Annotated in this window: 42 protein-coding genes and 1 riboswitch (1 of these 43 running past the window's edge); of the genes, 21 read left to right on the top strand and 21 right to left on the bottom strand. The window is 50.0% G+C overall.

Annotated features, from left to right (window positions below; all coding sequences use genetic code 11):
• Positions 1-181 (top strand): hypothetical protein (locus RSC70_RS13790; RefSeq protein ID WP_332542776.1); only part of this gene is annotated, 181 nt, incomplete at its 5' end.
• Here RSC70_RS13790 and actP read toward each other — a convergent pair.
• From actP to acs, 3 genes are all read right to left on the bottom strand, one after another.
• Complete coding sequence (gene actP, locus RSC70_RS13795) at positions 178-1,836, bottom strand: cation/acetate symporter ActP (RefSeq protein ID WP_332542777.1); 1,659 nt, start codon at positions 1,834-1,836, stop codon at positions 178-180. The two genes, RSC70_RS13790 and actP, sit on opposite strands and share 4 nt — an antisense overlap.
• A complete protein-coding gene (locus RSC70_RS13800) occupies positions 1,833-2,144 on the bottom strand; it encodes a DUF485 domain-containing protein (RefSeq protein ID WP_040044737.1) in 312 nt (103 codons plus the stop codon). The genes actP and RSC70_RS13800 overlap by 4 nt, the downstream gene beginning before the upstream one ends.
• A 124-nt stretch (positions 2,145-2,268) precedes the next feature.
• Entirely contained in the window at positions 2,269-4,227 is a 1,959-nt protein-coding gene (gene acs, locus RSC70_RS13805; protein WP_332542778.1) for an acetate--CoA ligase, read from the bottom strand.
• Positions 4,228-4,965: 738 nt separating this feature from the next.
• On the opposite strand from acs, the gene gltP reads away from it, so the two are divergent.
• Positions 4,966-6,270, top strand: coding sequence for a glutamate/aspartate:proton symporter GltP (gene gltP / locus RSC70_RS13810; protein WP_040044739.1), 1,305 nt, complete (start codon positions 4,966-4,968; stop codon positions 6,268-6,270).
• Between the two features lie 128 nt (positions 6,271-6,398).
• Here gltP and dhaR read toward each other — a convergent pair whose 3' ends face one another.
• Both dhaR and tolC read right to left on the bottom strand, forming a co-directional pair.
• Positions 6,399-8,288, bottom strand: coding sequence for a dihydroxyacetone kinase operon transcriptional regulator DhaR (dhaR, locus tag RSC70_RS13815; RefSeq protein ID WP_332542810.1), 1,890 nt, complete (start codon positions 8,286-8,288; stop codon positions 6,399-6,401).
• 215 nt (positions 8,289-8,503) lie between these two features.
• Complete coding sequence (gene tolC / locus RSC70_RS13820) at positions 8,504-9,997, bottom strand: outer membrane channel protein TolC (RefSeq protein ID WP_040044740.1); 1,494 nt, start codon at positions 9,995-9,997, stop codon at positions 8,504-8,506.
• 218 nt (positions 9,998-10,215) lie between these two features.
• Between tolC and nudF the strand changes: the two genes are divergently transcribed.
• The 9 genes from nudF to ynfE all read left to right on the top strand — a co-directional run bounded on the left by nudF (position 10,216) and on the right by ynfE (position 22,483).
• Positions 10,216-10,848 carry an ADP-ribose diphosphatase gene (nudF, locus tag RSC70_RS13825; protein ID WP_040044741.1) on the top strand — a complete coding sequence of 211 codons (633 nt, stop codon included), beginning with the start codon at positions 10,216-10,218 and terminating at the stop codon, positions 10,846-10,848.
• 2 nt (positions 10,849-10,850) lie between these two features.
• A complete protein-coding gene (locus RSC70_RS13830) occupies positions 10,851-11,276 on the top strand; it encodes a DUF1249 family protein (RefSeq protein WP_040044742.1) in 426 nt (141 codons plus the stop codon).
• A gap of 88 nt (positions 11,277-11,364) precedes the next feature.
• Positions 11,365-12,192, top strand: a complete 828-nt coding sequence (gene cpdA, locus RSC70_RS13835; RefSeq protein ID WP_130997718.1) for a 3',5'-cyclic-AMP phosphodiesterase — start codon at positions 11,365-11,367, stop codon at positions 12,190-12,192.
• A 2-nt stretch (positions 12,193-12,194) separates the two neighbouring features.
• The gene (gene yqiA, locus RSC70_RS13840; protein WP_040044744.1) at positions 12,195-12,776 is read left to right on the top strand and encodes an esterase YqiA; all 582 of its coding nucleotides are present in this window, start codon (positions 12,195-12,197) and stop codon (positions 12,774-12,776) included.
• Between the two features lie 88 nt (positions 12,777-12,864).
• Positions 12,865-14,760 carry a DNA topoisomerase IV subunit B gene (gene parE / locus RSC70_RS13845; RefSeq protein ID WP_040044745.1) on the top strand — a complete coding sequence of 632 codons (1,896 nt, stop codon included), beginning with the start codon at positions 12,865-12,867 and terminating at the stop codon, positions 14,758-14,760.
• Between the two features lie 324 nt (positions 14,761-15,084).
• The gene (gene parC, locus RSC70_RS13850; RefSeq protein WP_040044746.1) at positions 15,085-17,364 is read left to right on the top strand and encodes a DNA topoisomerase IV subunit A; all 2,280 of its coding nucleotides are present in this window, start codon (positions 15,085-15,087) and stop codon (positions 17,362-17,364) included.
• Positions 17,365-17,573: 209 nt separating this feature from the next.
• Positions 17,574-18,320 carry a 1-acylglycerol-3-phosphate O-acyltransferase gene (locus RSC70_RS13855; RefSeq protein ID WP_332542782.1) on the top strand — a complete coding sequence of 249 codons (747 nt, stop codon included), beginning with the start codon at positions 17,574-17,576 and terminating at the stop codon, positions 18,318-18,320.
• A 128-nt stretch (positions 18,321-18,448) separates the two neighbouring features.
• A complete protein-coding gene (gene ftsP, locus RSC70_RS13860; protein WP_282807366.1) occupies positions 18,449-19,867 on the top strand; it encodes a cell division protein FtsP in 1,419 nt (472 codons plus the stop codon).
• Positions 19,868-20,041: 174 nt separating this feature from the next.
• The gene (gene ynfE, locus RSC70_RS13865; protein ID WP_130997724.1) at positions 20,042-22,483 is read left to right on the top strand and encodes a selenate/tellurate reductase subunit YnfE; all 2,442 of its coding nucleotides are present in this window, start codon (positions 20,042-20,044) and stop codon (positions 22,481-22,483) included.
• Positions 22,484-22,520: 37 nt separating this feature from the next.
• On the opposite strand, the gene iclR is transcribed toward ynfE, so the two are convergent.
• Positions 22,521-23,360, bottom strand: coding sequence for a glyoxylate bypass operon transcriptional repressor IclR (gene iclR / locus RSC70_RS13870; RefSeq protein WP_040044749.1), 840 nt, complete (start codon positions 23,358-23,360; stop codon positions 22,521-22,523).
• Positions 23,361-23,663: 303 nt separating this feature from the next.
• On the opposite strand from iclR, the gene metH reads away from it, so the two are divergent.
• A complete protein-coding gene (gene metH, locus RSC70_RS13875; RefSeq protein WP_332542785.1) occupies positions 23,664-27,347 on the top strand; it encodes a methionine synthase in 3,684 nt (1,227 codons plus the stop codon).
• A 514-nt stretch (positions 27,348-27,861) separates the two neighbouring features.
• On the opposite strand, the gene lysC is transcribed toward metH, so the two are convergent.
• Together lysC and RSC70_RS13885 are read right to left on the bottom strand one after the other, a co-directional pair.
• Positions 27,862-29,211, bottom strand: a complete 1,350-nt coding sequence (lysC, locus tag RSC70_RS13880; RefSeq protein WP_040044752.1) for a lysine-sensitive aspartokinase 3 — start codon at positions 29,209-29,211, stop codon at positions 27,862-27,864.
• Positions 29,212-29,328: 117 nt separating this feature from the next.
• Positions 29,329-29,527, bottom strand: a riboswitch (Lysine riboswitch).
• Positions 29,528-29,742: 215 nt separating this feature from the next.
• Positions 29,743-31,545: a cation:proton antiporter gene (locus RSC70_RS13885; RefSeq protein WP_282814353.1), complete on the bottom strand. Its 1,803-nt coding sequence runs from the start codon at positions 31,543-31,545 to the stop codon at positions 29,743-29,745.
• Positions 31,546-31,878: 333 nt separating this feature from the next.
• Between RSC70_RS13885 and pgi the strand changes: the two genes are divergently transcribed.
• Entirely contained in the window at positions 31,879-33,528 is a 1,650-nt protein-coding gene (gene pgi, locus RSC70_RS13890; RefSeq protein WP_103008876.1) for a glucose-6-phosphate isomerase, read from the top strand.
• Between the two features lie 102 nt (positions 33,529-33,630).
• On the opposite strand, the gene dinD is transcribed toward pgi, so the two are convergent.
• Positions 33,631-34,491 (bottom strand): DNA damage-inducible protein D, encoded by an 861-nt coding sequence (dinD, locus tag RSC70_RS13895; protein WP_052439879.1) that lies wholly within the window; start codon positions 34,489-34,491, stop codon positions 33,631-33,633.
• 106 nt (positions 34,492-34,597) lie between these two features.
• Positions 34,598-35,845 (bottom strand): dicarboxylate/amino acid:cation symporter, encoded by a 1,248-nt coding sequence (locus tag RSC70_RS13900; RefSeq protein WP_332542786.1) that lies wholly within the window; start codon positions 35,843-35,845, stop codon positions 34,598-34,600.
• Between the two features lie 240 nt (positions 35,846-36,085).
• Here RSC70_RS13900 and psiE point away from each other — a divergent pair, with 240 nt between their 5' ends.
• A complete protein-coding gene (psiE, locus tag RSC70_RS13905) occupies positions 36,086-36,493 on the top strand; it encodes a phosphate-starvation-inducible protein PsiE (protein WP_025802457.1) in 408 nt (135 codons plus the stop codon).
• Between the two features lie 105 nt (positions 36,494-36,598).
• Here the strand turns inward: psiE and malG are convergent, their stop codons facing one another.
• The 3 genes from malG to malE form a co-directional block, all read right to left on the bottom strand.
• On the bottom strand, positions 36,599-37,489 hold the full coding sequence (gene malG, locus RSC70_RS13910) for a maltose ABC transporter permease MalG (protein ID WP_025802454.1): 891 nt from the start codon (positions 37,487-37,489) through the stop codon (positions 36,599-36,601).
• 16 nt (positions 37,490-37,505) lie between these two features.
• Entirely contained in the window at positions 37,506-39,077 is a 1,572-nt protein-coding gene (gene malF / locus RSC70_RS13915; RefSeq protein WP_332542787.1) for a maltose ABC transporter permease MalF, read from the bottom strand.
• A 148-nt stretch (positions 39,078-39,225) separates the two neighbouring features.
• Positions 39,226-40,416 (bottom strand): maltose/maltodextrin ABC transporter substrate-binding protein MalE, encoded by a 1,191-nt coding sequence (malE, locus tag RSC70_RS13920; RefSeq protein WP_025802450.1) that lies wholly within the window; start codon positions 40,414-40,416, stop codon positions 39,226-39,228.
• 505 nt (positions 40,417-40,921) lie between these two features.
• On the opposite strand from malE, the gene malK reads away from it, so the two are divergent.
• The 5 genes from malK to ubiA all read left to right on the top strand — a co-directional run bounded on the left by malK (position 40,922) and on the right by ubiA (position 46,073).
• The gene (gene malK / locus RSC70_RS13925; protein ID WP_040044759.1) at positions 40,922-42,031 is read left to right on the top strand and encodes a maltose/maltodextrin ABC transporter ATP-binding protein MalK; all 1,110 of its coding nucleotides are present in this window, start codon (positions 40,922-40,924) and stop codon (positions 42,029-42,031) included.
• 97 nt (positions 42,032-42,128) lie between these two features.
• Positions 42,129-43,427: a maltoporin gene (locus RSC70_RS13930; protein WP_130933416.1), complete on the top strand. Its 1,299-nt coding sequence runs from the start codon at positions 42,129-42,131 to the stop codon at positions 43,425-43,427.
• Between the two features lie 132 nt (positions 43,428-43,559).
• Entirely contained in the window at positions 43,560-44,465 is a 906-nt protein-coding gene (gene malM / locus RSC70_RS13935) for a maltose operon protein MalM (protein WP_332542811.1), read from the top strand.
• Between the two features lie 198 nt (positions 44,466-44,663).
• Complete coding sequence (ubiC, locus tag RSC70_RS13940; RefSeq protein ID WP_332542789.1) at positions 44,664-45,179, top strand: chorismate lyase; 516 nt, start codon at positions 44,664-44,666, stop codon at positions 45,177-45,179.
• A gap of 24 nt (positions 45,180-45,203) precedes the next feature.
• Positions 45,204-46,073 carry a 4-hydroxybenzoate octaprenyltransferase gene (gene ubiA, locus RSC70_RS13945; protein ID WP_332542813.1) on the top strand — a complete coding sequence of 290 codons (870 nt, stop codon included), beginning with the start codon at positions 45,204-45,206 and terminating at the stop codon, positions 46,071-46,073.
• Positions 46,074-46,163: 90 nt separating this feature from the next.
• Here the strand turns inward: ubiA and plsB are convergent, their stop codons facing one another.
• Positions 46,164-48,641 carry a glycerol-3-phosphate 1-O-acyltransferase PlsB gene (gene plsB, locus RSC70_RS13950; RefSeq protein WP_130997732.1) on the bottom strand — a complete coding sequence of 826 codons (2,478 nt, stop codon included), beginning with the start codon at positions 48,639-48,641 and terminating at the stop codon, positions 46,164-46,166.
• 127 nt (positions 48,642-48,768) lie between these two features.
• Here plsB and RSC70_RS13955 point away from each other — a divergent pair, with 127 nt between their 5' ends.
• Positions 48,769-49,134, top strand: coding sequence for a diacylglycerol kinase (locus RSC70_RS13955; protein ID WP_025802436.1), 366 nt, complete (start codon positions 48,769-48,771; stop codon positions 49,132-49,134).
• Positions 49,135-49,217: 83 nt separating this feature from the next.
• On the opposite strand, the gene RSC70_RS13960 is transcribed toward RSC70_RS13955, so the two are convergent.
• The 7 genes from RSC70_RS13960 to citC are packed head-to-tail and all read right to left on the bottom strand — an operon-like array spanning position 49,218 to position 55,969.
• Entirely contained in the window at positions 49,218-50,681 is a 1,464-nt protein-coding gene (locus tag RSC70_RS13960; protein WP_040044763.1) for an anion permease, read from the bottom strand.
• Positions 50,682-50,712: 31 nt separating this feature from the next.
• A complete protein-coding gene (gene citG / locus RSC70_RS13965) occupies positions 50,713-51,621 on the bottom strand; it encodes a triphosphoribosyl-dephospho-CoA synthase CitG (protein WP_332542790.1) in 909 nt (302 codons plus the stop codon).
• Positions 51,593-52,147: a citrate lyase holo-[acyl-carrier protein] synthase gene (citX, locus tag RSC70_RS13970; protein ID WP_130933412.1), complete on the bottom strand. Its 555-nt coding sequence runs from the start codon at positions 52,145-52,147 to the stop codon at positions 51,593-51,595. Before citX ends, citG begins: the two co-directional genes overlap by 29 nt.
• Positions 52,148-52,150: 3 nt before the next feature.
• A complete protein-coding gene (citF, locus tag RSC70_RS13975; RefSeq protein ID WP_040044766.1) occupies positions 52,151-53,683 on the bottom strand; it encodes a citrate lyase subunit alpha in 1,533 nt (510 codons plus the stop codon).
• An 11-nt stretch (positions 53,684-53,694) separates the two neighbouring features.
• Entirely contained in the window at positions 53,695-54,603 is a 909-nt protein-coding gene (gene citE / locus RSC70_RS13980) for a citrate (pro-3S)-lyase subunit beta (protein WP_025802426.1), read from the bottom strand.
• On the bottom strand, positions 54,600-54,896 hold the full coding sequence (citD, locus tag RSC70_RS13985; protein WP_040044767.1) for a citrate lyase acyl carrier protein: 297 nt from the start codon (positions 54,894-54,896) through the stop codon (positions 54,600-54,602). The genes citE and citD overlap by 4 nt, the downstream gene beginning before the upstream one ends.
• Positions 54,893-55,969: a [citrate (pro-3S)-lyase] ligase gene (gene citC / locus RSC70_RS13990; RefSeq protein WP_332542792.1), complete on the bottom strand. Its 1,077-nt coding sequence runs from the start codon at positions 55,967-55,969 to the stop codon at positions 54,893-54,895. Before citC ends, citD begins: the two co-directional genes overlap by 4 nt.
• 391 nt (positions 55,970-56,360) lie before the next feature.
• Between citC and dpiB the strand changes: the two genes are divergently transcribed.
• On the top strand, positions 56,361-57,671 hold the 5' portion of the coding sequence (gene dpiB / locus RSC70_RS13995) for a sensor histidine kinase DpiB (RefSeq protein WP_130970393.1). 351 nt of this gene lie beyond the right edge of the window; only the first 1,311 of its 1,662 coding nucleotides appear in the window; its start codon is at positions 56,361-56,363; the stop codon falls past the right edge of the window.

Raw genomic sequence — 57,671 nt, forward strand, 5'->3', positions numbered from 1 at the left:
TGGTAGTGTGGGGTCTCCCCATGCGAGAGTAGGGAACTGCCAGACTTTAAATAAAGTAAAGAACCTCAGCCGAAAGGCTGGGGTTTTTTGCTATGGGGAATTTGCTATTCAAAGTTTGCATGAAGACATTAAAAAGCCATCCAAAAGGATGGCTTTTTGTGCTTCTGTGCTTAGAAACTAGTGTGAAGTTCCCTGTGAGATCCCAACTCCCGTTTGCGAACGCACAAACTGTGAGTAGAAACGTCCGCGTTCTTGCACTGCGGCTTCTGAATTATCCGTGATAGAAAATAGCCATGTGCCAATGAAAGCGGCGGCCATTGAGAATAACGCCGGATATTCATATGGATAAATTGGCGCAGCATGGCCGAGGACTTTGACCCAAATTGTTGGCCCCAAAATCATCAGTATCACTGCGGTCAACAGACCTAACCAACCACCGACCATCGCCCCTCTTGTTGTTAACTTCGACCAATACATAGAGAGAACAAGTATTGGGAAGTTACAGCTGGCGGCAATAGAGAATGCTAAGCCGACCATGAAGGCGATGTTTTGTTTTTCAAACAGAATGCCTAAGCCAATAGCCACAAGCCCAAGAACCAGTACGGTAATCTTCGAGACCTTCAGCTCGTCACGTTCTGTTGCTTTACCTTGCTTAAATACGTTGGCATACAGGTCGTGGGATACCGCTGATGCTCCTGCGAGCGTCAGTCCTGCAACCACTGCCAGAATAGTGGCGAAGGCAACCGCAGAGATGAAACCAAGGAAGAAGCTTCCTCCTACCGCATCGGCTAAGTGAACGGCTGCCATGTTAGTACCGCCGATCAGTGCGCCCGCAGCATCTTTAAAGGTAGGGTTTGAGCCAACGAGTACGATAGCGCCAAAACCGATGATGAAGGTTAGGAAATAGAAGTACCCCATAAAGCCGGTGGCATAGAACACGCTCTTACGTGCTTCTTTTGCATCGCTAACGGTAAAGAAGCGCATCAGAATATGAGGCAAACCTGCGGTACCAAACATCAAAGCTAAGCCGAGAGATAATGCGCTGATGGGGTCTGAAACCAACCCGCCAGGGCGCATAATCGCAGGGCCTTTTGGATTAACTTCCATCGCTTGATTGAACAGCGTGTTGAAGCTGAAGCCGACAGATTTCATCACCATGATAGCCATGAACGATGCGCCAGCCAGCAGCAGTACGGCCTTAATGATCTGTACCCATGTGGTCGCCAACATGCCGCCAAAGAGCACATACATCACCATAAGTACACCGACTAAAACGACGGCAACATGGTAGTTCAGGCCAAATAGCAGCTCGATAAGCTTTCCTGCGCCCACCATCTGCGCAATCAAATACAAGGCAACGACCACTAGTGATCCGCAGGCTGAGAGCGTTCGAATCGGTTTTTGTTTAAGACGATAAGAAGCTACATCTGCAAAGGTATAACGGCCTAAATTACGCAGGCGCTCTGCAACCAGAAACAGCATGATTGGCCAGCCAACCAAAAAGCCCAAAGAGTAAATCAGTCCGTCATAGCCAGAGGTATAAACCAGCGCGGAAATACCTAAGAACGATGCGGCTGACATGAAGTCACCCGCCATGGCGAGACCATTTTGCAGACCGGTAATATTGCCACCCGCGGTGTAATAATCCTTACGCGAACGAGTGCGTTTGGAGGCCCAATAGGTGATGTAAAGCGTCGCGCCAACGAATATGACAAACATGACGATGGCTTGAATGTTGAGCGGCTGTCTTTCAACTGCGCCTGTAATGGCATCGGCGGCATGGCTTGAAAAAGGCAGTATCGCCAGGGATAACAGGGTTAAAAGACGAGATTTCATTGTTCAACCTCCTGTAATAATTGATGGTTGAGACGATCAAACTCGCCGTTTGCCCGAATAACATAGATACCGGTTAACAGGAAAGAAACCACAATCAAGCCTATGCCAATGGGGATCCCGCGCGTTACGCTAGAACCTTCGGATATCGGTGTCCCTAGCCAGCCGGGCGCAAAAGCGATGAGGAGAATAAAGCCGAAATACAGGATCATCATTATCCATGAAAGCGTCCAAGCGAATCTTTCACGTTTTTGCACCAGTTCCTTGAAGCGCGGGTTATTTTCAATCCTTTGATAAATGGCATCATTCATCAGAGCGACTCCTAGTAAGGCATTGATTGAATAAAAGCTGCCCCGTGGGCATAGCCTTTTGAGGGGATATGCCCATGAAGTCAACTCATTGCCGCGCTCAGGCGGCGACAGGTCATACGACTAATTAAGATGAAACTTCCATTGATTGTTTTTCTTCTAACAACTTCTCGACAACGCCCGGATCTGCCAGCGTTGAGGTATCCCCCAAGTTGCTGGTATCACCGGCTGCAATCTTGCGCAGAATACGGCGCATAATTTTCCCAGAACGGGTTTTAGGTAGTGCATCAGTCCAGTGCAAAATATCCGGTGTGGCTATCGGGCCAATCTCTTTACGCACCCAGTTGCGTACTTCGGTATAAAGCTCAGGCGTTGGCTCTTCTCCGTGATTAAGCGTGATATAAGCGTAGATCGCCTGCCCTTTAATGTTATGCGGAACGCCGACCACTGCGGCCTCGGCAATCTTTGGATGAGAGACAAGCGCAGACTCAATTTCAGCGGTTCCCAAACGGTGTCCTGAAACGTTAAGCACGTCATCGACGCGTCCGGTGATCCAGTAGTACCCGTCTTCATCGCGGCGTGCGCCGTCACCGCTGAAATACATGCCCTTAAAGGTAGAGAAGTAGGTTTGCTCATAGCGGTCGTGATCGCCGAATAATGTACGAGCCTGACCCGGCCATGAATCAACCATCACCAGATTGCCTTCGCAGGCACCTTCCTGTGGTACGCCGCTGTTATCCACCAACGCGGGTTGTACACCAAAGAAAGGCAGCGTTGCGGAACCTGCTTTAAGCTCGGTGGCTCCCGGCAACGGTGTGATCATGAAGCCACCGGTTTCGGTCTGCCACCAAGTGTCCATAATTGGGCACTTACCATTACCGATTTTGTTGAAATACCATTCCCACGCTTCTGGGTTGATAGGCTCACCCACCGAACCCATAATGCGTAAAGAAGTGCGCTGTGTACCTTCGGTCGCTTTGTCCCCTTCGGCCATCAATGCACGAATGGCCGTCGGTGCGGTGTATAGAATGTTTACCTGATGCTTATCCACGACCTGTGACAACCGGTTCACGCCAGGGTAGTTAGGCACGCCTTCAAACATCAGCGTAATCGCCCCGTTCGCCAGCGGACCGTAGAGCAGATAACTATGTCCTGTAACCCAGCCCACGTCGGCGGTGCACCAATAAATATCACCAGGATGATAGTCAAAGACATATTTGAACGTGGTTGCGGCATAAACCAAATAGCCACCGGTGGTATGCAGCACGCCCTTAGGCTTACCGGTTGAACCTGAAGTATATAAAATGAATAGCGGATCTTCAGCATTCATTTCTTCGGCTGGACAGTTAGCATCGACCTGCTCAATCAGGTCATGCCACCAGAGATCGCGCCCTGCATTCCATTCGCCCTGTTTGCCCGTACGTTTGAAGACCACCACGTGCTCAACGCTTTTAACATTTGGGTTTCTCAGTGCATCATCAACGTTTTTCTTCAGCGGAATAGGGCGCCCAGCACGTAGTCCTTCATCAGCGGTAATCACCACTTTTGAATTGGAGTCGATAATGCGTCCCGCAACGGCTTCGGGAGAGAAACCACCAAAAATGACGGAATGAATGGCGCCGATACGTGCGCAGGCCAGCATCGCCACCGCCGCTTCAACTACCATCGGCATATAGATAGCGACTACATCGCCTTTTTTCACGCCGAGCTTTTTAAGCACGTTGCCGAAACGACAAACATCGTGATGTAGTTCGCGATAGGTAACGGTTTTGCTTTCCTGGGGATTATCACCTTCCCAGATGATCGCCGTTTGGTTTCCACGCTCTTCTAAGTGACGGTCAAGGCAGTTAGCTGCCAAGTTCAAGGTACCGTCTTCAAACCAGCGAATGCTGACATGACCAGGATCGAATGAAGTATTTTTTACTTTGCTATAGGGCTTCATCCAATCAACAATTTTTCCGTACTCGGCCCAAAAACCATCGGGGTCGCTAACCGAGCGTTGATAGAGTTCACGGTACATCTGTGGGTTAATCAGGGTATGTTCTGCAATGTTTGCAGGAATCGAATGCTTATGGATCTGGCTCATCGTTATCCTCCTTGCGGATGTTAATATTATGTCAATATAAGGTTAAATCTGTTTTGCGCGCTCTATTTGTGTCTTTTTTGCGCGATTGATCACGCAATAAAAATATTGATATCTAGCAAGGCGATAACGAGAGGAGTGGGCTTAGTATTTGCTCATCCAAGATGGATAAATTGAGTAGAGTTAAATTATAAGAAAATGAATGAAATTACGTGGAGTAACAATATATCTGCTAATAATCGGCTCATAAGAAAATAAAGAGAAAAACCTATTATTAGAACAATCAGAGAATAGAAAATAGAACGCAACGAGATTATTTTTTCACCATCATAAAGATAATGAAGTAGGAATATATCTAAGCATGCACCATGATGGTGCATAATATCTCACTATCTATCGACTAATTATTCGTTTCAGCTCAAAATTATACCAAAACACATGCATAATTAATCGCACGGATATGCACGCGTGTTTTGTGTTTTATTAAGTAAATATTTTCTTTTATAACAAATGGTTATTTGTAATTCTATTTTCGCGTGGGCCTCTCTCAGCGCGGTTTCAGCGTACATTCCGATCTAATATTGGCTTGCGGAAAGCCCGTGCAAAATGGTACAGAATATAGGTCACGGTTGGACAGGTCGTGATAGGAATGAGGTAAATCCTTTAGACTATAAAACTACATCTGCAGATAAATATAAGAAGCTGAGTAGGCTCTATTATAATTGAGGAACATTTTCGGGAATGAAAAAATTTAAGTTTACGCTCGCTTGGCAAATCGTCGCTGCATTAATTTTGGGTATTATTGTTGGCGCTGTTTTGCACAATCAGGAAGAATCTCGCGTTTGGCTGGTGAATAATATTCTGAGCCCTGCTGGTGATATCTTTATTCGTTTGATCAAGATGATTGTTATCCCGATAGTGATTTCAACACTTATCGTGGGTATCGCCGGTGTTGGTGACGCCAAAAAGCTAGGCCGTATCGGTCTTAAAACCATTATTTACTTTGAAGTAATCACCACAGTGGCGATTATCGTGGGGATTACGCTGGCAAACGTCTTCCAACCGGGGCATGGCATTGATATGTCGACGCTAGCCACCGTCGACATTTCGCAATACGAAAAGACCACTGAACAGGTGCAAAGCGGTTCACACAGTTTGGTTTCGACCATTCTAGCGCTGATCCCTTCTAACCTGTTTGCATCGATGGCCAAAGGCGATATTTTGCCTATCATCTTCTTTTCAGTGTTGTTTGGTCTGGGCTTATCTTCGTTGCCAAAAGAGACCAAAGAGCCACTGCTGAAGGTGTTTAAAGCCGTTTCGGAAAGCATGTTTAAAGTGACCCATATGATTATGCGCTACGCGCCTATCGGGGTATTTGGCCTGATTTCCGTGACCGTAGCCAACTTTGGTTTTGCGTCTTTAGTACCGCTCGCCAAGCTGGTTGTGCTGGTTTACTTTGCGATTATCTTCTTTGCATTAGTCGTTTTAGGATCGGTCGCCAAACTTTGTAAGCTCAGCATCTGGACGTTAATTAAGATCCTTAAAGATGAGCTAATTTTGGCTTACTCCACAGCCAGTTCTGAAACGGTATTGCCGCGAATTATTGAGAAGATGGAAGCCTACGGCGCACCAAAATCTATCACTAGTTTTGTGGTACCAACCGGTTATTCGTTTAATCTGGATGGCTCTACGCTTTATCAAAGTATTGCGGCTATTTTCATCGCTCAGCTGTATGGCATTGATTTGTCTATCGGCCAAGAGATCGTGTTAGTCCTGACGCTGATGGTAACCTCTAAAGGTATTGCTGGTGTGCCTGGCGTTTCATTTGTGGTGCTATTGGCGACTCTCGGCAGCGTGGGTATCCCGCTAGAAGGCTTGGCGTTCATTGCCGGCGTTGACCGTATTTTAGATATGGCACGTACGGCGTTAAACGTGGTGGGTAATGCCTTAGCGGTTCTAGTCATTGCTAAATGGGAACACCAGTTCGATCGTAAGAAAGCTAAAGCTTATGAAGCGAATATGCTGGTGAAAGCTGAGCAAGCCTAAACGTCACACTCGATCTGCTTCTCTCCTTACTGAGAGCAGAGCAAATAGCTCACAGGTTTAAGAATAAGCTCGATCTGCTCCTCCCCCTGCAAAGGGGGAGGCTGGGTGGGGGTCTTAACCTGACCACATCACTCATTCTTAAACTGTTCCATCTCCAACTGATATTGTTTCAGCTTGCGCCATAACGTAGTGCGCCCAATCCCCAGCATTCTCGCCATATCATGTGGCTTACCCTGTGCAGCATGCGCTGCTCGGATAATTGCCTGACGCTCGGCGTCTTGCAATGACATCACCGGCATGAGTAATTGGCTTTCTGGCTCAACCGCCAACTTTTCCGTCATCAAATGCTCAGGTAAATCGGCCATGCGGATGTGGTTATGCTGGCAAATCATCGCGGCGCGCTCAACGACCCCCTTTAATTCCTGATCGTTACCCGGCCAAGGGTAATCACGCAGCTGTAATAGCACGGCTTCATCGACGTGATAACGACAATGAAAGTGCTGACCTAGCGTATTCAAATGGTGAGTAACCAGCAGAGGAATATCGGATTGTCGCTGGCGAAGCGGTGGGATCTGAAGTTCGAAAGATTGCAGCGTGTAAAACAGCTGGCGACGAAAACGTCCCTGTTTCACCAGCAGCGGTAAATTAGCGCCGGTTGCCGCAATGATCCGAACGTCGACTGGAATAACGCGGCTGGAGTTCTGTCGCATAAGCACGCCGGTTTTGATGATTTGTAACAGCGCTGACTGCATTTCAGGTGGCAAATATTCAATTTGCTCCAGATAGAGAGTACCGCCGTTTGCCAGCTCAAATTTGCTGGGTAAACCCGAATCGGTTTCGGTTGCATCGCTGCCGAGCAGCTCTTTGGCAAACTGGCCTTCAACCAACGTTTGGCAATTTATGGCGATGTATGAGCCGTTTGCCCGCTCGCTGGCATTATGGATTGCCTGTGCTAACAGCTCTTTGCCGACGCCTTCTTCACCCTGTAGCAAAATAGGGTGCTGGCCTCGTGCGGCCTGACGGCCATATCGCAGTAACCGCCGCATATCTAACGATGCCGCAGGCATTTGATCAAAGGTTTGGCTGACTTTGCCGAGCTGATGATTCACCAAGCGTCGTAGCTGGTCTAGCGGATGCAGCAGCGCGATGAATCCACAGTGCTCGCCATCTGGCACGGGCTTCAAGGTTATCAGCGTTGCGATGAACTGCTTACGGCTTTCAAACGTCATCTCGACATGGTTGAGCGGCAGGCGTTGCTCAATGGCGTGTTGCAGCAGAGAAGGCAGCGTGATCAATGAAGGAAGTGGGCGGCCAAGGCTGTTTTGCTCATCTAAGAGTAAGATGCCAGCGGCACGATGGTTAAGATATTGCAGGCAGCCGTTGTGATCCCACGCTAAAACGCCGTCTTCCACGCCGTCTAACAAAGCATACAGTTCGTTAAGGTGGCGATTGGTTTCTGAGAGCAGCGCATCGGTGTGCAGTGAGTTGCCGATCTCGCGCGCAATCGCCAGTGTTAAGGGCAAATCGCTGGCGGCATAATCATGATTCAGGCATGCAATGACAATCACCGCTCTTTGCCGCCCGCTGTTGTCGTAGACCGGCGTTGCGCAGCAGTGCCACGCACGTAAGGCTTGCTTAAAATGTTCGTCACCGTGAACCTGCACTGGGTTTCCGTCACGCATTGCTAAGGCGGGTGCATTGGTGCCGATGTGCCCCTCAGCCCAATAGCTGCCGATATCAAATCCAAGCTCAGCGAGAGCCGTGCGTGTTTTTATATGTCCACATTGCCAAAGCAAACAGCCGCTTTCGTCTAGGATCTGCAAAACACAGGGACGAGACTCCATATATTCGTAGGCATCTTCCAATGCGGCTTGCCCAAGAACCAGCAGGTCGTTTTTACGCTGGTAGATCGAGCGTAACGTAGCGCCTGCGGCGCGATGTGGCATTTTCCACGGCATCGGCTGCATTAGTTTTTGGCAGCGGATCCACGATTGATAAATGGGCTGTGCAGGGCGCATTGTCTCTGGCAGATTGCCGTGAGAGAAGAAATAGATCCAACGGTCAAGAGAAGTATCTGGCTGCACTAATAAAATCCATCAGTTAAAGATATGCAGCTATTAAAGCGAGAAAGGGGAATAAATTCCGTGAGCTAGATGCTCGCAGGGGCTTATGGTACAAAAAAACAAAAGGGCGGATATCCGCCCTTCTGATTAACAACATCAAACGTCTAACATTAGTGGCGGAAAGGGTTCTTACCTTTGCTGCTGCTAGATGTTGTGGTTGATGCTGAAGCCGGTTGAGCCACTGGGGCTGAAGCGGTTGTGTTGTAATCGCTGTTAACCTGCTCTGCTTGAGTTTTACCCTGCGGAGCAATGATGTCCGGCGTGGTAGAAACAGGCTTGGTCAGACCGCCGTTTAAGGCCATCAGATCGTTCTGGTTCAGCGTACCCAATGCATATTTAATATTGAGCTGGCTGATCAGATAATCATAACGTGCGTTAGACAGGCTTTCTTTGGCGCTGTACAGCGTAGTGGTCGCGTTCAGCACGTCAACGATGGTACGAGTCCCCACCTGATAACCTGCTTCGGTTGCTTCCAAAGAGCTTTGCGCAGAAATTACAGCCTGACGATAAGCTTCAACGCCGCTGATAGACGCGGAGATGTTGTTAAAGGAAGATCGAACGTTTTGTACTACGCTACGGTGTGCGCTTTCAAGAGATTCACTGGCGCCAACAAAGTTGTATTGCGCTTGTTGAACCTGAGAGTTAGTCGCTCCGCCAGAGTACAACGGCAGATTAAACTGCAAACCAATGGTGTTCTGGCCCTGATAGCTGCTTCCGCCACCGCTTTGTTGCTTCTGCGCATTGGTCATACTGTTATAGTCAGTATTGCTAACGCCAGAAGATGCGGTCAGATCCAGTGTTGGCATATAACCTGTCTGTGCGTATTTAATCTGTTCACGCGCCAAGTCTTGGCTCAAACGAGCACTCAATAATGACAGGTTACGTTTTTCAGCTTCTTGCAGCAGGCTGTTGACGTTATCTGGCTTGGTGGTGGTGAAGCGATCAACGTTCAGAGAATCCAGTTGGCCGTAGTACTGACCAGTAATCTGACGCAGTGCTTCCAGAGAGTTATCCAGATCGTTGCGCGCGGTGACTTCATTAGCTAAAACGAGATCGTATTGAGCGCGGGCGTTCTGCACGTCGGTGATAGCAACCAGACCTACGTTAAAACGCTGGGTGGTTTGGTCTAACTGACGATAAATCGCTTCTTTGTTTGCTTCAATGTAAGACAACGCGTCGATCGCGCGCAGTACGTTGAAGTAAGCAGTCGCAGAGTTCAGCATCAAAGTCTGTTCTGAAGACTGATAAGAGACGTCTTGAATACCCGCCTGTTTTTCAGTCAAAGACAGCTGACGCCATTTAGACATATCAAAAATGGTTTGGGTCAGCTGTAGCGACGCGCCGTAATTATTGGAGTTCAAGCCGTCGTTATCACGCATCCCATTGGTATAGGTGTAATCTGCGCCCAAGCCGAGCTGAGGTAACAGCGGGCTGCGGGATTCATTAATCTTCTCAAAAGCCACATCACGATCTGCCGCAGCTTTACGCAGATCTGGGTTGCTTTCCTTGGCTTGCTGATATACCTGCAGCAGGTTTTCTGCATGGCTTAACGTGGTAAAGCCACCAAGGCTCAGGCCAATAAGAAGGGGGAGCAGTTTCTTCATTTGCATTCCTTGTTGTGCAGCAAAGTTGCTATTGTAACGCTGACTAAAGTCATATAGCCGCCGATTCTAACAGAGACCGTATCTTAAGGAGCGTGGCTTTACGTGCCATCCCCCTTAATTTACCTAAATAAAAGGTAAAGTGATTGAGTATTTTCAGTTTGACCTTAAATCAATAATATCCATGCTAATAATCACACTACATTTAGGAATTTAGCCGTATGAGCGAAAATAAATCATCACCCGTCACATTTGGTCAAAATGATGTTGAAATTATTGCACGGGAATCACTCTACCGCGGCTTTTTTTCGCTAGAACGCTATCGTTTTCGGCATCGTCTATTTGATGGCAGCATGAGCGGTGAGGTTGTGCGTGAAGTTTTTGAACGCGGCCATGCGGCGGTGCTGCTTCCTTATGATCCAAAACGCGATGAAGTGGTGCTGGTGGAGCAAATTCGGATTCCGGCATATGACTCCAGCGAAACGCCGTGGCTGCTTGAAATGGTGGCGGGAATGATTGAACCTGGTGAGTCGGTTGAAGATGTTGCGCGCCGTGAAGCACAGGAAGAAGCGGGGCTCCACGTCCAACGCTGTAAGCCTGTGCTGAGCTATTTAGCGAGCCCCGGCGGCACCAGCGAGCGCTTGTCAATTATGGTTGGTGAGATTGACGCAGCAAAAGCATCGGGTATTCACGGTCTTCCTGAAGAGCATGAGGATATTCGCGTGCATGTGGTCAGCCGTGAGCAAGCGTATCGCTGGGTCGAGGAAGGTGTGATCGACAATGCTGCATCGGTTATTGCATTACAGTGGCTGGCGTTGCACCATGAGTCGCTTCGCCGCGAGTGGAATTCTTAAATATGATGAAGCGTTATTCCCCAGACTTTCCTCTAATGATGAGACTGTGCGAGACTAATTATGCGCAATTGCGCCGTTTACTGCCGCGCAAGGATGAAGTGGGTGAATCGCAGGGATATCAGGTCAACGGCGCGTGTTATCAGATAAAAATTATCGAATCGACGCGCTATACATCGATGGCTGAAATTACCCAGACGGAGCCAGCACCGGGTCCTTGGGGCTTACCTTCGATGAGCGTGCGTCTGTATCATGACGCCATGGTTGCGGAAGTGTGTGCAAGCCAGCAGATCTCTCGGTTCAAAGCACGTTATGATTATCCGAATAAAAAGTTGCATCAGCGCGACGAAAAGCATCAAATTAACCAGTTTCTTGCAGATTGGTTGCACCATTGCCTGACGCACGGTGTTATGGCAATTCCCGTATATTAGAGCCTGTTTTACTGCACTGAGCCCTAACAACCAGCGCAATGATTATTTTTACAGATTCTTGGCAGACTAAAGTCACAAAGGACACCATTTGGAAAGCCTGTTTCAACTAACCGTAGCACGTGGGGCTCCGGTTAGGATTTTACAAATCACAGACACGCATTTGTTTGCGGGTGAGCATGAGACGTTATTGGGCGTCAATACTTACCGCAGCTACCACGCAGTGCTAGAGGCGATCCATGCCCAGTCCCGCCCGTATGACATCGTTGTCGCAACGGGAGATTTGGCGCAGGATCACTCTGTGGCGGCATACCAGCATTTTGCAAAAGGTATCGCTACGCTGAAGAAAACCTGTCTGTGGCTGCCGGGCAATCATGATTTCCAACCCGCGATGGTCGATACGTTAGCGGATGCGGGCGTGAATCCAGCCAAGCATATGCTGTTGGGCGATCACTGGCAGATTATCCTGCTTGATAGCCAAGTTTTTGGTGTTCCCCACGGTGAGCTTAGCGAGTATCAACTTGAATGGTTAGATCGCACTCTGTCGCTGTATCCAGCGCGTCATTCGTTGATTTTACTCCACCACCATCCGCTGCCTTCAGGCTGTACATGGCTCGATCAGCACAGTTTGCGTAATGCGCATATGCTGGGGGAGATTCTGCAACATTACCCTCTGGCGAAAACGTTGCTGTGCGGACATATTCATCAGGATTTGGATCTAGAGTGGCAGGGGCGTCGTTTGTTAGCTACGCCGTCGACCTGTATTCAGTTCAAACCTTTATGCACCAACTTCACGATTGATACTCTCTCGCCCGGCTGGCGTTATCTGGATTTGCATCCAGATGGGACGCTCACGACTGAACTGCACCGCTTAGAAGGTACAGAATTCAGACCGGATCTCGACTCTGACGGCTATTAATGATGCCCACGCTTTTATATCTCCACGGTTTTAACAGTTCACCTCGCTCCGCCAAGGCCACCGCATTTAAGCAGTGGCTTGCCGTGCACCACCCTGAAATCACCATGCTAATCCCCCAACTTCCTCCTTATCCTTCCGATGCGGCTGAAATGTTAGAGGAAATTGTGATGTCGCGTGCGGGGCGTCCGTTGGGCGTGGTGGGCTCTTCTTTAGGGGGCTACTATGCAACGTGGCTTTCACAATGCTTTACCTTGCCGGCGGTCGTTGTGAACCCTGCGGTGAAGCCGTATGAACTGCTCATCGACTTTTTAGGGCAAAACGAGAATCCCTACACCGGCCAACAATATGTGTTAGAGTCTCGCCACGTTTACGATCTGAAAGTCATGCAGGTTGACCCATTGGAATCGCCTGATCTCCTCTGGTTATTACAGCAAACCGGTGACGAAGTTCTGGACTATCGACAAGCTGTGGCTTACTACGCGTTATGCCGTCAGACCATTGAGCCTGAAGGTTCACACAGCTTCGTTGGTTTCGAACGATTCTTCCCGCAGATCGTCGATTTTTTAGGGCTTACCACCGAGTAACTCTGCGTGGTACGTCTATCACCACTGAACGACACACCAGCGTGTGCCGTTTGGTCGACGCTAACTAACGACTTATACGATTCATACCATGACTCAATCCAGCTATAACGCTGACTCTATTGAAGTTCTCAGCGGCCTAGAACCCGTGCGCCGTCGTCCGGGTATGTACACCGATACCACGCGTCCTAACCATTTGGGTCAGGAAGTCATAGATAACAGTGTCGATGAGGCGCTGGCTGGCCACGCATCTCGCGTTGAGGTCATTTTATATCCCGATCAATCTCTTGAAGTGATTGACGACGGGCGCGGTATGCCGGTGGATATTCACCCAGAAGAGGGTGTTCCCGCCATTGAACTGATCCTGTGTCGTTTGCATGCAGGCGGTAAATTCTCGAATAAAAACTACCAATTCTCCGGCGGCCTGCACGGCGTAGGTATCTCGGTAGTTAACGCCCTCTCTAAGCGCGTTGAGGTCACCGTTCGTCGCGACGGACAGGTGTACCAAATGGCGTTCGAGAACGGCGACAAAGTCGAAGACCTGCACGTTACCGGCACCTGCGGTAAACGTAATACCGGCACCAGTGTGCATTTCTGGCCTGATGAAAAGTTCTTCGACAGCCCAAGATTCTCTGTTTCTCGCCTTAACCATCTGCTGAAAGCGAAAGCGGTATTGTGCCCAGGCGTAGAAATTGTCTTTAAAGACAAACTGAATAACACCGAACAGCGTTGGTGCTATCAGGACGGTCTGACTGACTACCTGATGGAAGCCGTTAACGGTTTGATTACGCTGCCAGAACAGGCGTTCACCGGTTCTTTCTCGGGTGATACTGAAGCCGTTGACTGGGCGCTGTTATGGTTGCCGGAAGGCGGCGAGCTGTTAACCGAAAGCTACGTTAACCTGATACCAACCATGCAAGGCGGTACGCATGTGAACGGGCTGCGTCAGGGGTTGCTGGACGCGATGCGTGAATTCTGCGAATTCCGCAATCTGTTGCCGCGCGGCGTGAAGCTATCAGCCGATGACATCTGGGAGCGCTGTGCTTATGTGCTTTCGGTGAAAATGCAGGATCCGCAGTTTGCAGGACAAACCAAAGAACGCCTGTCTTCGCGTCAATGTGCGGCTTTTGTTTCTGCCATTGTTAAGGATGCTTTCAGCGTTTGGCTTAACCAAAACGTACAGGTGGCGGAACAGCTGGCTGAGCTGGCAATTTCTAGCGCTCAGCGTCGTATGCGCGCAGCGAAGAAGGTTGTGCGTAAAAAGCTGACCAGCGGACCTGCGCTGCCGGGTAAATTAGCCGACTGTACCGCACAGGATCTTTCCCGTACCGAGCTTTTCTTGGTGGAAGGGGATTCCGCAGGCGGCTCTGCCAAGCAGGCGCGTGACCGTGAATATCAGGCCATCATGCCGCTGAAAGGTAAGATCCTGAATACGTGGGAAGTCTCTTCTGACGAAGTGCTGGCCTCTCAGGAAGTGCATGATATTTCTGTTGCCATTGGCATCGATCCCGACAGTGAAGACCTCAGCCAACTACGCTACGGTAAAGTCTGTATCTTAGCGGATGCTGACTCCGACGGCTTACATATCGCTACGCTGCTGTGTGCGCTGTTTGTACGCCACTTCCAAGCCTTGGTGCGCGGCGGGCATGTGTATGTTGCGATGCCACCGTTGTTCCGTATCGACCTGGGTAAAGAAGTTTACTACGCGCTGGACGAAGAAGAGAAAGCGGGCGTACTGGAACAGCTTAAGCGTAAGAAAGGGAAGCCGAACGTACAGCGATTCAAAGGGCTGGGTGAAATGAACCCGCTCCAACTGCGTGAAACTACGCTGGATCCGAATACGCGCCGTTTGGTGCAGCTCACCATCGATGACACTGACATCGCGCAGACTATGGCGGTGATGGATATGTTGCTGGCGAAAAAACGTTCCGAAGATCGCCGTAACTGGTTGCAGGAAAAAGGTGATATGGCCGATCTGGACGTTTAGTCCGTACGCCTATCATCCTGATAACGGGTCGCCTTGGCGGCCCGTTTTTTTATGCTTTGCGACACTTTAAAACGCTGCTATCTGTGATGAAGATCGGTTTTGTGAGGCATCGCATTGCATGATGGATAGAGGGCGATCCTATATCCCTGTGACAGTCCTATAAAAGATGAGTTACTATCGCGGGCAATTATGCCCGTCATACTTCAAGTTGCATGTGCGTTGGCTACGTGAATTATTTAGAGTATGTACAGACCAAGACAGTCGTGAAGTCCCGCTGCGGACTGTTTTATATATTCAGTTAGGGCGGCGGCCAGAGGATTATTAATGAGCGATCTGATCCATGACGGCAGCGAGCGCCAAGCGCTGCACACATTTACAGAGAACGCCTATCTCAACTACTCCATGTACGTCATCATGGACAGGGCGTTACCTTTTATCGGTGATGGATTAAAACCGGTACAGCGTCGTATCGTGTATGCGATGTCAGAGCTGGGCTTAAGCAACAGCGCCAAATTTAAAAAATCAGCACGTACCGTCGGCGACGTGCTGGGTAAATACCATCCGCACGGCGATAGCGCCTGTTATGAAGCCATGGTTTTGATGGCTCAGCCGTTCTCCTATCGTTATCCGCTGGTTGACGGTCAGGGAAACTGGGGGGCACCGGACGATCCGAAGTCGTTTGCCGCCATGCGTTATACCGAATCTCGCCTGTCTAAATATGCCGAAGTGCTGCTGGGTGAGCTGGGTCAGGGAACGGTTGATTACACGCCGAACTTTGATGGCACGCTACAGGAACCTAAAACGCTGCCTGCGCGTTTGCCAAACATTTTGCTGAATGGCACCACGGGTATTGCCGTGGGTATGGCAACGGATATTCCTCCGCACAACGTGCGTGAGCTGGCCGCTGCGCTGGTTGATTTGATCGAAAAACCAAATCTGACGTTGGACGATATCCTTGAACATGTTCAAGGACCTGACTATCCAACGGAAGCTGAAATCATCACGCCGCGCGAGGAGATCCGCAAGATCTATCGCACCGGACGTGGTTCAGTACGTATGCGTGCGATCTGGAAAAAAGAAGACGGTGAAGTGGTGATCAGTGCGCTGCCGCACCAGACTTCAGGCGCTAAGGTGTTGGAGCAAATCGCCAGCCAAATGCGAGCGAAGAAATTGCCGATGGTTGAGGACTTACGTGACGAATCCGATCACGAAAACCCAACTCGCTTGGTGATTGTGCCGCGTTCCAACCGTGTGGATATGGATCAGGTGATGACACATCTGTTTGCCACCACCGATCTGGAAAAAAGCTACCGTATTAACATGAACATGATCGGTTTGGACAATCGTCCAGCGGTCAAAAACCTGCTTGAAATTCTGACCGAATGGTTAGCGTATCGCCGTGATACCGTGCGCCGTCGCTTAAACTACCGTTTGGAAAAAGTACTGAAACGCCTGCACATTCTGGAAGGTTTGCTGGTGGCGTTCCTCAATATCGATGAAGTGATCCACATCATTCGTACTGAGGATGAGCCGAAGCCAAAGCTGATTGAACGCTTCGCGATTTCAGAAACGCAGGCCGAAGCGATTCTGGAATTAAAACTGCGTCACCTTGCCAAATTGGAAGAGGTGAAAATTCGCGGTGAGCAGGACGAATTAGCCAAAGAGCGCGATCATCTGCAGGCATTGCTGGCTTCTGAACGTAAGCTGAATACGCTGATTAAGAAAGAAATTCAGGCTGATGCACAGGCGTATGGCGACGATCGTCGTTCTCCGCTGCAAGAGCGTGAAGAAGCGAAAGCCATGAGCGAGCACGACTTTATTCCATCAGAGCCGGTGACAATTGTTCTGTCGGAAGGCGGTTGGGTGCGTAGTGCGAAAGGCCATGATATCGATCCTACTGGATTAAGTTACAAAGCGGGTGATAGCTTCCGCGCCGCTGCACGCGGGAAGAGCAATCAGCCGGTGGTGTTTATCGATTCCACGGGGCGCAGCTATGCGCTTGATCCAACCACGTTGCCATCTGCACGCGGACAGGGCGAACCGTTAACCGGTAAATTAACGCCGCCGCCGGGCGCCACCATTGAGCAAGTGCTGATGGCTGCTGATGATCAAAAACTGTTGATGGCGTCGGATGCCGGTTACGGCTTCGTATGTACCTTCAATGATTTGGTTGCGCGTAATCGTGCAGGTAAGGCTATGATTACGTTGCCTGAAAATGCTAAGGCGCTGCCACCGTTGGAAATTAACGGGCCAGATGACATGCTGCTGGCGATCACTCAGGCCGGTCGTATGTTGATGTTCCCAGTCAACGATCTGCCGCAGCTATCGAAAGGTAAGGGCAACAAGATTGTGTCCATTCCTTCCGCGCAGGCCGCATCGGGTGAGGATAAACTGGCGTGGCTGTTTGTATTGCCACCACAAACGTCAATCACGGTGCATGTTGGCAAGCGTAAACTGGTGATGAAACCACAAGAATTGCAGAAATTCCGCGCTGAACGTGGACGTAAAGGCACGCTGTTACCGCGTGGCCTGCAACGGATCGAACGCGTGGATGTGGAAATGCCAGAGCAGCTCAAAGTGGGACCAGGCGATAGCGAAGAGTAAAGGGTTGTAAGACCCCCTCCCAGCCTCCCCCTTCGCAGGGGGAGGAGAACACGGGCGCACAATGTTTGATTTACTCTTTAACAAGAGGGCGCTGATGGGGGAAAATTATCATTGAAAATAATGGTTTTGACGCTGCCGCCTTGGAATCTCCGGTGTGTTTTGCAGCTAAGTCGGTATACTAACTCCGGCTAAATGTTTACGAGGTTGTTATGTTATCCATCATTCGCATTGTGCTGGTCACGCTGTACTGTATTTTGGCCTGCATCTTTGGTTGTATTTATTGCTTATTTAGCCCACGCAATCCACGCCACGTGGCGACGTTTGGCCACATGTTTGGCCGTTTGTCACCGTTGTTTGGTTTGAAAGTGGAAACGCGTATTCCTGCAGAAGCAAAGAACTACGGCAACTCCATTTATATTGCTAACCATCAAAACAACTACGATATGGTCACCATATCGAATGCCGTGCAGACCAATACGGTTACCGTTGGCAAGAAAAGCCTGATTTGGGTTCCGTTCTTTGGACTACTCTATTGGTTGACGGGCAACCTGCTGATTGACCGTGCGAACCGCACCAAAGCACATAATACGATTGCACAGGTGGTGAATCAGTTCCGTACTAAAACCATCTCTTTCTGGATGTTCCCAGAAGGTACTCGTAGCCGTGGTCGTGGTTTGATGCCGTTCAAAACCGGTGCTTTCCATGCCGCTATTGCTGCTGGAGTGCCTATTATTCCGGTCTGCGCGTCGAATACTCACGATAAAGTAAAACTAAACCGTTGGAATAACGGTTTGGTGGTTGTTGAAATGCTGCCGCCAATTGATGTGACTCAGTACGGCAAAGATCAGGTGCGTGAACTTTCGGCTCACTGCCATGCATTGATGGAAGCTAAAATCAATGAGCTAAACGCAGAAGTGGCTGCGCGTGAAGCTCAAATGCGTGAAGCGAAGTCCTGATCCTAAAATACGATAAATTAGGCCTGCCAGCGTTTGGCAGGTTTCTTATTTGAACGGTTGAATTCAATCGTTGATGCTGAATTCCCCCTTTGGAATTTCAGTTTGCATAGCAAATTCATGGAGAAGTTATGTCACTCAGTCGACGTCGGTTTATTCAGACTTCGGGTCTGGCACTGTGTGCAGGTGCATTGCCTCTGAGGGCGCATGCGAGTGGATCGCAAGTTTCGCTGCCCATTCCTCCTCTACTGGAATCCAAACGCGGTCAGCCGCTCTTCCTGACGCTACAGCGCTCACATTGGGCTTTTATGAGCGGTCGTAAGGCTAGCGCATGGGGTATTAATGGACTCTATCTTGGTCCAACGGTGCGTGTTTATAGCGGTGATGACGTTAAGCTGATCTACAGCAACCGCCTACCCGACCCTGTTTCGATGGAAATCAGCGGATTACAGGTTCCTGGTGCGTTAAGCGGTGGTGCGGCGCGTTTAATGTCGTCTAATGTCGATTGGTCGCCGGTGCTGCCTATTCGCCAGTCTGCCGCCACGCTGTGGTATCACGCCAATACACCAGAGCACATGGCTGAGCATGTTTATAACGGCTTAGCTGGGATGTGGCTGGTTGAAGATGAAAACAGTAAAAATCTTCCGTTGCCGAATCATTATGGCGTCGATGATTTCCCCGTCATTATCCAAGACAAACGCTTAGATAATTTTGGCACGCCAGAGTATGAAGCGCCTTCATCGGGTGGTTTCTATGGCGACACGCTGCTAGTTAACGGTGTGCAAGAGCCGTTTGTTGAAGTTTCTCGTGGTTGGGTACGTTTGCGCTTGTTGAACGCGTCTAATGCTCGTCGTTATACGTTAACGATGAGTGATAACCGTCCGTTCAGCGTGATTGCCAGCGATCAGGGCTATATGCCTGCTCCGGTTGTTGCCAGCAGCCTAACTCTTGCTCCGGGTGAACGCCGAGAAGTGCTGGTGGACATGTCGAAAGGCGAGGAAGTTTCCATCACCGCAGGCGTTGCCGCAGGGATTATGGATCGTCTGCGCGGCCTGTTCGAACCTTCGTCTATCTTAGTGTCGACGACGGTACTGACGCTGCGCCCTACAGGGCTGTTGCCGTTGGTTACTGACAATTTACCAACGCGCTTGTTGGCTGATGACATGATGGAAGGCAGCGTCGTTAATACACGCAGCATTAGCTTAGGCAGCGCCTCGCAGCCTGGCATCAACGGTGCAACGTGGGATCTGCATCGCACTGATATTCAGGCGCAGCAGGGAACGTGGGAACGCTGGACGGTTCGCGCCGATACGCCACAGGCCTTCTATATCCAAGGTGCCAAATTCTTGGTGAAAAGCGTCAATAATGCACCGCCGATGGTAGAAGATCGCGGCTGGAAAGACACCGTATGGGTTGATGGTGAAGTCTCTCTGATGGTCTATTTCCCTCAGGCTTCATCGGAGCATTTCCCGTTCATCTACTACAGCCAAACGCTAGAGCTTGCGACCCGCGGCAGCGTTGGGCAATTGGTGGTTAACGCCGCTCAGTAATGCAATGCCTCTCTCTTGCGAGGGAGGGGCAAATTTCTGCAAATCAATCTCGCCTCACACTTCTGCTTTTCTCGCTGCAAAAAACATCCACTCTTTGATAAATCCCAAGCTGCCCGTGCATTTTATTTGATAGCTATAACCGGTTGAGCAATCGAACGGACAAGGATTATCAAAATGAATAATAAAGAAAAAACGTATCACGAAGGGATATCAATTACGCGCCGAGCCTTGGTTAAAGGGAGTGCCTTGGGCGGGTTTGCACTGGCAACGGGGGCATTAAACCTTCCCTTTAGCCGAACGGTTTATGCCGAAGAAATGCAGAACACTGCCGCTGATAAAGTGACGTGGGGAATGTGCTCGGTAAACTGTGGTAGCCGCTGCGCGCTTCGCTTACATACGCGTGACGATGAAGTCTATTGGGTTGAAACAGATAATACCGGCTTAGATAAATATGGCGATCATCAGGTTCGTGCCTGTCTGCGCGGGCGTTCTATCCGCCGCCGTATGAACCATCCTGAGCGTTTGAAATACCCGATGAAACGCGTTGGTAAACGTGGGGAAGGGAAATTCAAGCGTATCACTTGGGATGAGGCCTATGATGAAATCGCTCAAAGCTTGAAATACACCGTTGAAAAATATGGTAATGAAGCGGTTTATCAGAACTATGCCACCGGCGTAATCGGCGGTAACGTGACGCGTTCGTCGCCCTATGCCTCGATTATCGGGCGTTTGATGAACTGTTATGGCGGGTATCTCAGCCACTATGGCAGCTACAGCACCGCGCAAATTTCAGCCGCAATGCCATACACCTACGGCAGCAACGACGGCAACAGCACCTCGGATATCGTTAATTCCAAGCTGGTGGTGATGTTTGGCAATAATCCGGCAGAGACGCGAATGAGCGGAGGTGGGATCACCTATCATCTCGAACAGGCGCGAGAAATATCCAATGCCAAAATGATCGTCATCGATCCGCGCTATACCGATACTGCCGCGGGTCGTGAAGATCAGTGGGTTCCGATCCGTCCGGGCACTGACGCCGCATTGGTGGGTGGCATTGCGCATGTCTTGATCAACGAAAACTTGGTCGATCAGCCCTTTTTAGATCGCTACTGCGTCGGCTATGACGAGAATACTTTGCCTGCGAGCGCTCCGAGAAACGGACACTACAAAGCCTATATTCTTGGCCAAGGGCCTGATGGTGTAGAGAAAACGCCTGAATGGGCATCACGCATTACCGGAATTCCAGCCGAGCGCATCATCAAGCTGGCGCGGGAGATTGGTACTGCTAAGCCTGCTTATATCTGTCAGGGGTGGGGACCTCAGCGTCAGGCCAACGGAGAAGAAACCGCGCGTGCCATTGCGATGCTGCCGATCTTAACCGGTAACGTGGGAATTAACGGCGGTAACAGCGGAGCGCGTGAATCGACCTATCTCATCACTATTGAGCTGATGCCGGTGCTAACAAATCCGGTAAAAACCTCGATTTCTGTATTTACGTGGACTGATGCTATTCGCCGTGGGCCTGAGATGACGGCGCTGCGTGACGGCGTGCGGGGCAAAGATAAGCTGGATGTTCCGATCAAGTTCATCTGGAACTATGCCGGTAATACGCTAGTTAATCAGCATTCTGACATCAACCAAACCCATGAGATTTTGCAGGATGATTCGCTGTGCGAAAAGATTGTGGTGATTGAAAACTTCATGACCTCGTCGGCTAAGTATGCCGATATTTTATTGCCTGATCTTATGACCACCGAGCAAGAAGATATTGTGCCAAACGATTATGCGGGGAACATGGGCTATCTGATTTTCAGCCAGCCAGCAACCCGCGCTAAATTCGAGCGCAGAGGCATTTATGAAATGATGTCTGAGATTGCCAAACGGCTTGGGCCAGACGTTGAGCAGGCGTTTACCGAAGGGCGCACGCAGTCTGATTGGTTGCACTATCTGTATGCCAAAATGCAGGCACGAGATCCGCTATTACCTGATTATGAAACGCTGCGCCAGCAGGGGATCTATAAACGAAAAGATCCAAATGGCCACTTCGTGGCGTATAAAAAATTCCGTGAAGATCCCGATGCCAACCCGCTAAAAACGCCGTCGGGAAAAATTGAAATCTATTCTGAACGACTGGCTGAGATTGCCGCCACGTGGCATTTGGATAAAGACGAAACCATCAGCGCCTTACCCGTTTATGCCTCAACCTTTGAAGGCTGGGACGATGCTTTGCGGCAAACCTATCCACTGCAAATGTTTGGTTTCCATTACAAGGCACGTACTCACTCAACGTATGGCAACATTGATGTGCTGCAGGCTGCATGTAGACAAGAAGTGTGGATTAACCCGATTGATGCCCAGAAACGAGGTATTCAAAATGGCGATAAGGTTCGTGTGTTCAACAAGCGTGGCACGGTGGTGATTAACGCGAAAGTGACGCCGCGAATTATGCCAGGCGTTAGCGCCATGGGGCAGGGGGCTTGGCATCAGGCGGATATGGTGGGGGATAAAGTCGATCACGGTGGCTGTATCAACACCCTCACCACAATGCGCCCTTCGCCGTTGGCGAAAGGCAATCCTCAGCACACCAATTTAGTGGAAATTGAAAAGATATAATCTGTTAATTGGGCTCCCAAAAGGGAGCCCACGGACATTACGAATGTCTGCCGCCATAAGCCAGCGTGACTTCTTTTGCTGCTTTAATCACTAAGGCACCAATTTCGATCACGCGATCGTCGGTGATACGAGAAACGGGGCCGGAAATAGAAATAGCGGCAAAGGCTTCCTGATGTTCATCATAGATGCAGGCAGCAATACAGCGCAGGCCAAGAGCATGTTCTTCATCGTCAAAAGAAAATCCCTGCTTACGAATATGCGCCAGCTCTTCTTTCAAACTATTGGGGTTACTGCGGGTGTGCGGCGTGTAGCTGTGCAAACCCTTTTTATGTAGCAACTCAACCAGATGGGCATCACTGACCGTCGATAAAAACGCTTTCCCTGCGCCAGAAGCATGCATCGGCAATTTGCCGCCAATCGGCGCAGACATGCGCATCAGCTGCGTACACTGTACCTGATCGATAATCACCGCCTGAAAATCGCTCACGTCGAGCACGGCCAGATTCACGGTTTCACCAGAGTCTTCCATCAAGCGGCGCAGAATCGGATGGACAATGGCCAGCAGATTGCGGCTCTGCAAAAAACTACTTCCCACGAAGAAAGCGTGTGAGGCAATGGTCCACAGGCCAAGATCGCCGACTTGCTGGACGAATCCTTGTTGCTGCATGGTGCTCAAAAGGCGGTGAGTCGTTGAGTTGGGCAAACCCGCCTGTTGGGCTAAATCGGTGAGCGCCACGCTGCCGTGTGCTTCGGCAATTAATTCCAACAATCTCAATCCTCGCTGTAAGGATTGAACCTGTCCGGTGGCTGCGGGAGTGGTGGCTGGCGTTGCGGTACGTGGTTTCTTACCACGTTTTACGGGCACGGTAGTCGCCATTTTAGTGCTCTCCTGAGACAGTCATAAATAATTATTTTTATTGAACAAATTCGTATTAAAAAAATGTTATAAAAATGGAATCTATTTTCGTTTTCGACATTATGGATGCGATCGTGGTTTTTAACTGCTCCGACGTGTTCAAAGTCAGAGGCCGCACGCAAAAGTCACCTGAAAAAGTCTCAAGATCGCCTCCGCCAACAGAACTGAAACCTATGTTAGGATGAGGAAACGTCACTTTTTTGAATAAAAAACCTGCACGAAAAGACGGGTGATATCAGGGTAAATGAAAGACTAGGAGCAACAGTGAGCACAATCGTTGAAAGATTACGCCATCAGCTTTCCCAAAGGATTTTGGTGCTGGATGGCGGTATGGGAACCATGATTCAGGGCTATCGGTTAACCGAAGAGGATTTCCGAGGCGAACGCTTTGCCGATTGGCAAAGTGACCTAAAAGGCAATAACGACCTATTGGTTCTTACCCAGCCGGACATTATCAGCGCGATACACTATGAGTATCTCGAAGCTGGCGCTGATATTTTGGAAACCAACACTTTCAACTCCACGCGCATTGCGATGGCGGATTACCACATGGAATCCCTGTCGGCTGAAATAAACTATGAAGCTGCGCGTCTGGCACGGGCATGTGCCGATGAATGGACCGCGCGCACGCCAGACAAGCCGCGCTATGTTGCTGGGGTGCTTGGCCCGACCAACCGCACCGCCTCCATTTCTCCTGATGTTAACGATCCCGCATTCCGTAATATTTCGTTTGATCAGTTAGTTGAAGCCTATCGTGAGTCAACACATGCGTTGGTTGAAGGCGGTGTCGATCTGATTATGATCGAAACCATCTTTGATACGTTGAATGCTAAAGCCGCGATCTATGCGGTGGAAACTGAGTTTGAAGCCATGGGGATCGAGCTGCCGGTGATGATTTCCGGCACTATTACCGATGCTTCAGGACGTACTCTGTCAGGTCAAACCACCGAAGCGTTTTACAACTCGTTGCGTCACGTTAAGCCGCTGACTTTCGGCCTCAACTGCGCCTTGGGTCCAGATGAGCTTCGCCAATATGTGGCCGAGCTTTCGCGTATCGCAGAATGCTATGTCACCGCGCATCCAAATGCGGGTTTGCCTAACGCCTTTGGTGAATACGATCTGGGCCCGCAAGAGATGGCTGAGCACATTTCAGAGTGGGCTCAGGCCGGATTCCTAAATATCGTAGGTGGCTGCTGCGGCACCACACCGGCGCACATTGCGGCGATCAGTCAGGCCGTTGAAGGCGTGAAACCACGCGTGTTGCCCGATATTCCCGTTGCCTGTCGTCTAGCTGGGTTAGAACCGCTGACCATTGATGCCAATACGCTGTTTGTTAACGTGGGTGAGCGTACTAACGTTACGGGATCGGCAAAATTTAAGAGACTGATTAAAGAAGATAAATACGCTGAGGCGCTGGAAGTTGCGCTACAGCAGGTTGAAAGCGGCGCGCAGATCATCGACATCAATATGGATGAAGGGATGCTCGATGCTGAAGCGGCGATGGTGCGTTTCCTTAGCCTGATCGCCGGTGAGCCGGATATTGCTCGTGTGCCGATTATGATCGATTCCTCTAAGTGGGAGGTGATCGAGAAAGGACTTAAATGTATTCAGGGCAAAGGCATTGTTAACTCGATCTCAATGAAAGAGGGCGAGGAAAAATTCATCGAACATGCACGCAAAGTTCGCCGCTACGGTGCGGCGATGGTGGTGATGGCGTTTGATGAAGTTGGGCAGGCGGATACGCGCGAGCGTAAGATCGAAATTTGCCGTCGTGCTTATAAGTTACTGACTGAAACCGTCGGTTTTCCGCCAGAAGATATCATTTTTGACCCTAATATTTTCGCGGTCGCAACGGGGATTGAAGAGCACAACAACTATGCCGTGGACTTTATTGAAGCCTGTGCAGATATCAAAGCTGAGCTACCGCACGCGCTGATTTCTGGCGGTGTCTCTAACGTTTCATTCTCTTTCCGCGGTAACGATCCGGTTCGTGAAGCTATTCACGCCGTGTTCTTGTATTACGCGATCCGCAACGGCATGGACATGGGGATCGTGAATGCTGGGCAGTTGGCGATCTACGACGATCTTCCGGCGGATCTACGCGATGCGGTGGAAGATGTGATCCTGAATCGTCGTGAAGATGGCACCGAGCGTTTGCTGGATCTGGCTGAAAAATATCGGGGTAGTAAAAGCGACGACGATAGCACCAAACCGCAGGCCGAATGGCGTGGTTGGCCGGTGAAAAAACGTTTGGAATATTCGCTGGTTAAAGGCATTACCGAATTTATTGAATCAGATACCGAAGAAGCTCGTCTTGAAGCCGATCGCCCCATTGAGGTGATCGAAGGTCCGTTGATGGACGGGATGAACGTGGTCGGCGATCTGTTTGGTGACGGCAAAATGTTCTTGCCGCAGGTGGTTAAATCCGCTCGCGTCATGAAGCAGGCCGTGGCCTACCTTGAACCGTTCATTGAGGCGAGCAAAGAGAAAGGCACATCGGCCGGAAAAGTGCTGTTGGCGACCGTCAAAGGCGACGTGCATGATATTGGTAAGAATATCGTTGGCGTCGTTTTGCAGTGTAACAACTACGAGATCATCGATCTTGGCGTGATGGTGCCTTGCGATAAAATTCTAAAAACGGCCCGTGAGCAAAACGTTGATATTATCGGACTGTCGGGCCTTATCACCCCTTCACTGGATGAAATGGTGTACGTGGCCAAAGAGATGGAGCGCCAAGGTTTCGATCTGCCGCTGCTGATTGGCGGTGCAACCACATCGAAGGCGCATACGGCGGTCAAAATAGAGCAGAACTATAGCGGTCCAACGACCTATGTTTCGAACGCGTCACGGACTGTTGGCGTGGTTGCGGCGCTGCTGTCGCCAACGCAAAAGTCTGATTTTATTGCTCGTACCCGTAAAGAGTATGAAACCGTGCGTATTCAGCATGCACGCAAGAAACCACGTACGCCTCCGGTGACGCTGGAAGCCGCGCGCGAGAACGCGATGTCACTGGACTGGACGGATTATACGCCGCCTGTTCCGCATCGCTTGGGTGTACATCAGGTAACGGCCAGCATTGATGTGCTGCGCAATTATATTGATTGGACGCCGTTCTTTATGACGTGGTCGCTGGCAGGAAAATACCCGCGCATCTTGGTAGATGAGGTGGTGGGTGAAGAAGCCAAGCGTGTATTTGCCGATGCTAATGCCATGCTGGATGATTTGGCTCGCGGCGGTAAGCTGAATCCGCGTGGGGTTTATGGCCTATTCCCGGCTAATCGCGTGGGTGATGACGTTGAAATTTATAGCAATGAGTTCCGCGACGAGCTGTTGGTTACGGGACACCATCTGCGTCAGCAAACGGAAAAAACGGATTTTGCCAACTACTGTTTGGCTGATTTCGTGGCGCCTAAATCCAGCGGAAAAGCGGATTACATCGGCGCTTTCGCGGTAACCGGTGGGCTCGAAGAAGATACGCTAGCCGATATGTATGAAGCGCAGCACGATGATTACAACAAAATCATGGTAAAAGCGCTTTCGGATCGTTTGGCTGAGGCCTTTGCCGAATATCTGCATGAAAAAGTGCGTAAGGTGCATTGGGGCTATGCGGCCAATGAAAATCTTAGTAACGAAGAGCTGATCCGTGAAAATTACCAAGGTATCCGCCCTGCGCCGGGCTATCCTGCCTGCCCTGAACATACTGAAAAAGCAGCAATTTGGACGCTACTCGACGCAGAAAATAGCGTTGGTATGAAGCTCACGGAATCCTATGCGATGTGGCCGGGCGCGTCGGTATCAGGCTGGTATTTCAGCCATCCTGAGAGCAAATATTTTGCTGTTGCGCAGATCCAACGCGATCAGGTTGAAGACTATGCTCAGCGTAAGGGAATGCCGGTTAGCGAGGTTGAGCGCTGGTTGGCGCCTAATCTTGGGTATGATGCGGATTAATGGCGGAGTGTCTTCGCTTATGTAGGGTAGGGAGTGTGGTTTCGGGAGCCGATATACCCCGAGTTTGCATGTGACTTTTGCCTAAGGCTCCCGACGAAAGGTTGCTAGCGTGCAACCTCTCGACTCTCGCGCTTTTGTCCAAGATGCCATCTCCGCTCCGGTTTGGTATCGGCCATCCATGGCCGCCCCAAACTCCACGCCAACATCGTGTTGGCGTGGCTCTTCCTGCCAAAACTTGACCTCAAAAAAATAGCTAAGGCTCTGGCCTTAGATTTTGTGTGAATGAAATTCATTATAGAACCGCCATCAGGGATGATGGCGGTAGGTTGAGGGCACACAGGGATGTGTGCTCCGAGACCGGTCGGCCAAGCGACTCAGTAAAAAGAGCGCGGGTTAAGGGTATGCGCTCAGGCATACCCTTATCGGACGCCTACGCGATCAGTTTCATGTGAAACCGTTACTGACAGGCGGTCGAAACCTTACACCGTTTCCACATAAACACAGCTTTCAGCCTCTACTCGAAGAGATTGCTATGGAGTGCGCGCACGACATTCTCGGCATTTTCACCGGGAACGAGGAAGCAAAGGTTATGGCTGCTGGCACCGTAGCAAATCATGCGAATATTGAACGGTTCCATGACGCCAAACACCTCTTTACCAACCCCACAGGCTGAGGAGAGTTTGTTACCAATCAATGCTACCAGCGCCAGATTCTCTTCCACTTCTACGCGGCATAGAGAAGACAGTTCGGTTAATAGCGATGTGGTTAATAAGCTTGCTCCGCTGGTGCAAGAACCGGTGGTATCCAGTGTTAGCGCAATGCTGACTTCAGATGTAGTGATTAAATCCACGGAAATATTGTGGCGCGCCAGAATGCCGAATACTTCAGCCAAGAAACCTCGGGCGTGAAGCATGTTCAGGCTGTGCAGCGTCATCAAGGTTTGCTTGCGGCGCAGTGCAAGAGCGCGAAACAGCGGCGGTTGTTCTGTTTTGTTGCACACTAAAGTTCCGCCAGCAGATGGATCTTTGCTGGAGCCGACAAATACTGGGATATCGCTACGCACCGCGGGCAATAAGGTTGCCGGATGTAAAACTTTAGCGCCGAAAGTCGCCATCTCCGCAGCTTCAGAAAAACCGATTTCACTGATGCGGCGAGCGGCGGGCACGATGCGTGGGTCGGTGGTGTAGATGCCAGGAACATCCGTCCAGATATCCACGCGTGCGGCATTCAGCGCTTCACCAAGCAGTGCTGCGGTATAGTCACTGCCACCGCGGCCAAGGGTGGTTGTACGGCCTTTGGCTTCACTACCGATGAAACCTTGGGTAATGACGATGGCTTCCCGTGTCCGTGGCACCAACTGCTGTTGTGCTAATTCGTACAGTGCGTGGGTGTCTGGTTCTGCGCGGCCAAAGCGATCGTTAGTACGCATGATTTTACGCACGTCGAACCATTCGGCGTTCACATCACGCTGGCGAAGCAGCTCGACGAACAACAGGGTAGACATGAGTTCACCATGGCTAACTAATTCGTCGGTCAAGGCTGGCGAGGTAGCCAGCGCAGCGGCTTCTGACAGCATGGTGATATTCTCTAGCATGCGGTCAATCTCATCGCGCAGCACGTTTGGCTGATGCAACGTATCGAGTATGTTGTACTGAATGCGGCGAATTTCGTCGATGACGTAATGACGCTTCTCCTGATCGCAGCCGTCAGCCAGTTCTACCAGTAAATTGGTGACGCCCGCAGAGGCAGACAACACCACCACGCGCACGTTCGGATTGGAAAGAACAATATTGGCACTGTTTTGCATCGCGTCAGCGTTAGCCACGCTGGTGCCGCCAAATTTTGCGACGATGGTATTTTTCATGTAAGCCTCGTGTCAGGGAAGCCCGCGTTAATTCACTTAATCGGGCTAGAAATTCCATTACCTTGGCACAAGGAGAGAGCGGTATACGGGAGCAGACGTAGGGATTAAAGCTACGATACACCCAGAAGCGCCCCACCTTGCCGATCCCCCGGAATACAGAGAATCGAGGTGACAGCCCAAGGGATTCAGCCCTTGTAGCCGACGTAGCAGTTTCTCCGGTGGGCTGCTGCGCCTCGGCGTCACACCCCCTCGCGTATCGTCAATGGAAACCGGCTCCTCTGATACGCTACCTGAGCAACGCGCCTCTTCTGGCTTGTACACGTGATGTACAAGTAGGTTTTTAGAAATAGCGACTTATTGAAGTTATGTCAATGTCATTAACATGAGCGATTTTCAATTTGAACGGGAATAAGTTACAACGGCGAAAGTTAAGTTATATCTTCTTGAATAATATAATTTAATAGCGAATGACTCTGTTATTAGCCGTGCGCATGGCCTACCGGTAAGCTGATAAGCCATGCTAATAAAATGTTAGTTTAGCGTGGTGACCGAATCGCCCTGAACCAAGGCAACCAGCGTACATGGCATCGCTGGAACGCTATTTTCATTCACCGGTTGTAAAGAGCCATCTTCTTTTTGAGCGAACAGAGGGATCACTCCCTGATGTTTTTCCAAATATTCGACCCAGCCAAAGTTTTCATTAAGTTTGGTCGCCTTAATCACGGCACCTTTGCCTAGTAGCGTGCTTAGGCGTGAATAGGTCGCTTCACGATTAAACAAAATCTCATGACGACGAAAACGGCTGCTTTCGCCGTTGCTGCGACCTTTGAGTTGTGCGCTGGAACGAATGGAGAACACTTTGCGTTCGCCAAAAATATGCCCGAAGTGATAAACCGCAAGCGCGTTTTGATGCCGGTTTGGCGATAGGGCAAGCACCTGAGCCGTATCGCTGAGATCGAGGTAGTTTTCTGCGTGTTCAGAGTAAGCGTGACCGTAATAGGCGGGAATGCCGTCCATACGTGCCTGACGATAGTACTCCCAGCTGCTGTCTGTCACCATCACCGGAATTTTCAGCTTAATCAGCGCCTGTGCGACCGCACGCGCAACGCTGTTGGCTCCGATAATCAGTACGCCTCGCGGTTTTTGTTGTTGAACACCTAACCAACGCGCCAGACGTGAGCTGGTGAGACTTTGCAGCACCACGGTGCCAATAATGACCGCAAAAACAACCGTGACGAGTTTATCTGCTTCAGGGTAATTCATTCGTTGTAGCGTAAGCGCGAATAAAGAGCTCACGGCGGCGGCGACAATTCCGCGCGGGGCAATCCAAGACAACAGCGCTTTTTCCCGCCACTTCAACGATGAACCTACGGTTGAAACGGCGATACACAGCGGGCGGGCAATAAACTGCACAATCAGCAACACGATGATCAGCGGCCATCCCATATTCCAAAGCGCATCGACATCAAGACGCGCCGCCAAAATGATAAACAGCGCTGAAATTAAAATGGCCGAAAGCTCTTCTTTAAACGCCAGAATATCGCTGATATCGACGTCACGCATATTGGCCAGCCAAATCCCCATGACGGTAACGGCCAATAAGCCGGATTCTTCTGCGACTGCGTTTGAAAAACCAAAAGCACTGAGCATAACCGCTAATACGGCCAGATTTTGCAGGTAGCGAGGGATCCATACCTTGCGTAGTGCCACGCCGAGCATGTAACCAAATAGGGCACCAATCAGTAGGCCGAGAACCACGGTTTTACCAAAGGTGACAAATAGGTGAGTCCATGCCTCGGAGTTCTGACGCAGAACGATAAACTCAAATACCAGTACGGTGAAAATAGCGCCGACAGGATCAATGACAATCCCTTCCCACCTCAATACGCGGTTTATACTTGCCTTAGGGCGAACCACGCGCATTAGCGGTGCAATGACAGTTGGCCCCGTCACAACCGTCACCGCGCCCACTAGTGCAGAGAGCTCGGCGGAAAAGCCAAGCAGCCACCAGCATGAAACGGAAATGATGGCGAAGGTCACGAGCATTCCTACGCTGACCAAATTGCGAACAACGCCGCCAAGCCCGCGAATTTCCTCAAAGCGTAACGTTAGCGAACCTTCAAATAAGATGATGGCGACTGAAAGAGAGACGAGTGGAAAAAGCAGTTCGCCAAAGAGAGCATCTGGGTTAACCACGTGGGTGAGCGGGCCAAGTGCAATGCCCATAATAAGCAACGGTAAAATTGCAGGAATTCGTAGCCGCCAAGCTAGCCACTGAGCCGCGAGTGAGCTGATGCCGATAATCACCAGCATTAAGGGGGTTGATAGCTCCATAATATAAACCTTAGAAACGATTAACAAAAACAGTTGGTTATCATGACAGTTTAGCAACAATATGGCGGGGCGTAGATGTTTGGCTGAAAGGAGTCAGTATCAGGTGGAAAAAGGGGTTAACAGTTTTCAACTATCGCAACAAAAGTGATCGCAACCCGAGGGGAAAAGGATACAATTTGGTAAATCGTTGGGAAAAGATGACTCAGTACCCGCTCGTCGTCACTCCAGTTTTCATGGAACCGCCGAGTTTGGTTGCTTGTTAGTCTCAATGTTCAGAAGAACACATGTCTGAAGAACAAACTTTCTTTTATTCTCAAGCATAAAGGCGTCGCTATGAAAAATATCAATCCTAGTCAAACCGCTGCCTGGCATGCGCTGCAGCAGCATTTCGAGCAAATGAAATCTGTGCAGATGCGCGATCTGTTCGCTCAAGATGCCGACCGCTTCTCTAAGTTCTCTGCTACCTTTGATGACCAGATGCTGGTCGATTTCTCTAAAAACCGCATCACCACAGAGACCCTCGAAAAGCTGCAGGCATTAGCCAAAGAAACGGATTTGCAGGGGGCGATTGCCTCCATGTTTGCGGGCGAAAAGATTAACCGTACCGAAGACCGTGCCGTTCTGCATGTTGCTTTACGCAACCGCAGCAACACGCCAATCATCGTAGATGGCAAAGATGTTATGCCTGAAGTGAATGCGGTGCTGGCTAAGATGAAACAGTTCTGCGAACGCGTTATCGGCGGTGAGTGGAAAGGCTATACCGGTAAAACCATTACTGACGTGGTGAACATTGGTATCGGTGGTTCAGACTTAGGCCCATACATGGTGACCGAAGCGCTGAAACCATACAAAAATCATCTGGGGATGCATTTTGTTTCTAACGTCGATGGTACTCATATTGCCGAAACGTTGAAAACCTTAAACCCAGAAACCACGTTGTTCCTCGTTGCGTCTAAAACATTCACTACACAAGAAACCATGACGAACGCCCACAGCGCGCGTGATTGGTTCCTGAAATCAGCTGGTGATGAAGCCCATGTGGCGAAGCACTTTGCCGCGCTTTCTACCAACGGCAAAGCGGTTGGTGAATTTGGTATTGATACCGCCAACATGTTTGAGTTCTGGGACTGGGTCGGCGGTCGCTACTCGCTGTGGTCTGCCATCGGTCTGTCTATTGCCTTAAGCATTGGTTTCGATAATTTCGAACAACTGTTGAGCGGCGCTCATGCCATGGACCAACATTTTGCCAATACGCCTATTGAGCAAAATCTGCCAGTACAGCTCGCATTGATTGGCATCTGGTATAACAATTTCTTTGGTGCAGAAACCGAAGCGATTCTGCCATATGACCAATACATGCACCGTTTCCCAGCTTATTTCCAGCAAGGAAATATGGAGTCTAACGGTAAATATGTGGATCGTAACGGTAACCCAGTTTCTTACCAGACTGGCCCAATCATTTGGGGTGAGCCCGGCACTAACGGCCAGCATGCGTTCTATCAGCTGATTCATCAGGGGACTAAACTGGTTCCTTGTGACTTTATCGCTCCAGCGATTAGCCACAATGCGTTAGGCGATCATCACAGCAAATTGCTGTCTAACTTCTTTGCCCAAACTGAAGCGCTTGCCTTCGGTAAATCTCGTGAAGAAGTGGAAGAAGAGTTTGCGAAAGCGGGTAAAACTGCGGCAGAAGTGGCGCACATCGTACCGTTCAAAGTGTTTGAAGGTAACCGCCCAACGAACTCTATTCTGCTGCGTGAAATTACGCCATACAGCTTGGGCTTGTTAATCGCCTTGTACGAACACAAAATCTTCACTCAGGGTGCAATTCTGAATATCTTCACCTTCGACCAATGGGGTGTAGAGCTCGGTAAACAACTCGCGAACCGTATCCTGCCAGAGTTGAGCGGTAGTGAAGAGGTAAATAGCCACGATAGTTCAACCAATGCGTTGATTAACCGCTTTAAAAACTGGCGCGCATAAGTTAGCTAAGTCTTTAAGTTAAAAGATAAAAAACGCCATCTAGAAAGGTGGCGTTTTTGTTGGATGGACTCGACCATTTTCGTGGCGCCACGAAAATGGTTCCTATTTTTTAGTGATAGGCGTTTGTAGCCCTTTGGATCCTAGCTTTTTGTCCTGAGCTTTGACTCGACGCTGGAGTTTCTTAAGATCCTCTTCAGCAGGCAACTCCTCTGGTTTTATATGCCTTAATCCCAGCATGTCCCGTACGCTAACATTGTTTTGTTCGTGTTCTGACGTGATGGGCTGCTCACCGTGAAGGTCAATTTGTTGCACGTTATAATTAGTCATCTCGGTTGCTAGGTTTTTAGCAGCAATGGTTAGAGTGGGAAGAAAATCGGCTAATGGGCGATTTTTTACAATTCCGTACCGATCCTTCATATCTTGAGTGGTATGCCCACCAAATAATGCCGCGTCACCTCGAGAGCGAATACGAGAGAAACCTGCATCATCAATACCGCGCTCATAAATATTCTGCGACAGCGCCTTCTCAGACTCTTTCAATCGATCCCTTGCCTCTAAACGCGCATACAAACGCATACGATCTTCTATGAGCTCTTGTTTGCGAGTTTGTACTGCAAAGTAGCTCTGAGCAAAGGCAATTTCCGGCTTACGTGGATCGCCATTCTGAGCAATAAGATAGCAGGCGTAGCGTGTCAGAATGAGGTCTTCAACAGCCCGTTCCGCGCCGCTGCCGAGCAGAACCATTTTCGTGACGCCACGAAAATGGTCGAGTTCTTTGAAGCCAGATAAACGGCAGGCTTCAATAGATCTGATGATGGCGGTTTGGAAGTTTTCCCAACGGGCATAGCCAAGATGAGGCTGGAGGTCGCGCGCGAACCAAAACTCGATACCATCAGAATCGGTGCGCTGTGCAAGTGAATCGAAATGTTGCTGTAACATCTGAAGTTTTTTATCTAATGCCATGGAAAATCCCTCTAAAAAAGTAACGTCCAAAGACGGGCGTTATCCCTTGTTCAGAGGGGGACTTCCACGGTGTTTCGCTAGCTTTGCGAAGCCTATCGCAGGGTATTTAACCTTGGATACAGGCTTTGCGCTTCAACCAATCCTTCCCTTCCACAAATCGCGTCACCATCATGGCGCAGACGGTATTCCCTGTAGAATTCAACAGCGTTGCAGGAACGTCGATGATGGTGCTGATAATCATGATGGTGCCGACTAGCTCTGGTGAGAAACCAAACACGGAGCAAATCATTAATTCACCGGTCATCCCGCCGCTTGGGATAGCGCCCATGACGGCACCCACGAGGAATGCGACGCTGATGATGGCGGCGATATTCATCGGGTCGCTCATGTCTTTATGGAATAGCGTAAACAGAAATACGATTTTGATGATACCGCCGATTACCGAGCCATCTTTATGCGTGTTAGCACCCAAAGGGATGACGGTTTCAGCGATATCATGGGGGACGCCCATCTTTTTAGTCGCAATCAGGTTTGCTGGAATACAGGCCGCGCTGGATGAGGTGGCGACAGCGGTAATCGCTGGCGTCAGCACGTTAGACCAAAAGACTTTAACGCCCAGTTTTCCACCTGCAACAAACGCATACAGCGTGTTTGCGCCGAAGAAGTAGATCACGGTCAGGATGAGGTAGAGCAGGAAAGCATTCAGATAGCCATTGATAATCTGTGGCCCTAAATGACCGACGGTAGCGGCAAAGTAGCAGCCTAAGCCAACGGGTGCGGCGTACATGATGATTTTCACCATGCGAAGAATAACGACGGTACCTGAGGTCAGAAAGTTGGCGATCGGCTGACCTTTTTCCCCTGACATCGAAGTAGCTAATCCTAACAACACGGAGAACACAATGAGTGGCAGCAGGCTAGATTTGGTAAACAGCTGCAGGAAATCAGGAACGGTAAAGGTATTTACGATGATTTCGCCGAGGCTTTTGCCGTGTGAATCAGGTGCAGGCGGCAAATGTGCAATCAGCGTACTGACGTCAACGTTTTGGAATGGGTTGTAAATCTGGGTGCCGATGAAGGCGATAACGGCGGCAATGAGCGCGGTGCTCAGAAATACGGCAAAAACCGTTCCCATAATCTTGCCCAGACGCGTCATCTGTTTCATTTCAGCAATAGAAGACGAAATGCTGAGAAACACCAGTGGCACAATGACGACAAACATCAGGTTAAGGAAAAGATCCCCGATCGGCTGCACAATTGCGGCCTTTTCTCCGAAAACAATACCGGATAGCCCGCCGAGGATAATCCCTAGCAGTAAGCAAATAGTAAAACCATAATGACGTAGTATTTTCATATTATTTTATTTCTCAATCGTTGGAACACCCTGGCATAAGCTGCGGTAATCATTCGCGATAAGGCGAAAGTTGGCCGGACGACATAGTAAAACGATTAGCAAAAAAATGTCGCGAAATGTGAGGGCCGTTAAGTTTCTATCTGAGGATTTACAGATTTATTTTGGTTTGGGGATAGACGACAAAATAGCCATTTTGTTAACTTGATCACATAAAATGATTAACGGCACAGAGGAACATCGATGCCAGGAACCAAACAAGCGAGTGCTATCGCGAAGATTTTGCAGTGGATTTTGAATGCTGGTCTGTTAATGCTGGCTGTGATTTTAGTGGTGTTTTTAGCGAAAGAAACCTTCACGCTAGGAACGGTGCTATTTAACGCCAGCGAAACCGCATCTTCTTATCTGCTCATTGAAGGGATTGTTATCTACTTCCTTTACTTCGAGTTCATTGCTCTTATCGTGAAGTATTTTCAGTCGGGATATCACTTTCCCTTACGTTATTTTATCTACATCGGTATTACCGCAATCATCCGTTTGATTATTGTCGACCACAAAAACCCAGCCGATACGCTGATTTATTCGGCGGCCATTTTGGTTCTTGTGGTGGCGCTATTTTTAGCGAATACAGAAAAGCTCAAGCGAGAATAAAGCGAAAAGAAAAGGCGGCCAATAGGCCGCCAAAGTAGTTACAGCGAATGCTATAACGGGATCGAATAACTGCAATGGCACAACAAAGACACAGGTTTTAACGCATTACCCTTTCACACCGCCGGACGTGAGTCCGCCTACCAGCCAGCGCTGCGCCAGCAAGAATACGGCCGTAATTGGAATTGCAGACAGCACCGCCGCAGCGGCAAAGTCACCCCACAGATAGTTTTGCGGATTAAGGTATTGCTGCATGCCGACGGCCAACGTATAGCTATTTACATCGCGCAAGAGCAGAGACGCCACCGGCACTTCGGTAATCGCGGCAATAAATGACAAGATGAAGACCACCGCTAAAATAGGCACTGACAACGGTAAAAGCACCAAGCGGAAAGCCTGCCAAGGCGTAGCGCCATCAAGAGCCGCGGCCTCTTCTAACGAGTTATCGATAGTTTCGAAATAGCCCTTAATCGTCCAAACATGCAACGCAATCCCGCCCATATAAGCGAAAATCACGCCGCCGTGGGTATTAAGACCAAGGAACGGCACATACTGACCGATACGGTCAAAGAGCGCATACAGCGCGACTAGCGACAGTACTGCTGGGAACATTTGGAATATCAACATGCCCTTCAGCAGCGAGCTTTTACCTTTGAACTTCATGCGAGCGAAAGCATAAGCGCAGGTGGTGGAGAGTGTCACAATGCCTATCGCCGTAACCACGGCGATTTTAATCGAGTTCCACAGCCATAAAAGAACCGGGAACGGTGGCGGAGTGACGCTGCCATCTGCGTTAGTCACGCTCATGCCCAATGCCAACTGCCAGTGTTCCCAAGAGATATTTTCAGGAATAAGACTGCCGGTCGCAAAGTTGCCAGAGCGCAGCGAGATAGCAATTACCATCAGCAGTGGAAACATGATGGTGCAGATAAAGGCCAGCAGCATCAGATGTGTAAACAGCAGGCGTAAACGCTGGGATTTCGGTTGAACCATAGCCATGTTGTGGTCCCTCTCCTTAGTCGAAATTCATTTTGCTGGCTTTCAGATTCAGTATCGCCAGAGCGCCAACCAACAGGAAAATCAGCGTGGCAATAGCAGCCGCTAAACCAAAGTCTTGTCCACCGCCGCCTTCAAACGCGATGCGATAGGTATAGCTCACCAGCAAATCGGTATAGCCTGCCGGCGTAGAGGTCCCGAGCATATCTGGACCGCCGTTGGTTAATAACTGAATCAAAACAAAGTTATTAAAATTGAAGGCAAAACTGGCAATCATCAGCGGCGTTAACGGCTTGATAAGCAATGGCAGCGTGATGCGGAAGAAATTCTGCATTGGGCCAGCGCCGTCCATTGCCGAAGCTTCGTACAAGTCGTCTGGAATCGCTTTGAGCAAGCCCATGCATAAAATCATCATGTACGGATAGCCGAGCCATGTATTGACGATCAGAATCATACTCTTGGCGGTGAGTGGGTCGCTAAACCAAGCGGGTTTGATACCGAACAGATGGCTGAGCATCATGTTGATTTCACCGAAGCTTTGGTTGAACAACCCTTTAAATATCAGTATCGAAATAAACGACGGTACGGCATAAGGCAGAATGAGCATTACGCGATACAGCGCCTTACCTTTTAACGCTTCCCACTGGACTACGCATGCCAGCACCATGCCGACGGCAACGGTGAACACCACGGTTAAGACCGAGAAGATAATGGTCCAGATAAAGATGCTGACGAACGGTTGGCGGATCCCTTCATCTTGCACCACGCGTAAAAAGTTTTTCCAGCCAATAGAAACGGTGAATCCAGGGCTGAGCTGTTCATTTTCCCATTGCCCTTGTGCATTCACCGCTTGATAGAATCCTACGTCGGTATTCGGGCGATAGACGGTGCCAGTTTGATTATTTTTGAGCGTTTCACCGTCTTTCTCAAGAGTATATAGCGGGCTGGTACCAGCAAACTGGCGCAGGGAACTCATGCGTAATTCGCCGCTTTCAGGCAAAACTGCCACGATGTTATTTAAGGCCTGACGGTTTTGAGTAATAACTCGAAGTGTCGCGCGATCGCCCGTCTGTTCGGCGCTTTCTGGATTCATGGTTAAGCGCTGTTCTTGAGCGCTGAAGCTGAAGGGCTCTGAGATATAAAGCCGATCATTTTCGGGATTGGTCAGCTGTAAGCGCCACTGATCGCCTACGGGGTAGAGGCCAAAGCCGTAGGTTTTACCCGTGGTGAATTGGCGCTGTATCAATACCGATTGCGCACGCTCAAAGGTGAGCTGGTTAGTGCTGCTATAGTTGGTGAATGCGATAGCGATGGTACAGATAAGGGGAAAGAGCACGAACAACCCCATTCCCGCAAGCCCCGGATAGACATAGCGCCACGCATAGGCTTTGCGATTGGCAAAAATGTAGAGTCCAGAACCCAGCAAAACCAGTGTCAGCATAGCAAACAGGTACTCGCCCTGTGCGTACATCACAATGGTGAGATAGCCCGTAAACAGGCACATGGCGGCGATAACGATCCATTTTAGTATGTCACTCTGCCACCATTTATCCGGCTTCGCGATTGGATATTCTGTATGGGATAACGACATAAAACTCTCCCTCATTTCTCTTACGCCGGAGGCGGTTACGGACAACTTAAATTTCGGTGTTCAGACCCTTTCCTGCCCATACCAAGATCTCTGAGCGATCCCCTCCCCTGAGAAGGGGAGGGTTAGGGTGGGTCATTTACTTATGAACTTATTTGGCGATACGTTGCTCTGCGCCGGTTAATGCTTCTTTCACGCTCTGACGTCCATTTACCGCGTTGATAATTGCGCTACGCTCGGCGTACCAGAAGGCGCTCATCTGCGGGATGTTTGGCATGATTTCGCCTTTTTGGGCGTTTTGCATGGTGGCGGCGATCTTCGGATCTTTTTCCAACGTTTCTTGGTAAGACTTCAGTGCAACCGCGCCCAGTGGTTTATCTTTATTAACCTGCTCCAGACCGGCATTGGTCATCAGGTAGTTTTCCAAGAACTCGGTGGCCAGCTCTTTATTCGGGCTAGCGGCGTTGATGCCAGCACTCAGCACGCCAACAAACGGTTTGGATGGGTGGCCTTTGAAGGTTGGCAGCAGGGCAACGCCATAGTTGATGTTGCTCTTATCGATGTTTGACCACGCCCAAGGGCCGTTAATGGTCATCGCGGTTTGCCCCTTATTGAACGCGGCCTCCGCGATGGAGTAATCGGTATCTGCATTGATATGCTTGTTTTTCACCAAATCAACGATGAACTGTAGGCCAGCCTGTGAGCCAGCATTGTTCACGCCCACATCTTTGATGTTGTAGGTGCCGTTATCATATTTGAAGGCATAGCCACCGTCGGCTGCGATGATTGGCCATGTGAAGTACGGTTCTTGTAGATTCCACATGATGGCGCTTTTGCCTTTAGCGCGCAGCTCTTTGTCTAGCGCAGGAATTTCTTCCCACGTTTTTGGCGGCTCAGGCAGAAGGTCTTTGTTGTAAATTAGCGACAGTGCTTCAACGGCCACTGGGTAAGCAATCAGTTTGCCGTTAAAACGAACGGCGTCCCACGTGAATGGATAAAGCTTCTCTTGGAAGGCTTTAGAAGGATGGATTTCAGCCAACAGGCCAGACTGTGCATAACCTCCGAAACGGTCATGAGCCCAAAAAATGATATCAGGACCATCTCCGGTAGCCGCGACCTGCGGGAATTTTTCTTCCAGCTTGTCTGGATGCTCAATCAGCACTTTGATACCGGTTTCTTTCTCAAACTTTTTACCGACTTCGGCCAGACCGTTATAGCCTTTATCGCCGTTAATCCAGATAACCAGTTTGCCTTCTTCAATTTTAGCGAACGCGGAAGAAGAGAGAACCAGCGTAGCCAGTGCCGAAAGGGCGAGCGTTCTGATGCCTGATTTCTTAGTCATTATCCAATCCTTCTTGTTCTGTTTCTGTCGAGGTATGAGTTGATGTCTGTACCACCGAGCATGGAAGCCGAAGCGGTTCAGATAAGCCGTAGAGTACGAATCGTTGTTAGCCCCCTGCTTGTAGGGGATTTCTGATGCAGTGCCATACTCCTTTACACGAGATTGCTTCTCATCCTCCCCCCTTCTACGCCCCAAGGGGGGTTCTTGTGATCTACTTAACACTACCGCCTATTCTGTGGATGTAGACACAAAATCACAGGGTTATTTTTGCAAGCAGGATCACGAATTCACTGAAAGGTATGAACTTTTCACCGCACGCTATTTTCTCTCATCCTCCTATCTCCTCCCCCATGAAAAACTTTGTTACGGATGATTACGCTTCTTTGCTTAACGCGCACTATCGGCAGCAATCGATAAGGCGCATCTGCTGAACGGCATGGCTAAGGATTAGGCCCGCTGAGATGTCGCGTTAGTGGACCTCATTAGTGACAGACAGGAGTAACGCATGGCGAGCGTAGCACTGCGAAACGTATATAAGGCTTACGGAGACGTCGTCATTTCTAAAGACGTTAACCTTGAAATCCAAGACGGTGAGTTTGTGGTTTTTGTTGGGCCGTCTGGCTGTGGTAAGTCGACACTGCTGCGCATGATTGCAGGTTTAGAAGATATCACTTCCGGTGAGTTACTCATTGCAGGCAAGCGTATGAATGAAGTGCCGCCTGCCGAGCGCGGCATTGGCATGGTTTTTCAGTCCTACGCTCTGTATCCACATCTGTCCGTTGCCGACAATATGTCGTTTGGCCTCAAGCTGGCTGGCACCAAAAAGTCAGAGATCACCCAGCGGGTGAATCAGGTTTCTGAAGTGCTGCAACTGGCACATTTGCTCGATCGCCGCCCTAAAGCGTTATCCGGTGGTCAGCGTCAGCGCGTCGCGATTGGCCGTACGCTGGTGGCTGAACCTGATGTATTCCTGCTTGATGAACCGCTATCAAACTTAGACGCCGCTTTGCGTGTGCAAATGCGTATTGAGATTTCCCGTCTACATAAGCGCCTAGAGCGCACCATGATTTATGTTACCCACGATCAGGTCGAGGCCATGACGTTAGCCGACAAAATTGTGGTGCTGGATGGCGGCAGCGTCGCGCAGATCGGCAAGCCGCTGGAGCTTTACCACTATCCGGCTAACCGTTTCGTTGCGGGCTTTATCGGCTCGCCAAAAATGAATTTCCTCCCCGTCAAAGTGACCGCCACAGAACCGCAGCGCGTTCAGATTGAATTACCTAACCGCCAATTAGTATGGCTGCCGGTTGAAGGTACGGATGTACAGGTTGGCGGCAACCTCTCGCTAGGGATCCGTCCTGAGCATTTACTGCCGAGTCATGATGCTGAAGTCACCCTGGAAGGGGATGTTCAGGTTGTTGAGCAGCTAGGTAATGAAACCCAAATTCATATTCAGATCCCCGCGATTCGTCAAAACCTTGTTTACCGCCAGAACGATGTGGTGTTGGTAGACGAAGGCGCAAAATTTGCCATTGGCCTGCCACCTGAACGCTGTCATCTGTTCCGAGAAGATGGTGTCGCTTGCCGACGGTTGCATAAGGAGCTAGGTGTCTAGCTCTGGGTTAGAGAGATGTTAGTTAACAGTACGTTAGATCATATGTTGAACAAAGAACACTTATAACTTTATGCCGTCAGGCAACCCCTTCAGGAGAATGATGATGACTTTGCGCAAGGTACCTTTAGCACTGGCTGTTGCGAGTGCGGTGCTGTCAACACAGGCACTGGCTGTAGATTTCCACGGTTATGCTCGTTCCGGTATCGGCTGGACCGCAAGCGGCGGTGAACAGCAGTGTTTCAAAGCAACAGGGGCTCAAAGCAAATATCGTTTGGGTAACGAATGCGAAACCTATGCGGAATTGAAACTGGGCCAAGAGCTGTGGAAAGACGGTGATAAGAGCTTCTACTTTGACACCAACGTAGCGTACTCCGTACAGCAGACCAATGACTGGGAAGCGACAGACCCTGCCTTCCGTGAAGCTAACATTCAGGCCAAAAACGTCATCGAATGGGCACCGGGCTCTACGCTGTGGGCGGGTAAGCGTTTCTACCAACGTCATGACGTTCACATGATCGACTTCTACTACTGGGATATTTCAGGTCCGGGTGCAGGTTTAGAAAACATCGATCTGGGCTTCGGTAAGCTCTCTATCGCCGCAACCCGTAACACCGAAACTGGCGGTTCAAATAGTTTCAGCTCCCAACAGCAGCGAGATTTAGTTAAAGACACCGCCAACGACGTCTACGACGTGCGTTTAGCCGGTTTGGAAACCAACCCAGGCGGTACGCTGGAATTAGGTTTTGACTATGGTCGTTCTAACCTAACCGATGGCTACCATCGTGCCAAAGATGCCTCGAAAGACGGCGTCATGCTGACAGCGGAACACACTCAGGCTATCTACAGCGGCTTTAACAAATTTGTCGTTCAATATGCGACTGACTCCATGACCTCAAACAACTCAGGTCATTCCGAAGGCTCCAGCGTCAATAACAACGGTCATATGATCCGCGTTCTGGACCACGGTGGTATCGACTTCAATGATAAATGGGCACTGATGTACGTGGGTATGTATCAGGATATCGATCGCGACGATAAAAACGGTACTACATGGTACACCGCAGGTATTCGCCCAATGTACAAATGGACGCCAATCATGAGCACCTTGATGGAGTTCGGCTATGACAATGTGAAATCACAGCGCACTGGCGATAACAACAACCAGTACAAAGTGACGTTGGCACAGCAGTGGCAGGCTGGCGACAGCATCTGGTCACGCCCGGCAATCCGTCTGTTCGCAACCTACGCGAAATGGGATGAGAAATGGGGCTATGCAACCAACACCGACACTGGTTACAGCGACGGCGTTGCATACAACGATAACAACACCCACAAATTCAGCCGCGGAAATGACGATGAAGTCACCTTCGGCGCGCAGATGGAAGTTTGGTGGTAACGGTTGTTTGACGGCGGCGGGGCGATCCCGCCGCGTTTGATTGAGCTTGGCTGCTTTCTTGCCATAGCAGCCAAGCGGTCTCTAAGGTGGTTCATAATGAAAAGCAAAATGAATAATAAAATCAAAGCTGTCATGAAAAAGAATACCATCGCGTTGAGCGTAGCCTTGGCGATGTTCAGCGCTATGCCGCTTAGCGTTCAGGCGGATAGCACCATCCAACCTGCGAATGTTGCTACAGCACCGGCTATCCCTGCCAATACGTTACACCAGCTACCTTGGGAGCCATTGGTTCCTCCAGTAACGAAAACGACAACCTTAACCAGCAGCAGTGCGCAGTTGCACGTAGGTGATATCCAAGGGGCGGTAGGAGCTTTTGCATTACCGGCCGATCGGGGCTCGCTTGAAATTACCATCAGCAGCTTAGTCGAAGGCAAAAGAGTCTATGCCCCAAGCGTGATGGTTTTGGATGAAAATATGCGCCCAGCGGCATTTTATCCAAGCAGCTATTTCAGTTATCAGCAGCCGGGTGTGATGAGCGGCGATCGTCTGGAAGGCACGCTGAAATTAACGCCTGCGCTAGGGCAAAAACAGATCTACATGGTGATCTACACCACGTCGCAGGATTTAGCCAAAACGACCCAAATGGTTGATCCCGCCAAAGCCTATGCGGCTGGGGTAGGAAATGCGGTGCCAAATATTCCTGATCCGATCGCGATCCATCAGTCTACGGGCACGATCAAGATCAAGGTGAAGGCAGAACAGAATACTGGCAACGTGATGATCGGCGGGATCTTGCCGATGGCACCTAAAGAGCAGCCAGTCGTGGTAGGCGCTGCTGCGGCACCGGTTGCTACCGCGCCGTCAAAACCAGCTCAGCCAATGCTCAAAGATACCGACGAATATTTCAATAAAGGTATCCGTGATGCAGTGAAAGGCGGAGATATTGATAAAGCATTGAAATTGATGAATGAAGCTGAACAACTTGGTTCAACCACTGCCCGTGAAACCTTTATTCACAGCGTGAAAGGCAAGGGTTAAACCCGCGCTGTGGAAGCTGGCTCTTTGACTGGGTGCCCTTTGGGGCACCTTTTTTTGTTTTGTATTTCCCTTTCTTGTTACCAAATTGATCATCTATTGCTACTGCTCTGCCTACGTCGGGTAATCTGAGTTACAATGAACCTCCCATTTTCAGCGTGGGCGAGGGTCGGCGCTAAATTCTGTTTTGGAGTCACCGGAATGACTGACTGTCATCCGTCGTTGGACGTTACTCATTGGCACCCCATTCATGAAGTTGATTTGACTGCGCAGCAGCACAGTTGGCTGGGCGAGTGTCAATCCATGACCGCGCGTTTTGAGCGCTACTGCGACAAAGTCACTATCGTTCCACAGCGCGAAGGTTTTATCACGGCTCAATCGTTAGGCGAAGAAGCCATGCTGCTTCCAACCTGTGAGCGCTTTTGGCTACGCGAAGTTTTGTTGTGTGGTGATAATGTGCCGTGGTTGTTTGGGCGTACGCTGATCCCCGAAACATCTCTGACTGGGGAAGAGGTCTCCTTGTTGACGTTAGGTACGGTTCCGCTTGGGCGCTATCTGTTCAGCGCTGCGGAGCTTACGCGTGATTTTATTCAGGTGGGTTCTCAAGGAGAACTGTGGGCACGGCGCAGCCGTTTACGTTTGTCTGGTAAACCTTTGTTGTTAACCGAACTTTTTTTGTCTGAGTCTCCGTTGTATGGTGTTAATAATGAATTGTGATGTAGTCATCATTGGAATGAATGACTGGAGGGATTCGTGACTCAAACCAAATGGCAGGCCTATTGTCGCCTGATGAGAATTGATAAGCCGATTGGTTCGCTGTTGTTACTCTGGCCAACCTATTGGGCGTTGTGGCTTGCGGGCGGTCAAATTCCGAGCCTAAAGCTGCTGGTGGTATTTACGCTAGGTGTCTTTTTCATGCGTGCCGCCGGATGTGTGGTTAATGACTTTGCCGATCGTCGTGTAGACGGTCACGTTAAGCGCACGGCGCATCGTCCACTGCCAAGCGGTGCAGTGACGGAAAAAGAGAGCAAAATTCTGTTTGTGGCGCTGGTGCTGGTATCTTTTGGGCTGGTGTTAACGCTTAACGCCATGACGATTTGGCTATCGGTTGCGGCCCTTGCGCTGGCTTGGGTCTATCCCTTTATGAAACGCTTTACCCATTTACCACAGGTTGTGCTGGGTATGGCGTTTGGATGGTCAATTCCGATGGCGTATGCCGCCGTAAGCGAAAGTTTGCCGCTAAGTTGCTGGTTACTGTTTCTGGCGAATATTTGCTGGACGGTAGCTTATGACACCCAGTATGCGATGGTGGATAGGGACGACGATCTCCGCATTGGTATCAAGTCTACGGCGATTCTGTTTGGCCGCTTCGATAAGCTAATTATTGGGTTGCTACAGCTGGCGACGCTGTTGTTGATGGTGTGGATTGGTTATTTAAACCAGATGAGCGGCGCTTATTACTGGGGCATTTTACTGGCTGGGGCGCTGTTTATTCACCAACAGAAGCTGATTGCACTGCGTGAGCGTATGCCTTGCTTCCAAGCTTTCTTGAATAACAACTATGCGGGACTGGTGTTGTTTATCGGCATTGCGCTTTCAATTTGGATCTGACATTAGAGCCTGAAAAACCTGAATTCGAACCTATAGAAAAGGCGCCAATCGGCGCCTTTTGTTATTTAACTAAGAGAGATTAACGAGACGCTATTCGCTCTTGTCGCTATCGTCTTCGGCAGCGGTTTGCGCCGGAGGTAAGGTTTCCATCTCAGGCGCGCTAACGCTTTCAATAGTCAGCTTAATCTCTGGCGTTATCATAGCTACCAGCAGGTTATAGACTTCCATGGTATGTTCAGGGATCGCATCACCAACATCGTTGATGTAGCCTTCGGAACGCAAGGTTCCTACCAAGGTAGCAAACACCGCTTTGTCGAAGAATTCAGGTGCGTTGATGCCGTGTAGAACCGACAAACGCTGCGCCATGATACGGCTCTCTTTTTCCAGCGCACCACGGCTGATGCTTGGATTGGCGCTAAGCAGAGAGAAGGTAATGGCATAACGTTGCAGCGTTTCACGAACGCCAGCAGCCAAAAGCTGTAGTGTGCGGATACGGCCCGGATTCATCACCAGCTCGTCGCCCTTTGCACAAATCAACTGCTGGCGGCATAGCTCGGTAATAATCGGTTCAAGCACCTGCGGTAAGTTGCTGCGCTCATAATGCAAGAACAGCTCTTCCTTCAGCATTGGGTAGAGTAAATCTACCTGACGCAGCAGCTCCGTGCGCGAAATGCTGTTATGGTTCATCACCATATTGGCAATCAGCGACGGCAGCACCAGCATATGCTGAATGTTGTTGCGGTAATACGTCATCAATACTGCCTGTTCACGTGGCAGTATGATGAGCTCACCGATGTTGTCTTTTTCCACTTCAAACTTATTCATCTGAAGAGCATGTTGCAGCAGCTCCTCAGCGGTTTGGTTTGGTGTGGTGGCATCTTCGGCGTAAGGGGCATTACGCAGCAGTTGCAGATAACAGTCCAACTGTTCTAACAGCTGTTCACGCGTCAGCGCACGTTGGCGAGAAGCCAACAGCGCGGTTGAACAGAGGTTCATCGCGTTAGCTGCCGCTGACTTGTTAATGTTCACCATCACGGTATTGGCGATAGCGTTAACCGTTGGCGTTAACCAGCTCGGACGCTGCGCTTCGATTGGGTCGATAGATTCGCGCCATTCAGGAACGTGCTGATTCAACCAGTTGTTGATCGGGATTGGTTCACCAAAGTTTACGTAACCCTGTCCCAGATTGCGTAGCTTACGCAGCCCGCGAACCATCTGGATCAGGCTCTCTTTCTCTTTGGTCGCACCGCGCAGTTCTTTGGCATAGGTAGCCACTTCCATCACGTGTTCGTACCCGATATAAACCGGAACCAGCGTGATTGGGCGCTTACCGCCGCGCAGCATAGCCTGAATAGTCATGGCCAGCGTACCCGTTTTAGGCTCAAGCAAACGCCCCGTACGTGAACGGCCGCCTTCCATAAAGTATTCAACCGAATAACCACGGCTAAACAGCTCGCCCAAGTATTCACGGAATACGGTGGAATAAAGCTTATTCCCTTTGAAGGTACGGCGAATAAAGAACGCACCTAAACGGCGGAAAATCGGACCGGCTGGCCAGAAGTTCAGGTTGATACCCGCAGCGATGTGCGGCGGCACCAAGCCTTGGTGATAAAGCACGTAGGACAACAGCAGATAGTCCATGTGGCTGCGGTGGCAGGGTACATAAACAATCTCATGACCGTCCTGCGCTAATTTACGCACGCGTTCGGCGTTATGGACGTTGATCCCTTGGTACAAACGGTTCCAGGTCCAGCTCAGCACACGATCGGATAAGCGCACCGCTTCATAGGTGAAGTTGGCCGCCACTTCTTCCATCAAAGCAACCGCATTTTGCTGGGCTTTTTCACGGGAGATTTTTTTGGTACGCGCTTCGTCCTCAACCGCTTTCTCAATCGCTTTGGATGAGAGCAGTTTATTAAATAGCGCTTGGCGATCGGGCAGGCTTGGACCCACAGCGGCTAAGCGCTGACGGGAGAAGTGCATGCGCGCTACGCGTGCGAGTTTCTGGGCGATAGTTTGGTCTGTGCCGTGCTCGTCTGCCATATAGCGCAGTGAAACGACGTTAGAGAAACGCACGAAGCTGTCACGACCTAGCCAGATAACGGCAAAGAATTTTTGGATACCGTTAAGCAAACGCAGCTGCGGGGCTCCGCTGTGGCCTTCACGACCCGGAGAACGCCCAAACATAACCGACACCGGGATCATTTGGATATCCAGCGAAGGGTTATTGCGGTGCAGATCCAGATAGTCATGGAACAGCTTGACGGATTCTTGCTTCGGCGCGTAATAACGGAATACGCGCGGACCATCGTCAATGAAGACGTAGCGTGGCAATATAGTGCCGTCAATTTCGTTGTCGTCGAGTGGATCAGGCAGGTCCTGAGCCAAACAGCGATCACGGAAGGTCAATAAATCCGCTTTTGAGTTATAAGGTAAGACATACAGCACCGGGCGGGTGGTGTCTAAACGTAGCTCAGCCACCGGTTCAGAAGGGATTACCTTGCTTTTAACCAGTAGCTTCAGCGGTAGATTCAATAACTTATAGTAAAATTTACGCCAACCTGACATAAAACAGAAAGCCTCTTGTTAGCCATTCGCCGCAAGGATACCAGAAACACGGTTTGAGATCTGTGGTGATGAGTGAATGAGAAGTCGCTAAAATCACATAAGACTTCTAAATTTTGATGGAATTAAAATGAATAGCACTACCGGATTGACCCGAATTGTTAAAGCCGCTGGTTACTCGGTGAAGGGATTGAAAGCGGCGTGGAAACACGAGGCTGCATTTCGCCAAGAACTGATGCTGATGATTGTGGCCGTGGTGATTGCTGCATGGCTGGATGTCTCTATTGTTGAACGTATCTTGTTGATAGGCTGCGTTACGCTAGTAGTGATTTTAGAAATCGTTAACAGCGCGATTGAAGCCGTTGTTGACCGTATCGGGTCTGAGTTCCACGAGCTCTCTGGACGCGCGAAAGATATGGGCTCTGCCGCAGTATTTGTTGCCCTATGGTTGTCTGCTTTTATTTGGGTCAGCATCCTGTGGGGACACTATATGTAATGTGAGTATGTGCTTACATTCATAATGCATTAAGGCCACCCTTGGGTGGCCTTAATATTATCTAGCAGGTCAAGCAGAGCGGTTTAGCTCCACAGTGCCAGAATCGGCCAGCCCACCAGCAGCAACAGGGAAATGTAAATCACACCGAAGATGGCACCCAAGCGCCAGTAGTCTTTGGATTTCACATATCCACAGCCGTAGATGATAACCCCAGGGCCAGTGGCGTATGGGGTTAAGCAGCCCATGATACCGATAGACAGCACCAGCAGAATACACAGGTGTTCCATAGGCACGCCTGGGATACCTTTACCCACGGCCAAAATCACAGGCAGCATGGTAGCGGTATGCGCAGACAGGCTGGCAAATAGGTAGTGAGCGAAGTAGAACACCAATACCAGTACAATCACGGTCGCATTTGGCGAGAAGCCTTCCAGATGCGTGCTCATGGTATTCGCAAACCAATCGATAAAGCCTGAACGAGTCAAACCGTTCGCCATAACCACTAACGTGGCGAGGTTTACCAACGTATTCCATGCGCTGTTGTACTTCGTGATGTCTTTCCAAGGCACAACGTGCAAGGCCAACATAAGAGATACTGCTAACAGACCAACCGCAGTGGCATCGATGAAATCGCCACCGAAGACCCACAAGCCCAAGCTCAGCAGCACTAAACCAATCAGGGTGATCTCTTTACTGGTTAAGCGGCCCATCTCTTTTAATGCGCCACCGGCCCATTCAGAGACTTCTGCGCTGTGCGTAACTTCTGGTTTATACAGCACATACGATAACCATGGCGCGACGATCAGCAGGATAAGACCCACTGGCAGGAAGCTCAGGAACCATTGCAGCCAGCTAATCTGAATGCCCGCGATTTTACTCACGAATTCCAAGCCCAAGACGTTTGGCGCTGCGCCGGTCACGAACATAGAAGAACTCAGACTGGTACTGATCACCATCATCCACATCAAATAACCACCGATACGACGTGATGACGGATCGTTAGGGAATGACTTGAACAGCGGTGGCAGGTTCTTAATCACTGGGAATACGGTACCACCGGTACGCGCAGTGTTAGACGGCGTAAACGGAGCCAACATGATATCAATGATAACAATGGCATAACCGAGAGTAAGTGTTCGCTTACCCATGAACTTAACCATGAATAGTGCGATACGACGGCCTAGACCGGTGACTTCATAACCCAGAGCAAAAATGAATGCGCCAAACACCAACCACACGGTGGTGCTGGAGAATCCAGCCAGACCCCATTTCAGGGCTTGTTTGCCAGCATCAAAAGCCGGATCGGCAAGCTCTTTTGCATCAAACAGCAGATAGTTGCTGCCGATAACGCAGATAGTTACGGCGATAAAACTGATTGCCGTAGCAGGGATAGGCTCCAAAATCATCCCAACGATCATAGCCACAAACACGGCGAAATAGTGCCATGCCTGCGGAGGCATGCCATCAGGAACAGGAATAAGTAGCATCACTGCCATAACCAGCAGCGGCGCGACTAATTTCCATATCTTATCTTTTGAAACAGACATAACTGATTCTCCAAGAAGGAATTTTTAAAGTTTAATGTGAATAATTGAAGTGCGAAATTTGAGCCAAAAACCAGGTAATAATCAGCAAGTCGGCGCAGCCGCCAGCGCTGAGGTTGCGTTGAATGCATTCCTGGTCGAAATCATGAAGGTGCTTGAGATCGGAGGGCTGGCGAATGCCACCCTGACGCAGCAATGCCTTAGCGCGTTGTTGCAGCCAACTGAGACCGCTTTGGCCTCCGCGTGAGGCTACGTTGGTGTCGCCGTTATGTGCCATCAGCACTAACAGCGTATCGAGCAAAGCAAGTTCAGGGTCGGTGCCCTGTGCGAGGCGAGCCTGATAGTGTGGCAGAGCGAGCTGAATAACTAATGGATAGCCAGCTTCAGCTTCGCCGCGAGCGCCGGTGAGACCGAGCTGCCGATAAAGCCGTTGTCCTGCGGTTTTTTGTTGATTGTTATCGCTATTTCGCAGTTCACGTTCGGTCAGCCCACGGCAAAAAGCGGCGGCGGTGTTACAAATCAGTTCAGGTGTGATAGCGCTTTTTCTTTGATGCAAACGCCCGATAGCCGCGCACAATAACCCCAAAGAAAAAATGCTGCCTTTATGTGTATTCACGCCAAAAGTTGCGCGGAACATGTCAGTTTCGCAGGCGATGCCAATGGGACGTAGCCCAGTGAGCACGTCTGATTCAGCAAGATTGGCGCTACAGGCACCAAATTCGATAAAGCGCGGTAACCATTGGCTGATAGCCAATGCGCTACGGTGAAAATCTTCCAGCGCCATATCTTTATGTGCACCGCAGTTATTTCTATCGACCAAGCCCGGTTTTGGCGTGAGGTTGACCTCAGCCAACATGGCACGGTAAGCAAGCTCGCTGCAATGGGCGACGAAATGCTCATCGATAGCGGTGGAATCAGACGGCTGCTGCGTTATCGGCATCATGCAGTAATGCCTCCATGCGGGTGATCAGATCGGGAATTGCGTGTGCTCTTTCGCGTGCGCATACGGCTGCTTCACGTTGGCACAGCAAACAGGTTCGGCTAGGCAGCAAAAAGTCACGACGAGAGAGAATTTTTCCTAGCGGATTCAATACGTCTAGGTCCCATAAACGGCCAAGAACATGTTGTTGTTCGAGTGCGATCATCGCTTCTTTAACGACGCGTGCCGGTGCGTCGATGGCGAGCAGCCCTTCGGGGCCGGTCGCCAACGCAAAAGAAGCCTGCTCCTTCAATTCCCAACCTGATTGTTCAACACGTTGGCACAGCGCTTTCAGACCGTGATTAAAGATTTTGCGTGTCATCACGCTATCTTTAATCGGCCCAGGCGCGACCACGGTAAACGAGATCAGCGTTGAGGTATGGCGCGCCAGCCACTCCGTCTGTCGGGACTGCCTGCATTCACGGCTGAATAGCAGTTCCGGCAATGTAACGGTGTGGCTGGTCGCCAAAGTTGGGAGCAGGTAAAACATGGTTTATTCCTTAACCTGACGAACGACGTCGATCACGGAACCATCGCGATAGCGCACAACGGCGATAACACGGTCAGTGAATTCGATCGCACGAGGTTGTCCGGTAAGGATTTGCGCACGTTCACGCAGCCATTCAATGGAAACCACTTTCAAGCCAGCGGCTTTCAGTCGGTCAGCCAGCTCTGGGCGCGCAGGGTTAACGGCAATACCGTGGTCAGTAACCAGAATATCGACGCTTGAACCTGGAGTGACGCAGGTGGTGACTTCATCAACCAGCGTTGGAATGCGGCCACGCACCAGCGGTGCAACGATGATAGACAGTGCAGCAGCAACCGCAGTGTCACAGTGACCACCGGAAGCTCCGCGTAAAACACCGTCAGAACCGGTCAACACGTTCACATTGAAGTGAGTGTCCACTTCCAGCGCACTCAGCACCACCACGTCTAAGCGATCAACGGAAGCACCTTTTGAGCCCCAGTTTGCATACTGGTTAGCGCTGATTTCGATGTGGTTCGGGTTACGCGCCAAAGACTCTGCGGCTGCACGGTCGAAGCTTTGCACGTCCAGCAGCTTCTTGATGAAGCCTTTTTCGTGCAGATCAACGATGGTGGATGTAATGCCGCCTAATGCAAAACCAGCATGAATATCGCGGCTACGCATTTTGTCTTCGAGGAAGCGGGTTACCGCCAGCGATGCGCCACCGGTACCCGTTTGCAGCGAGAAACCTTCTTTGAAGTAGCCGGAGTTAACCACCACGTCAGCCGCGCTGCGAGCGATCAACAGTTCGCGCGGATTAGAGGTCATACGGGTTGCATCTGCACCGATCTTATCGGCATCACCGACCTGTTCGATTTGCACGATCAAATCGACCTGATCCTGCATGATGCTGGCTGGGTTGTGCGGGTATGGCAGCAGCGCTTCGGTCAGAAGAACCACTTGTTTGGCATTTTCGGCATCGACTTTGGCATAGCCAAGAGAACCGCAGCAGGCTTTGCCGGTGTAGCCGTTAGCATTACCGAACGGATCGCAGGCAGGAACCCCAAGGAAAGCCACGTCGATATTTAGCTCGCCGCTTTCAACCAAATGTACGCGGCCACCGTGGGAGTGGATCTGTACCGGTTCTTCTAGCAGACCACGGGAGATTTCTTCCGCCAATGGGCCACGCAGCCCAGAGGTATAGATACGGCTGACAACGCCGTTACGGATATGGTCTACCAGCGGGGCGTGGCAATCGCTCAGCGAGCTGGACGCCAGTGTAAGATTCTTGAAGCCCATCTGCGCGATAGTGGCCATCACTAAGTTGATGGTCAGATCGCCACCGCGGAATGCGTGGTGGAAAGAGATGGTCATGCCATCATGCAGGCCTGAGCGGCGAATTGCCTCTTCCAGCGTGCTGCATAATTTTTTATCGCGAGGCTTTTGTGCCTGCAGATTTAATTTTGAAACGTTTTTATAGCTTGGCAGCGCGCTTTCAGTTTGGCGGGTATAGGCTGAAACGCGTTCCTGTCGTTGAAGAAGTTCTTTTTTCTGAGTCATTTTTTTTCGCCTTATTCTTCACGGATGCCAGACAGTTCTGCACGAGACAGAACCAAACGGGCGCGCTCAATCACTGGGCTATCAACCATTTTGCCGTTCAGTGAAACAACGCCACGGCCTTCACGTGCAGAAGCTTCTGCTGCTTCAACGACGAGTTTCGCGTGATTGACTTCCTTCTGAGTTGGGGCGTAAAGGTTGTGCAATAACTCAATTTGGCGTGGGTTGATCAGTGATTTACCGTCAAAGCCCAACTGTTTGATATGCGCAGCTTCGCGCAGGAAGCCTTCTTCATTGTTGGCATCAGAATAGACGGTATCGAAAGCCTGAATGCCTGCGGAACGAGCGGCTTGCAGGATTGAACAGCGAGCGAATAGCAGTTCAACGCCTTCCGGTGAACGTTCGGTGCGCAGGTTACGCACGTAGTCTTCTGCACCCAGAGCGATACCGATTAAACGTGGAGACGCGTGAGCAATCGCCACCGCTTGAGTAATACCCTGAGCAGATTCAATCGCTGCCAGGAGGCCAGTGCTGCCGACTTCGCGGCCACATTCGGCTTCAATGCGGGCAATTTCGTTTTCGATATCAATAACGTCTTGAGCGGTATCGGTTTTTGGCAGACGCACGATATCTGCGCCACCGCGAACCACGGCTTCCAAATCGGCTACGCCATATTCAGAATCTAACGCGTTGACGCGCACGATGGTTTCGATGTCTTGGTACAGTGGATGCTGTAACGCGTGATAAACCAGACGACGAGCGGCATCTTTTTCGCGCAGAACCACGGAGTCTTCAAGGTCAAACATCAGTGCATCGGCGTGATAGATAAAGGAGTTGCTGACCATTGCCGCGTTTGCGCCTGGCACAAACAGCATGCTGCGGCGAGTGCGAGATTTACGCTCTTGAGCGATACGAGAAGTCATGCGCGTTCCTCCCAAGGCAGGTTTTTCACATCGCTGGCGCGAACCAGCAGCGTTTCCAAACGGGCGCGCAGGATGCAATCCAGAGCACCTTTGTCGTCAACGATGAGCTGAACGCCGCTGATATCATGGCGTGTGAGGATTTCCATAACGGTAGCGCGGATCGCGTCGCCGAACTGTTTCTCAACGCTGCTGCTGATTTGCAGATCAATCTCGGGTGTGTCGATAGGCGCTATTCGCACCATCACATCGCTAGACTCCAAAGTGCCAGCGACGGCTGCTTGGGTTATTTTCATTTTTCACCTGTTACTAATGCGGATTCCTGCGGCCGGTCAGTCACGTTTTCTGAGCGAGGAACGAGCAGGCGTTGTAAATAAGCGCGGGTCGCTTCAGGCACCAAAGGCGCGATGGCCGGAAGATCTTTTTGCACCAGCAGTTTGCGTACCCACGAGGCGGAGATCGCGGTGTTGTGGTATTGCAAACGCTCAATTTCCACCAGTTCAATCGGTGGTGCGGGTAGAGACGGGGTCTCCAGCCAGTGGCGCATGTCACGGTTGTATTTGGCTGTCACCTGACAGTACGGTTCGGTACCGACGAAGCGATGGGTGATCCCCAAGGCCGGAGCCAAATACTGACGAAAAATTTTAAGGTCGATCTCGGTGTAACAATCGTCCACGACGCCCTGTTCTTTGATGAAGTAACAAGGGAACGTTGCGCGGGAAATGATGTATTCCGAGCCACGGTGTACCGTTAAGTTCTTAATATCAGAGGTACCGGCACGCACCAGCTCGAGGCGATCTTCATATGGGAAGCGCGAAGTATCCTCTTTAACCAAGAACAGGTGCAGCCAGTCGCATTGCGCAGCCGCCTGCTGAACCAGATAACGATGCCCGTTGGTAAACGGGTTAGCATTCATGACGATGCTGCCAATTTTATTACCGTCGTGGCGCAGCGTAGTGAGATAGCTGGCGTAGCGCTGAATACGTGTGGCGCTGTTTTCCATCAGTACCATGACGTTCGGTACGCTGGTGACGGTATAAAATCCGCACTGCTTGAATAACGCTTCGTTTTGGGTTTTTGTGTATATAAATAAATGAGTGCAGTGTTTTTCATACGCCAGATTAATTAATTCTGTAGCGAGGGTGAGCGCAAGTCCTTCACCGCGAACCGATTCACTGATAGCAACACATTTAATAATATTCCCCGCTATCCCACCGCAGGCGATTAGCTGATCATCACGGGTGACGGTTATAAATACTTCCACCGTGGAATCAATGCTCAGGCCATTTTCTCGAAGAAAATGAGCGATGACAGCGATCTTCTTATTTTCCGAACGCTTAACCTGAGAAAATACGGTATTACCAAACATAGAGTTTCCTGTTGCTTGCCGCATGCGTGCAGTAGGATCACAATTGTTGTGATTTGTTGCATATCAATAACGTTTTATTTTCAATTGCTCGGCGCAACGCTTTAATCTTATTCGTATATATTTTTGCGTTGACGGAGTGATCGTAAGGAGTATTAAGGCGGGAAATCTTGACCTATTTCACAAAGAGTTATCAGAATTAAATAGACTTAATGGTTTTTATTTCCTTAATTATTTTTATTTGCATAAATAACGTGGTTTTTATTTGTTTAATTGATTTAATCCGTAGAATCTGCAACGATCTAATCCATAGTGGGTAGAAAACAAGGAAACATATTCATTACATTTCCCTGATGCTAGCCCATCTTTTCGTCGTAAAAAAGAGGAAATATCGATGTTTGGCAAACCAAATGTTAAAGAGTTTAGGTTTTTTAGCCGCATCGCATTTCCTTTACGAATATTTCTTTTATTACTCCTAGTCTCAACATTATTGGTTGCCGCGCTGGGGAAATATTTATCTGCCTCTTTTGAAGATTATCTCAGTAATCATGTCCGTGATATGGCTATGAATCAGGCCAAAATCATTGCTTCAATTGATAGTGTTGTCACGGCGGTGAAAAATAGAGATACCAAACGTCTTGCCATTATCGCCAATAAATTAGGTACCGGTTCGGATTTTGACTATGTTGTTATCGGGGATAAAAATTCTATCCGTTTATATCATCCTAATCCGGCCAAGATTGGCCTTCCAATGCAGTGGAGCAAGCCCGGTGCACTGGAGCGTGGAGAAAGTTATTTCATTACCGGTAAAGGCTCTATCGGTATGGCAATGCGCGCGAAAACGCCGATTTTTGATGAGCAGGGCAAAATTATTGGCGTTGTTTCACTTGGCTATTTAGTCAGCAAAATAGACAGCTGGCGGCTAGATTTTTTACTGCCTTTGGCGGGCGTGTTTGTTCTGATTCTGATTATCTTGATGTTGCTGTCGTGGATGTTTGCTTCGCATATTCGTCGGCAAATGTTAGGGATGGAACCGCGCCAAATAGCGCGCGTGGTTCGCCAGCAAGATGCGCTATTTGGCTCGGTATATGAAGGACTTATTGCGGTCGATCCCGAAGGGCTGATTACTGCGATCAACCGAAATGCGCGCAAAATGCTTGGATTAAGCTCGCCAGGAAGACAATGGCTGGGAAAACCTATCGAAGAGGTTGTTGATCCTGCGGGCTTTTTCACGGAACAGATTGAAGAAAAACGGCAGGATGTGATTTGCACGTTTAATGGCTTGAGCGTCATTGCTAACCGTGCGGCCATACATTTCGGCGATGAGCTATTGGGTGCCATTATTAGTTTCCGTAGCAAAGACGAAATTAGCACGCTTAACGCCCAGCTCACGCAGATAAAACAGTATGTTGAAAGCCTGCGCACGTTGCGCCATGAGCATCTTAATTGGATGTCGACGCTCAACGGGCTGTTACAAATGAAAGAATATGATCGTGCGTTGGCAATGGTAAAAGGTGAGTCACAGGCGCAGCAGCAGCTGATTGATAGTCTGAGAGGTTCTTTTGACGATCGTCAGGTTGCAGGGCTGCTTTTTGGCAAAGCGCAGCGCGCTCGTGAACTGGGGCTGACGTTCAATTTGGTTGAAGGCAGCCAGCTACGTCAGTTGCCTGAGGGGCTTGATAGCACTGAGTTTGCGGCTATCGTG

This window comes from Hafnia sp. (assembly GCF_036648275.1).
Classification (GTDB): domain Bacteria; phylum Pseudomonadota; class Gammaproteobacteria; order Enterobacterales; family Enterobacteriaceae; genus Hafnia; species Hafnia alvei.

Excerpts from the sequence above, each read along its gene's own strand:
- yqiA (WP_040044744.1), top strand. The coding sequence starts at position 12,195 with ATGCCCACGCTTTTATATCTCCACGGTTTTAACAGTTCACCTCGCTCC.
- RSC70_RS13960 (WP_040044763.1), bottom strand. The coding sequence starts at position 50,681 with ATGTCTGTTTCAAAAGATAAGATATGGAAATTAGTCGCGCCGCTGCTG.
- citD (WP_040044767.1), bottom strand. The coding sequence starts at position 54,896 with ATGAAAATAACCCAAGCAGCCGTCGCTGGCACTTTGGAGTCTAGCGAT.
- RSC70_RS13830 (WP_040044742.1), top strand. The coding sequence starts at position 10,851 with ATGATGAAGCGTTATTCCCCAGACTTTCCTCTAATGATGAGACTGTGC.
- RSC70_RS13885 (WP_282814353.1), bottom strand. The coding sequence starts at position 31,545 with ATGGAGCTATCAACCCCCTTAATGCTGGTGATTATCGGCATCAGCTCA.
- lysC (WP_040044752.1), bottom strand. The coding sequence starts at position 29,211 with ATGAAAAATACCATCGTCGCAAAATTTGGCGGCACCAGCGTGGCTAAC.
- RSC70_RS13800 (WP_040044737.1), bottom strand. The coding sequence starts at position 2,144 with ATGAATGATGCCATTTATCAAAGGATTGAAAATAACCCGCGCTTCAAG.
- RSC70_RS13930 (WP_130933416.1), top strand. The coding sequence starts at position 42,129 with ATGATGATGACTTTGCGCAAGGTACCTTTAGCACTGGCTGTTGCGAGT.
- malM (WP_332542811.1), top strand. The coding sequence starts at position 43,560 with ATGAAAAAGAATACCATCGCGTTGAGCGTAGCCTTGGCGATGTTCAGC.
- parE (WP_040044745.1), top strand. The coding sequence starts at position 12,865 with ATGACTCAATCCAGCTATAACGCTGACTCTATTGAAGTTCTCAGCGGC.
- citG (WP_332542790.1), bottom strand. The coding sequence starts at position 51,621 with ATGATGCCGATAACGCAGCAGCCGTCTGATTCCACCGCTATCGATGAG.
- ftsP (WP_282807366.1), top strand. The coding sequence starts at position 18,449 with ATGTCACTCAGTCGACGTCGGTTTATTCAGACTTCGGGTCTGGCACTG.
- citE (WP_025802426.1), bottom strand. The coding sequence starts at position 54,603 with ATGACTTCTCGTATCGCTCAAGAGCGTAAATCTCGCACTCGCCGCAGC.
- ynfE (WP_130997724.1), top strand. The coding sequence starts at position 20,042 with ATGAATAATAAAGAAAAAACGTATCACGAAGGGATATCAATTACGCGC.
- citF (WP_040044766.1), bottom strand. The coding sequence starts at position 53,683 with ATGACTCAGAAAAAAGAACTTCTTCAACGACAGGAACGCGTTTCAGCC.
- ubiC (WP_332542789.1), top strand. The coding sequence starts at position 44,664 with ATGACTGACTGTCATCCGTCGTTGGACGTTACTCATTGGCACCCCATT.
- acs (WP_332542778.1), bottom strand. The coding sequence starts at position 4,227 with ATGAGCCAGATCCATAAGCATTCGATTCCTGCAAACATTGCAGAACAT.
- RSC70_RS13955 (WP_025802436.1), top strand. The coding sequence starts at position 48,769 with ATGAATAGCACTACCGGATTGACCCGAATTGTTAAAGCCGCTGGTTAC.
- citX (WP_130933412.1), bottom strand. The coding sequence starts at position 52,147 with ATGTTTTACCTGCTCCCAACTTTGGCGACCAGCCACACCGTTACATTG.
- malK (WP_040044759.1), top strand. The coding sequence starts at position 40,922 with ATGGCGAGCGTAGCACTGCGAAACGTATATAAGGCTTACGGAGACGTC.
- parC (WP_040044746.1), top strand. The coding sequence starts at position 15,085 with ATGAGCGATCTGATCCATGACGGCAGCGAGCGCCAAGCGCTGCACACA.
- psiE (WP_025802457.1), top strand. The coding sequence starts at position 36,086 with ATGCCAGGAACCAAACAAGCGAGTGCTATCGCGAAGATTTTGCAGTGG.
- RSC70_RS13855 (WP_332542782.1), top strand. The coding sequence starts at position 17,574 with ATGTTATCCATCATTCGCATTGTGCTGGTCACGCTGTACTGTATTTTG.
- plsB (WP_130997732.1), bottom strand. The coding sequence starts at position 48,641 with ATGTCAGGTTGGCGTAAATTTTACTATAAGTTATTGAATCTACCGCTG.
- nudF (WP_040044741.1), top strand. The coding sequence starts at position 10,216 with ATGAGCGAAAATAAATCATCACCCGTCACATTTGGTCAAAATGATGTT.
- malF (WP_332542787.1), bottom strand. The coding sequence starts at position 39,077 with ATGTCGTTATCCCATACAGAATATCCAATCGCGAAGCCGGATAAATGG.
- RSC70_RS13900 (WP_332542786.1), bottom strand. The coding sequence starts at position 35,845 with ATGAAAATACTACGTCATTATGGTTTTACTATTTGCTTACTGCTAGGG.
- citC (WP_332542792.1), bottom strand. The coding sequence starts at position 55,969 with ATGTTTGGTAATACCGTATTTTCTCAGGTTAAGCGTTCGGAAAATAAG.
- dinD (WP_052439879.1), bottom strand. The coding sequence starts at position 34,491 with ATGGCATTAGATAAAAAACTTCAGATGTTACAGCAACATTTCGATTCA.
- gltP (WP_040044739.1), top strand. The coding sequence starts at position 4,966 with ATGAAAAAATTTAAGTTTACGCTCGCTTGGCAAATCGTCGCTGCATTA.
- actP (WP_332542777.1), bottom strand. The coding sequence starts at position 1,836 with ATGAAATCTCGTCTTTTAACCCTGTTATCCCTGGCGATACTGCCTTTT.
- iclR (WP_040044749.1), bottom strand. The coding sequence starts at position 23,360 with ATGGCGACTACCGTGCCCGTAAAACGTGGTAAGAAACCACGTACCGCA.
- tolC (WP_040044740.1), bottom strand. The coding sequence starts at position 9,997 with ATGAAGAAACTGCTCCCCCTTCTTATTGGCCTGAGCCTTGGTGGCTTT.
- dhaR (WP_332542810.1), bottom strand. The coding sequence starts at position 8,288 with ATGCGCCCTGCACAGCCCATTTATCAATCGTGGATCCGCTGCCAAAAA.
- pgi (WP_103008876.1), top strand. The coding sequence starts at position 31,879 with ATGAAAAATATCAATCCTAGTCAAACCGCTGCCTGGCATGCGCTGCAG.
- malE (WP_025802450.1), bottom strand. The coding sequence starts at position 40,416 with ATGACTAAGAAATCAGGCATCAGAACGCTCGCCCTTTCGGCACTGGCT.
- malG (WP_025802454.1), bottom strand. The coding sequence starts at position 37,489 with ATGGCTATGGTTCAACCGAAATCCCAGCGTTTACGCCTGCTGTTTACA.